Origin of the sequence: Nocardia sp. NPDC050710, from assembly GCF_040654375.1 — a bacterium.
In the GTDB taxonomy this organism is placed as follows: Bacteria; Actinomycetota; Actinomycetes; order Mycobacteriales; family Mycobacteriaceae; genus Nocardia.
Genome location: NZ_JBFAHV010000019.1, coordinates 56,633 through 113,110, shown reverse-complemented (window position 1 = coordinate 113,110; position 56,478 = coordinate 56,633). Strand labels below are relative to the sequence as shown.

At 67.3% G+C, this 56,478-nt stretch carries 56 protein-coding genes, 1 tRNA gene and 1 pseudogene (2 of these 58 only partly in view); 30 read left to right on the top strand and 28 right to left on the bottom strand.

All coding sequences use genetic code 11. From position 1 onward, the window contains the following. The 4 genes from AB0H61_RS27460 to AB0H61_RS27445 form a co-directional block, all read left to right on the top strand. Positions 1-305, top strand: the 3' portion of a protein-coding gene (locus AB0H61_RS27460; RefSeq protein ID WP_357309983.1) for a helix-turn-helix domain-containing protein. 295 nt of this gene lie to the left of the window's left edge; the window shows 305 of its 600 coding nt (coding positions 296-600); its start codon lies off the left edge, out of view; its stop codon occupies positions 303-305. A gap of 484 nt (positions 306-789) precedes the next feature. Beyond that, complete coding sequence (locus AB0H61_RS27455; protein WP_357309981.1) at positions 790-1,971, top strand: MFS transporter; 1,182 nt, start codon at positions 790-792, stop codon at positions 1,969-1,971. Continuing rightward, a complete protein-coding gene (locus tag AB0H61_RS27450; RefSeq protein ID WP_357309979.1) occupies positions 1,965-2,609 on the top strand; it encodes an HAD family phosphatase in 645 nt (214 codons plus the stop codon). Before AB0H61_RS27455 ends, AB0H61_RS27450 begins: the two co-directional genes overlap by 7 nt. Before the next feature lie 223 nt (positions 2,610-2,832). Further along, on the top strand, positions 2,833-3,258 hold the full coding sequence (locus tag AB0H61_RS27445; RefSeq protein WP_357309977.1) for a hypothetical protein: 426 nt from the start codon (positions 2,833-2,835) through the stop codon (positions 3,256-3,258). Between the two features lie 236 nt (positions 3,259-3,494). Here the strand turns inward: AB0H61_RS27445 and AB0H61_RS27440 are convergent. From AB0H61_RS27440 to AB0H61_RS27420, 5 genes are all read right to left on the bottom strand, one after another. Beyond that, positions 3,495-3,567, bottom strand: a tRNA-Ala gene (locus AB0H61_RS27440). Between the two features lie 86 nt (positions 3,568-3,653). Next, the gene (gene glpR, locus AB0H61_RS27435) at positions 3,654-4,742 is read right to left on the bottom strand and encodes a gephyrin-like molybdotransferase receptor GlpR (protein ID WP_357309974.1); all 1,089 of its coding nucleotides are present in this window, start codon (positions 4,740-4,742) and stop codon (positions 3,654-3,656) included. A gap of 290 nt (positions 4,743-5,032) precedes the next feature. After that, positions 5,033-5,683, bottom strand: a complete 651-nt coding sequence (locus AB0H61_RS27430; protein ID WP_357309972.1) for a GNAT family protein — start codon at positions 5,681-5,683, stop codon at positions 5,033-5,035. Positions 5,684-5,695: 12 nt separating this feature from the next. Beyond that, positions 5,696-6,955 carry a gephyrin-like molybdotransferase Glp gene (gene glp / locus AB0H61_RS27425; RefSeq protein WP_357309970.1) on the bottom strand — a complete coding sequence of 420 codons (1,260 nt, stop codon included), beginning with the start codon at positions 6,953-6,955 and terminating at the stop codon, positions 5,696-5,698. 136 nt (positions 6,956-7,091) lie between these two features. Next, positions 7,092-8,048: a UTP--glucose-1-phosphate uridylyltransferase gene (locus tag AB0H61_RS27420; RefSeq protein ID WP_357309967.1), complete on the bottom strand. Its 957-nt coding sequence runs from the start codon at positions 8,046-8,048 to the stop codon at positions 7,092-7,094. 151 nt (positions 8,049-8,199) lie between these two features. On the opposite strand from AB0H61_RS27420, the gene AB0H61_RS27415 reads away from it, so the two are divergent. From AB0H61_RS27415 to mscL, 4 genes are all read left to right on the top strand, one after another. Further along, on the top strand, positions 8,200-8,796 hold the full coding sequence (locus tag AB0H61_RS27415) for a 5-formyltetrahydrofolate cyclo-ligase (protein WP_357309965.1): 597 nt from the start codon (positions 8,200-8,202) through the stop codon (positions 8,794-8,796). A 69-nt stretch (positions 8,797-8,865) separates the two neighbouring features. Beyond that, complete coding sequence (locus AB0H61_RS27410) at positions 8,866-9,159, top strand: FmdB family zinc ribbon protein (protein WP_357309963.1); 294 nt, start codon at positions 8,866-8,868, stop codon at positions 9,157-9,159. A 107-nt stretch (positions 9,160-9,266) separates the two neighbouring features. After that, positions 9,267-9,935, top strand: a complete 669-nt coding sequence (locus tag AB0H61_RS27405; RefSeq protein ID WP_357309961.1) for an SAF domain-containing protein — start codon at positions 9,267-9,269, stop codon at positions 9,933-9,935. A gap of 108 nt (positions 9,936-10,043) precedes the next feature. Then, positions 10,044-10,448: a large conductance mechanosensitive channel protein MscL gene (gene mscL / locus AB0H61_RS27400; RefSeq protein ID WP_357309958.1), complete on the top strand. Its 405-nt coding sequence runs from the start codon at positions 10,044-10,046 to the stop codon at positions 10,446-10,448. Between the two features lie 81 nt (positions 10,449-10,529). Here the strand turns inward: mscL and AB0H61_RS27395 are convergent, their stop codons facing one another. The 7 genes from AB0H61_RS27395 to AB0H61_RS27365 form a co-directional block, all read right to left on the bottom strand. Then, positions 10,530-11,210 carry an MspA family porin gene (locus AB0H61_RS27395; RefSeq protein WP_357309956.1) on the bottom strand — a complete coding sequence of 227 codons (681 nt, stop codon included), beginning with the start codon at positions 11,208-11,210 and terminating at the stop codon, positions 10,530-10,532. Between the two features lie 68 nt (positions 11,211-11,278). Next, on the bottom strand, positions 11,279-11,953 hold the full coding sequence (locus AB0H61_RS27390; RefSeq protein ID WP_357309953.1) for an MspA family porin: 675 nt from the start codon (positions 11,951-11,953) through the stop codon (positions 11,279-11,281). Between the two features lie 506 nt (positions 11,954-12,459). Continuing rightward, entirely contained in the window at positions 12,460-12,639 is a 180-nt protein-coding gene (locus AB0H61_RS27385) for a hypothetical protein (RefSeq protein ID WP_357310126.1), read from the bottom strand. An 8-nt stretch (positions 12,640-12,647) separates the two neighbouring features. Further along, positions 12,648-13,142, bottom strand: coding sequence for a MogA/MoaB family molybdenum cofactor biosynthesis protein (locus AB0H61_RS27380; RefSeq protein ID WP_357310124.1), 495 nt, complete (start codon positions 13,140-13,142; stop codon positions 12,648-12,650). Between the two features lie 110 nt (positions 13,143-13,252). Then, on the bottom strand, positions 13,253-14,644 hold the full coding sequence (locus AB0H61_RS27375) for a trypsin-like peptidase domain-containing protein (RefSeq protein WP_357309951.1): 1,392 nt from the start codon (positions 14,642-14,644) through the stop codon (positions 13,253-13,255). Between the two features lie 72 nt (positions 14,645-14,716). Next, on the bottom strand, positions 14,717-16,180 hold the full coding sequence (locus AB0H61_RS27370) for a HAMP domain-containing sensor histidine kinase (RefSeq protein WP_357309949.1): 1,464 nt from the start codon (positions 16,178-16,180) through the stop codon (positions 14,717-14,719). 12 nt (positions 16,181-16,192) lie between these two features. Then, entirely contained in the window at positions 16,193-16,879 is a 687-nt protein-coding gene (locus tag AB0H61_RS27365; RefSeq protein ID WP_357309947.1) for a response regulator transcription factor, read from the bottom strand. Between the two features lie 354 nt (positions 16,880-17,233). Here AB0H61_RS27365 and AB0H61_RS27360 point away from each other — a divergent pair, with 354 nt between their 5' ends. The 7 genes from AB0H61_RS27360 to AB0H61_RS27330 all read left to right on the top strand — a co-directional run bounded on the left by AB0H61_RS27360 (position 17,234) and on the right by AB0H61_RS27330 (position 23,894). Further along, positions 17,234-19,906, top strand: a complete 2,673-nt coding sequence (locus tag AB0H61_RS27360) for an ATP-binding protein (protein ID WP_357309945.1) — start codon at positions 17,234-17,236, stop codon at positions 19,904-19,906. After that, positions 19,903-20,313, top strand: coding sequence for a roadblock/LC7 domain-containing protein (locus AB0H61_RS27355; protein WP_040710026.1), 411 nt, complete (start codon positions 19,903-19,905; stop codon positions 20,311-20,313). The genes AB0H61_RS27360 and AB0H61_RS27355 overlap by 4 nt, the downstream gene beginning before the upstream one ends. A gap of 7 nt (positions 20,314-20,320) precedes the next feature. After that, on the top strand, positions 20,321-20,695 hold the full coding sequence (locus AB0H61_RS27350; RefSeq protein ID WP_357309942.1) for a DUF742 domain-containing protein: 375 nt from the start codon (positions 20,321-20,323) through the stop codon (positions 20,693-20,695). Further along, positions 20,676-21,305 (top strand): ATP/GTP-binding protein, encoded by a 630-nt coding sequence (locus AB0H61_RS27345; RefSeq protein ID WP_357309940.1) that lies wholly within the window; start codon positions 20,676-20,678, stop codon positions 21,303-21,305. The genes AB0H61_RS27350 and AB0H61_RS27345 overlap by 20 nt, the downstream gene beginning before the upstream one ends. Positions 21,306-21,314: 9 nt before the next feature. Continuing rightward, complete coding sequence (locus AB0H61_RS27340; protein ID WP_357309937.1) at positions 21,315-22,088, top strand: MHYT domain-containing protein; 774 nt, start codon at positions 21,315-21,317, stop codon at positions 22,086-22,088. 54 nt (positions 22,089-22,142) lie between these two features. Next, entirely contained in the window at positions 22,143-23,165 is a 1,023-nt protein-coding gene (locus AB0H61_RS27335) for a DUF1906 domain-containing protein (protein WP_357309935.1), read from the top strand. A gap of 507 nt (positions 23,166-23,672) precedes the next feature. After that, positions 23,673-23,894, top strand: coding sequence for a hypothetical protein (locus AB0H61_RS27330; RefSeq protein WP_357309933.1), 222 nt, complete (start codon positions 23,673-23,675; stop codon positions 23,892-23,894). Positions 23,895-24,191: 297 nt separating this feature from the next. Here the strand turns inward: AB0H61_RS27330 and rpmF are convergent, their stop codons facing one another. Genes rpmF through AB0H61_RS27315 form a run of 3 tightly spaced genes read right to left on the bottom strand, consistent with a single transcriptional unit; the run spans position 24,192 to position 25,955 of the window. Then, on the bottom strand, positions 24,192-24,365 hold the full coding sequence (gene rpmF, locus AB0H61_RS27325) for a 50S ribosomal protein L32 (protein WP_357309931.1): 174 nt from the start codon (positions 24,363-24,365) through the stop codon (positions 24,192-24,194). 1 nt (position 24,366) lies between these two features. Then, positions 24,367-24,633: a type B 50S ribosomal protein L31 gene (locus AB0H61_RS27320; RefSeq protein WP_357309928.1), complete on the bottom strand. Its 267-nt coding sequence runs from the start codon at positions 24,631-24,633 to the stop codon at positions 24,367-24,369. Then, positions 24,630-25,955: a GTP-binding protein gene (locus AB0H61_RS27315; RefSeq protein WP_357309926.1), complete on the bottom strand. Its 1,326-nt coding sequence runs from the start codon at positions 25,953-25,955 to the stop codon at positions 24,630-24,632. The genes AB0H61_RS27320 and AB0H61_RS27315 overlap by 4 nt, the downstream gene beginning before the upstream one ends. Positions 25,956-26,096: 141 nt before the next feature. Between AB0H61_RS27315 and rpmB the strand changes: the two genes are divergently transcribed. The 6 genes from rpmB to AB0H61_RS27285 all read left to right on the top strand — a co-directional run bounded on the left by rpmB (position 26,097) and on the right by AB0H61_RS27285 (position 29,582). Further along, a complete protein-coding gene (gene rpmB, locus AB0H61_RS27310; protein ID WP_357309923.1) occupies positions 26,097-26,333 on the top strand; it encodes a 50S ribosomal protein L28 in 237 nt (78 codons plus the stop codon). A 9-nt stretch (positions 26,334-26,342) separates the two neighbouring features. Further along, positions 26,343-26,513, top strand: coding sequence for a 50S ribosomal protein L33 (gene rpmG, locus AB0H61_RS27305; protein WP_357309921.1), 171 nt, complete (start codon positions 26,343-26,345; stop codon positions 26,511-26,513). Further along, positions 26,513-26,818: a 30S ribosomal protein S14 gene (gene rpsN / locus AB0H61_RS27300; RefSeq protein WP_357309918.1), complete on the top strand. Its 306-nt coding sequence runs from the start codon at positions 26,513-26,515 to the stop codon at positions 26,816-26,818. Before rpmG ends, rpsN begins: the two co-directional genes overlap by 1 nt. A 33-nt stretch (positions 26,819-26,851) precedes the next feature. Next, on the top strand, positions 26,852-27,106 hold the full coding sequence (gene rpsR / locus AB0H61_RS27295; protein WP_011211513.1) for a 30S ribosomal protein S18: 255 nt from the start codon (positions 26,852-26,854) through the stop codon (positions 27,104-27,106). A 454-nt stretch (positions 27,107-27,560) separates the two neighbouring features. Beyond that, entirely contained in the window at positions 27,561-28,556 is a 996-nt protein-coding gene (locus AB0H61_RS27290) for a beta-ketoacyl-ACP synthase 3 (protein ID WP_357309916.1), read from the top strand. A 36-nt stretch (positions 28,557-28,592) separates the two neighbouring features. Beyond that, positions 28,593-29,582 (top strand): AvrD family protein, encoded by a 990-nt coding sequence (locus AB0H61_RS27285; RefSeq protein WP_357309914.1) that lies wholly within the window; start codon positions 28,593-28,595, stop codon positions 29,580-29,582. Here the strand turns inward: AB0H61_RS27285 and AB0H61_RS27280 are convergent. Beyond that, complete coding sequence (locus tag AB0H61_RS27280) at positions 29,556-30,161, bottom strand: TetR/AcrR family transcriptional regulator (RefSeq protein WP_357309912.1); 606 nt, start codon at positions 30,159-30,161, stop codon at positions 29,556-29,558. The genes AB0H61_RS27285 and AB0H61_RS27280 overlap by 27 nt on opposite strands. Before the next feature lie 150 nt (positions 30,162-30,311). Here AB0H61_RS27280 and AB0H61_RS27275 point away from each other — a divergent pair, with 150 nt between their 5' ends. The 4 genes from AB0H61_RS27275 to AB0H61_RS27260 are packed head-to-tail and all read left to right on the top strand — an operon-like array spanning position 30,312 to position 34,085. Next, positions 30,312-30,935 carry a hypothetical protein gene (locus tag AB0H61_RS27275; protein WP_357309910.1) on the top strand — a complete coding sequence of 208 codons (624 nt, stop codon included), beginning with the start codon at positions 30,312-30,314 and terminating at the stop codon, positions 30,933-30,935. Between the two features lie 43 nt (positions 30,936-30,978). Then, the gene (locus tag AB0H61_RS27270; RefSeq protein ID WP_357309908.1) at positions 30,979-32,583 is read left to right on the top strand and encodes an MFS transporter; all 1,605 of its coding nucleotides are present in this window, start codon (positions 30,979-30,981) and stop codon (positions 32,581-32,583) included. A gap of 2 nt (positions 32,584-32,585) precedes the next feature. Then, positions 32,586-33,278, top strand: coding sequence for an HAD-IB family hydrolase (locus AB0H61_RS27265; protein WP_357309907.1), 693 nt, complete (start codon positions 32,586-32,588; stop codon positions 33,276-33,278). A gap of 18 nt (positions 33,279-33,296) precedes the next feature. After that, positions 33,297-34,085, top strand: coding sequence for an AAA family ATPase (locus AB0H61_RS27260; protein WP_357309906.1), 789 nt, complete (start codon positions 33,297-33,299; stop codon positions 34,083-34,085). An 87-nt stretch (positions 34,086-34,172) separates the two neighbouring features. Here AB0H61_RS27260 and AB0H61_RS27255 read toward each other — a convergent pair whose 3' ends face one another. Continuing rightward, positions 34,173-34,739, bottom strand: coding sequence for a LysM peptidoglycan-binding domain-containing protein (locus AB0H61_RS27255; protein WP_357309904.1), 567 nt, complete (start codon positions 34,737-34,739; stop codon positions 34,173-34,175). Positions 34,740-34,989: 250 nt separating this feature from the next. Here AB0H61_RS27255 and AB0H61_RS27250 point away from each other — a divergent pair, with 250 nt between their 5' ends. Beyond that, positions 34,990-35,451, top strand: coding sequence for a hypothetical protein (locus AB0H61_RS27250; RefSeq protein WP_357309902.1), 462 nt, complete (start codon positions 34,990-34,992; stop codon positions 35,449-35,451). Positions 35,452-35,526: 75 nt separating this feature from the next. On the opposite strand, the gene AB0H61_RS27245 is transcribed toward AB0H61_RS27250, so the two are convergent. From AB0H61_RS27245 to sucC, 8 genes are all read right to left on the bottom strand, one after another. Then, positions 35,527-36,411, bottom strand: a complete 885-nt coding sequence (locus AB0H61_RS27245; protein ID WP_357309900.1) for a TIGR01777 family oxidoreductase — start codon at positions 36,409-36,411, stop codon at positions 35,527-35,529. 324 nt (positions 36,412-36,735) lie between these two features. Continuing rightward, complete coding sequence (locus AB0H61_RS27240; protein WP_357309898.1) at positions 36,736-38,289, bottom strand: glycoside hydrolase family 20 protein; 1,554 nt, start codon at positions 38,287-38,289, stop codon at positions 36,736-36,738. Between the two features lie 189 nt (positions 38,290-38,478). Beyond that, the gene (gene purH, locus AB0H61_RS27235; RefSeq protein ID WP_357309896.1) at positions 38,479-40,050 is read right to left on the bottom strand and encodes a bifunctional phosphoribosylaminoimidazolecarboxamide formyltransferase/IMP cyclohydrolase; all 1,572 of its coding nucleotides are present in this window, start codon (positions 40,048-40,050) and stop codon (positions 38,479-38,481) included. Further along, positions 40,047-40,703, bottom strand: a complete 657-nt coding sequence (gene purN / locus AB0H61_RS27230; protein ID WP_357310122.1) for a phosphoribosylglycinamide formyltransferase — start codon at positions 40,701-40,703, stop codon at positions 40,047-40,049. The genes purH and purN overlap by 4 nt, the downstream gene beginning before the upstream one ends. Positions 40,704-40,929: 226 nt before the next feature. Continuing rightward, complete coding sequence (locus AB0H61_RS27225; RefSeq protein WP_357309894.1) at positions 40,930-42,570, bottom strand: DUF6350 family protein; 1,641 nt, start codon at positions 42,568-42,570, stop codon at positions 40,930-40,932. A gap of 174 nt (positions 42,571-42,744) precedes the next feature. Further along, positions 42,745-43,806, bottom strand: a complete 1,062-nt coding sequence (locus AB0H61_RS27220) for a DUF5336 domain-containing protein (RefSeq protein WP_357309891.1) — start codon at positions 43,804-43,806, stop codon at positions 42,745-42,747. 424 nt (positions 43,807-44,230) lie between these two features. Beyond that, a complete protein-coding gene (gene sucD, locus AB0H61_RS27215) occupies positions 44,231-45,145 on the bottom strand; it encodes a succinate--CoA ligase subunit alpha (RefSeq protein WP_357309889.1) in 915 nt (304 codons plus the stop codon). Between the two features lie 11 nt (positions 45,146-45,156). Then, complete coding sequence (gene sucC / locus AB0H61_RS27210; RefSeq protein WP_357309887.1) at positions 45,157-46,323, bottom strand: ADP-forming succinate--CoA ligase subunit beta; 1,167 nt, start codon at positions 46,321-46,323, stop codon at positions 45,157-45,159. A 580-nt stretch (positions 46,324-46,903) separates the two neighbouring features. Between sucC and AB0H61_RS27205 the strand changes: the two genes are divergently transcribed. Together AB0H61_RS27205 and AB0H61_RS27200 are read left to right on the top strand one after the other, a co-directional pair. Next, complete coding sequence (locus AB0H61_RS27205) at positions 46,904-48,175, top strand: M23 family metallopeptidase (RefSeq protein WP_357310119.1); 1,272 nt, start codon at positions 46,904-46,906, stop codon at positions 48,173-48,175. Between the two features lie 262 nt (positions 48,176-48,437). Further along, a pseudogene (locus AB0H61_RS27200) lies at positions 48,438-48,863 on the top strand (M23 family metallopeptidase); the annotation flags it as partial. A gap of 290 nt (positions 48,864-49,153) precedes the next feature. Here AB0H61_RS27200 and pcrA read toward each other — a convergent pair. Next, positions 49,154-51,826, bottom strand: a complete 2,673-nt coding sequence (pcrA, locus tag AB0H61_RS27195) for a DNA helicase PcrA (RefSeq protein WP_357309885.1) — start codon at positions 51,824-51,826, stop codon at positions 49,154-49,156. A gap of 385 nt (positions 51,827-52,211) precedes the next feature. Here pcrA and AB0H61_RS27190 point away from each other — a divergent pair, with 385 nt between their 5' ends. After that, on the top strand, positions 52,212-52,505 hold the full coding sequence (locus tag AB0H61_RS27190) for a chorismate mutase (RefSeq protein ID WP_357309882.1): 294 nt from the start codon (positions 52,212-52,214) through the stop codon (positions 52,503-52,505). 125 nt (positions 52,506-52,630) lie between these two features. Here AB0H61_RS27190 and AB0H61_RS27185 read toward each other — a convergent pair whose 3' ends face one another. Beyond that, on the bottom strand, positions 52,631-54,085 hold the full coding sequence (locus AB0H61_RS27185; RefSeq protein WP_357309880.1) for an NAD-dependent succinate-semialdehyde dehydrogenase: 1,455 nt from the start codon (positions 54,083-54,085) through the stop codon (positions 52,631-52,633). A 123-nt stretch (positions 54,086-54,208) separates the two neighbouring features. Here AB0H61_RS27185 and pgi point away from each other — a divergent pair, with 123 nt between their 5' ends. Continuing rightward, positions 54,209-55,846 (top strand): glucose-6-phosphate isomerase, encoded by a 1,638-nt coding sequence (pgi, locus tag AB0H61_RS27180; protein WP_357309879.1) that lies wholly within the window; start codon positions 54,209-54,211, stop codon positions 55,844-55,846. 47 nt (positions 55,847-55,893) lie between these two features. Here the strand turns inward: pgi and AB0H61_RS27175 are convergent, their stop codons facing one another. Then, positions 55,894-56,478, bottom strand: partial view of a LysR family transcriptional regulator gene (locus tag AB0H61_RS27175; protein ID WP_357309876.1) — the 3' portion only. The gene runs 333 nt beyond the window's last position; only the last 585 of its 918 coding nucleotides appear in the window; its start codon lies beyond the right edge, outside the window; its stop codon occupies positions 55,894-55,896.

The following is a 56,478-nucleotide window of genomic DNA, read 5'->3' as shown; positions in this document are numbered from 1 at the left end:
GGGTCGTGCTGGCACGTTGCATTCTCGACGGCTATCCGGTCGGACAGATGCAGAGCCGATTTCCTGTCATCACGGCCCTGATCGACCAGGCCCGCTCACATCGAGCCGACGACCGTGACGCCGCCCTCTCCGCCGCGAACGCCGCGGCGTTCGTACTCGGCTGGCAACTGTTCGAGCCCTTCCTGCGCAATGCCGCCGGGCTCGACAACATCCCGAATGCCGAACTGCGGCAGGCCATCAGCGCCGAAGCCGTCCGGATTCTGTGCGGCAGCCCGCAACCATCCCCCGCCGACCGAAACCACTAGCTGGATCGCGACCGTCACAGCTCCCCCCATCCGAACAGGTCGCCGATGAACCGACGGCCGCGCGGTTCGAAGCGGTCATGCGGCCTGTCCGAAGACCAACGGGCGAGATCGGCCGACGCGAAGCGGTGGTGGGCCCAACATTTCACAACCCGAACCCGCTGGTAGTGGAGCGGCCCGAGATTCGGATCTTCGAAGACTGTGACCCAGCTCGGCTGCGACGCCGGTGAGACCTTCGAATGGCACTTTGTGGAGCCCATCACCGAGAGCCTTTCCAAGTGGTAGCTCTCCGTACCCCTTGGTAGGTTTCGGCTTGCTCGCGCAGCGTGGCGCGGCCTCTCAGCCTTCGACTCGCGAACCTTCCACCGATCCACAGTTTGTGCGCCTCTTTCGTCATGGAAAGAGGCGGGAATCGTCATACCCACCTGCAGCCGATTTCGCGACCGTTCTCGACGGCGAAGTCGGCGGCGGCACCGATGGAGATTTCATGACAGGCACCGTCGCGCCGACTTTGGAACGCGCGCGAGATCTACCCGACACCGTTGTGCGGAGTCGGGGTTTGTTGACGGGATACTTCGCCGGACTCGGCGTTGTGATGGCCGTCTGGGGAACCCGGATTCCGGCGGTCCAGGCGTCCGCCGGATTGGACACCGCGGGACTGGCCGCGATACTGCTCGCCGCCGCGGTCGGCATGGTCGCCGGCCTCCAGGTGGGTGGTCGCCTCGCCGAGCCCGCCCGACTTTCGCAACTGTTGACCGGCGGCGGACTCGGTCTCGCCGCAAGCCTCGCGTTGCTCGGTACCTGCCGAAATCCGATCGCTCTCGCCGTTGCGGCGCTGCTCTTCGGTGCCGCGCACGGTGTGCTGGATGTCGCGGCGAACGCCGCGGCGGTTCGGTGCCAGGAGGCATACGGTCGCCCGATCATGTCGGGCCTGCATGCGGCCTACAGTCTCGGCGCGCTGGGCGGGGCAGTGCTCGCCGCTGTCACCGCACACGATTCGCACACCTACATTTTCGGCGTCATCGCGACCGTGATGATCGTGGCCACGGCCGCGGTGGCGCCGGTGACCCGCTGCGTCGGATCCGCGAACCTTGCTCCGGTGGAAACGGCGACGCCGGAGCGTTCGCCCGAACTGTCCCGGTCCCGGATCTGGCTGTTGGGCTTGCTGGCCGCCGCATGTCTGCTGGGTGAAGGCGCTGCGGCCGATTGGTCGGCAGTCCATCTCAGCGTGCTCGACGCGTCGCCCGCGGTCAGTGCCGCGGCGTTCGCCGGATACAGCGCGGCCATGGCCGCTGGACGTCTCGTCGGTGATCGGCTCATCGCACGCTTCGGTGCGCCGAAAGTAGTTCGGACGGGCGCGATTCTGGCCTCGGCCGGACTAATCGCGGGTCTGTCGGTGACCGGTGTGCCGTTCGCGTTGGCCGGCTGGGCCGTTTTCGGTCTCGGCCTATCGGTCACGATTCCCTCCCTGTTCAGCGCAGCCGGCGCAGGCGGACCTCGCGCGGTCGCCACCGTAGCCGTGACCGGCTATCTCGGCCTCCTCGCAGGCCCGGCGCTGGTCGGCGCCCTGGCCACCGCGACAACTCTGCCCGCTGCCCTCATACTGCCCGCCCTGCTCGCCGCAGGCGTGGCTGTCCTATCTCATCGAGCCCTGGAGAACCGGTGGTAACCGCACTATCTCACCAGCCCGCGGAACTCGACGCGGTCATCTTCGACTACAACGGCGTCATCGGCCTGCAGCCCACCATCCCTATGTGGAGCAGCCTCGCCGAACTCGCCGGATGGCACGCCGACGAGCTCGGACTCTTCCAGACCGCTTTCTGGAGCGCCCGCGAACCCTACGATTCCGGCGAATTCGACGATGCGGACTTCTGGACCGCCGTGCTCGGCCATCGCCCGAACCCGGAACTGCTCACCCGGTTGTGTGCCGTCGACACCGCGATGTGGACCTGGACCGACGACCGCGTAGTCGCACTCCTCCACCAGGCCCGGCAGGCGGGTCTCCCGATGGTGCTGCTCTCCAACACACCCCGTCCGGTGGCCGATGCCCTCGACACCTCCGACTGGCGCACTGTGATGACCGACGCCCTCTACTCGGCCCGGCTCGGCATGAACAAACCCCACCCCGACACCTACCGAAACGCACTCGCCGCGACCGGAGTTCGCGATCCCGGCCGCGTCCTGTTCGTCGACGACCGTGCCGACAACTGCCAAGCCGCCGCTCGCCTCGGTCTGCGCACGCTCCACTACACCGGCTCACCCGCCGATATCGAAGAACACCTTCGCCTCGCTATCGTCGCCGCGTAGGTCCCACCAGTCCGCACAGGGGATTTCGGGGTCGACGCTGGGCTGGGGTACCCCAGCCCAGCGTTCGACCGGCCTGCCTGCGGCGTCGATCGGGAGTCCGGGGCGCAGCCCGATACTGATCGCTACCTCGTCGTGCCAGGCGCGGCAAGGTGGAACACCGTGTCATCGGCCATGTCAGCCAGGTGTCAGGGCGGTATCAGGCCAGACGCTGATAGTTGTTGCCATGACGAAGAACAGCACCTCCTCCATCACCCTCACCGATCAGGACAAGAGCACCCTGCGGACCGCCGCCTACGGCGCCGTGTCACTGATGGCCGCCGCCGATGCCACCGGCAAGCCCGGCAAGGTCGCTACGAACGGTTCCATCGCCTTGTCGTCGGCGATCGGCACGATCGGGCACGTACTCGCCGCGAAGTCGAACGACATCATCCTGAACGGCAAGTCCGTCGCCGAACTCGCCGACCACGTGCTGCCCGCCCTGACCGCAGCGATGGGCCTGCTGCACAAGCAATCTCCGGCCGAGGCCGACAACTTCCGCAGCACCGTCCTCGTCGCCATCGAAGCCGCCGCTCAGCCCCACGAGGGCCGGCCCAGCCCCACCTCGACCGCGATGGCCCGCAAGATCACCGGAGCCCTCGACGCCGCTTGACGGGATGCTTCACACGCGGCCCACATCTGACCCTCACAGACCATCCCTACCCCTCGCAGCGATGACAACCTCTGCGAGGGGTGCAAAGCCGTTGCGAGGACGTCGACACTCGGCGCGATCGAAGTCGACATCGACGCCGAACCCGCCCCAGTTGGGTCCTACCGGTTCAGTTGGAAGATGCGAAAGGGCGGGTTCCCGAGTTCGACTCGAAAACCCGCCCTTACCTGCGGGAACTGTGGAGCTAAGGGGAATCGAACCCCTGACCTTCTCGATGCGAACGAGACGCGCTACCAACTGCGCTATAGCCCCGTGCGGTTCCCGGGGGGAACCGCGCTGTGCAACTGTAGCAAAGATGCCCCCAGACTCCGAATCGGCCGTCTGAACTGGGGAAATGCTTATGCTCCCGCGGCTCGGCGCATATCTCCGCCGGTGCCGCGGCGGAGAGCGCGGGCGGTGGCGGGGTCGAAGGTTTCGAGGTTTTCGAACATCGGGTCTTCGTCGTCGGGTTCGAGCAGGACGGAACGGCGGCGTAGGGCGCGGGCGGTGTCGCGGTCCATGGCGCGGCGGGCCTGTTGTTCGGCATGGCGGGAGTCGTCGTCGGCGTATTCGTCGCGCTGGCCGCGGGTGAGGCGGGCGGCACGGCGGCGGCGGATGTCCTCTTCCATGCGGACCTGCTTGCGCAGGTAGGCCAGGTAGGTGACGAGGACGACGGCGGTGAGTCCGCAGGCCCACCACAGCAGCGCGTTGATGACGACGCCGAGGGCGCCCGAGAGAATGGTGGCGAGTACCAAGCCGAGTACGGCGCGCTGCCGGAAGGTGTAGCGGGCGGCGCGGGCGATCGCGTCGGCTTCCGGGTCGTAGCCGCCGCGGCCACGCCGGGTCGGCACGAATTCCTGGTCATCCGAATCGGATTCGGGATCCGTGTCGGTGACGCGGGCCGGCGCCGCGGAGTGGGCGGGCGGGATGCGGGCCGCGGTCGCTGTGGTGTGCTCATCGGCCACGTCGTCATCATCGGCCGGATCGTCTGTCTGCGCAGCGGTTCCGGCGGTTGCGATGTCGGTCTCGTCCGAATCGGTATCGTCCGAATCGTTTTCGGCGCTGTCGTCGAGCTCCGTCTCGGTGATGTCGGCGTCGGATGCCGCGGTGTCGGACGGGTTGTCGCCCGCCTCGAGTGCGGGGACGGTCCCCGGCTCCTGGTCGGCCTCGGTGACTTGGTCGTCGGCCGGTGTCGTCATCCGGTCCTCCGCATGATCGCTGTGGGATAGCTTTCTCTGCACTCGGGTCGGCCGATAGTCGGGGTCACTGTCGTGCCCGGCGGCCGGTCCTTTCTTCGTGCGCCGCTTGGAACCTCCGCGGTGCAAGACGCGGGTCGCCAATGCCGCGTCGGTGGTCTGACGGATCCGCGGGTGCCGATCGGCGAGTATCGGGAACAGGACGAAAACCCAGAGCACGACCAGGCCGATCCAGAGAATCGAATTCGGCATCGCCTCAACACCTCCGTCCCCGCGTGAATTGTCCGTTAGGTCCGCGATTTTCCCCGCACCGCGCCCCGTCGCCGTGCGTTCGCTCGATGCAAAACGGACGGACGATAGTCCGGTCGCCGGTCGCCTCGCAGGCTCCCTGCCGATGCTGCGGGACGCACCATCGACGTCCGTAGGTTAATTCCGCGTTGGGGGACTTTCCGGCAGGCGCGCCGTGCACACAAGTCACACCTGTCACATATCCCCCATTTTCACGGCGTGTGTGGACGCGGCGTGTCGACCTCACCTCCGGCCTATGGGAGGATGACCCGGCCCGCGCGGACCAGCCGGTCCACCACGGTTCCGTTCACCTCTTCGACGGTCAGCCCGACCAGCAGATGATCGCGCCACGCCCCGTCGACGTCGAGATACCGCTGCAACAGTCCCTCTTCGCGGAATCCGACATTGCGCAACACGGCCTGGCTGGCCAGATTCTCCGGCCGCACGGTGGCCTCGACCCGGTGCAGGCCGACCGGCCCGAAGCAATGATCGAGCCCGAGCGCCAGCGCGGCCGTCGCGACACCCTGACCACTGAGATCTTTGGACACCCAATAACCGATCCAGGCCGAACGCAATGCGCCGCGCACGATATTGCCGACGGTCAGCTGCCCGCTGAACACCCCGTTCACCTCGATCACCAGCGGGATCATCGCACCGCGCCGGGCCTCCGCCTTCAGGCTCGACCACAGCGACGGCCAGTTCGACGCGTGGTTGCGCGCCTCCCACGCGCCCCGGCCGGTCGGCTCCCACGGCTCCAGATGTTCCCTGTCCCGCAATCGGATCCGGCTCCAGGCCGAGGCGTCACGCAGTCGCACCGGCCGCAACGTCACCGTCCCCGCGGCGACCCCGACCGGACCCAAATGCGCGGGCCACCCGGGATGCTGCGTGACCCGGAAAACGTTCATGGTCTCCACGCCTCAGCCGCGCTGTGCGAGAAAAGCAACCTGGACCTCGTCACCGGTCCGGATCTCGGTGTCGTCCGGGTCGATCACGATCAGGCTGTTGGCCTCGGCCAACGTCGCGAGCAGGTGAGAGGAGGAACCCGCCGCCCCGCCCAGCGGCTGCACCAGGTAGTCCCCGGTGGATTCGTCGCGCATCAACTGTGCGCGCAGATAGCCCTTGCGCCCCGCCATCGAACTGATCGGGGTGATGGTCCTGGCGTGGATGATGCGGCGCATGGGATGCCTGCGCCCCAACGCGATTCGGATCAACGGCCGCACCATGACCTCGAAAACCACCAGCGCGCCAACGGGATTCGAGGGCAATAGGAAGGTGGGCACCTCGTCGCGGCCGAGCCTGCCGAAACCCTGGACCGAACCGGGATGCATGGCGACCCGGGCGATCTCCAACTCCCCCAACCCTTCCAGGGCCTCACGGATCTGTTCGGAGGCCCAGCCGCCGACCGCGCCCGCGATCACCACGACCTCGGATCGGACCAGCTGCCCCTCGACCACATCGCGCAGCCCGCGCGGATCGTCGCTGACGATACCGACCCGGTTCACGTCCGCGCCCGCGTCCCGCGCGGCGGCGGCGAGCGCGTAGGAGTTCACGTCGTAGACCTGGCCGGGCCCTGGAGTTCGATCGATATCGATGAGTTCCCCGCCCACCGAGATCACCGACAGCCTGGGCCTGGGGTGTACGAGCACCTTGTCCTGACCTACCGCGGCGAGCAGACCGACCTGGGCCGGACCGATGATGGTGCCCGCGCGCACCGCGATATCGCCGGGCTGTACGTCGTCGCCGATGCGCCGGACGTAGTCGCCGGAGCGCACCGGCTCGTAGACCTTGATCCTGGCTCGGCCGCCGTCGGTGAAGTCCAGCGGCAGCACCGCGTCGGCCAGCGTCGGCAGCGGCGCGCCCGTATCGACCCGCACGGTCTGGCGCGGCTGCAACCGAATCGGCTGGCGTGAACCCGCGACCACCTCACCGACCACCGGCAGGGTCAGGTCGACGAGTTCGTCGTCCTCGCCGCGGATATCGGAACCGGCCGCCGCGACATCGACGCTGCGCACCGCGTAGCCGTCGATCGCGGCCTGATCGAATCCGGGCAGCGGTCGCTCGGTGACCACGTCCTCGGCACACAGCAGGCCCTGGGCTTCGGAGATCGCGACCCGGACCGGCCTGGGCGCGACCGCCGCCGCGGTCACCTTGATCTGCTGATCCTCAACCGAGCGCATCCAGCCCTTCCTGATCCTCTCCGCACCTCACGATTCCGCCACCCGACATGCGCCTGCGCGGCACATGTTCAGCGCCCGACGGTGAACCATCATTCGTACCCGACGGTCCACGGTCGGCGAAACCCGGCCGCGCTCCTCAGTCGTACGTCGTCAGCTGCGGATCCCAGTCCGAACTGAGCCGGTGCTGCAACCACTCCCGCAGGGCGGGGCCGTATTCCTCTCGTTCCAAAGCGAAATCGACCGCAGCACGAAGATAACCGCCGGGGTTGCCCAAATCGTGGCGCGACCCACGGTGCACCACCACATGAACCGGATGCCCCTCCGCGATCAGCAGCGCGATCGCGTCGGTGAGTTGCAACTCACCACCGGCGCCCGGCTCGATCCGGCGCAGCGCGTCGAAAATGGCGCGGTCCAACAGGTATCGGCCCGCGGCGGCGTAGGTCGAGGGCGCGTCCTCCAGCGCGGGCTTCTCCACCATCCCGTTGACCCGCAGCACATTCGGGTTCACCGCGTCAGGCACCGTCGCCACGTCGAAGACGCCGTAGGAGCTGACCTGGTCTTTCGGAACGTCGATCGCGCACAGCACGGATCCTCCGCGCTTGCGCCGCACGCGGCTCATCACGTCCAGCACACCGCACGGCAGCACCAGATCGTCGGGGAGCAGCACCGCGATGGCGTCCTCGTCGTCATCGAGGACGCTCTCGGCCTGCGCCACCGCATGTCCGAGGCCCAATGGCTCCTCTTGGACCACCGAGGTCACATCGAGCAGGGCGGGCGCCTTGCGCACCTTCTCCAGAAGATGGAATTTGCCGCGCTCGGCGAGGGTGCTCTCCAACACCAGATCCTCGACGAAGTGCGCGACCACACCGTCCTTGCCCGGTGAGGTGACGATCACCAGCCGGTCCGCGCCGGAGTCCGCGGCCTCGGACGCGACCAGCTCGATTCCGGGGGTGTCGACCACCGGCAGCAACTCCTTGGGCACCGTCTTGGTCGCGGGCAGGAACCGCGTCCCGAGCCCCGCCGCCGGCACGACGGCGGTCCGGAAACACGACGCCACCGCACCATTCGCGGACTGTTCGGCCTTTGCTGTCATTCGTCTACCCTATCCATCCATCACTCAGCCCATCGCCGTCGCGACGACCTGGCATCCCGGTGAGCGTAGCGAGCGATCCTTCTGCACGGCGCCCTGCGGGAGATGAAGCCGAGCGCCGGCGAGGCGCAGTCGTGAGCTTATGGTGATCAGCATGGAGATGCCCGGCGAGCGCAATAAACATGCATGGCGCTCCGAAATACTCGCGCAGCGGGAGGGCGTGACCGCCGGAGCACACGCCGCGGAAGCCGCCGCACTGGCGGAAACAGTGGGCGAACTCGAGGTTTCCGAATGGGTGTGCGCCTACGTGCCGGTGCGCGGCGAGCCGGGTTCGACGGCCCTGCTCGACGCCCTGTGTGACGCGGGGGCCAGGGTGCTGCTGCCGATCACCGGCCCGCCCGGCCCGCTGGAATGGGCCGAATACACCGGCGAGAACGACCTGCGTCCCGCCCGCTGGGGGCTGCTGGAGCCGAACGGACCGGTGCTGCCCACCGAGACGATCGCGCGGGCCGGGCTGATTCTGATTCCGGCGCTCGCGGTGGACCGCCGCGGTGTGCGACTCGGGCGAGGCGCGGGTCACTACGATCGGACACTCGGCGCCGCCCGCACGGACGCGCGACTGGTCGCGGTGGTCCGGGACGACGAACTCGTCGACCAGCTCCCCGAGGAACCGCACGATCTGCGCATGGGTTGGGTCCTCACCCCGCGCGGCGGCCTGCAACGGCTGGGCACCGATCACGTCGCGGAATGAAACACCGATTGGCGGTGTTGGCACTGTCGGCTGTAGAGTGCCAGTTTGACGAACCCTGCGGAGGATCCTGTGCCAACTTATTCGTATGCGTGCACCCAGTGTGACAACCGCTTCGACATCGTTCAGTCCTTCTCCGACGAGGCGCTGAGCGTCTGTGAGAAGTGCTCTGGCAAGCTGCGCAAGCTGTTCAACTCGGTCGGGATCGTCTTCAAGGGCAGCGGTTTCTATCGCACCGACAGCCGCGGCGGTGCGTCCACCGCAAGTGAACCCGCGAAGTCGGACAGCGGCTCGAGCACCAGCACCGCCAGCTCCGGCACCAGCTCGGAGTCGACCTCGTCCAGCAGCGCCGCGGTAGCCAGCTGAGCCCGGTGCGCCCGACGCGGCGCACCCGTTATCCACAGCCCCACAGTTATCCACAGCCACCCGTTTTCCCCGGCCGGCCGGTGTGTTTCCGGCCATAGGATCCGGCCATGATCCGATCGCGCACCGGCCTGGGCCGCGGTAGCCCGCTACGTTTCGCCCTCTGGAACCGCCCGCCCTGGGTCGATCTGCCGCTCGCCCGCAGACTCCTCGCCGCCGCACTCACCGTGCTGGCGGCGGCGCTGTTCGTGCGCGGGGATCCCGACGCGCAACGCAGCGATGTCGTGATCGCCGGGCGTGATCTGGCACCGGGAAGGCTGCTCGAGGCGAGCGATCTGCGGGTCGTCCCCCGCGAGTCCGGCACTCTCCCCGACGGTGCGGCGCGCGATGCCGGCGCCCTGGTCGGCGCGACGCTGACCGGTGCGATGCGGGCGGGCGAGGTCTTCACCGATCTGCGTGTGCTCGGCCCCCGGCTGGCCGCCGCGGCGACCGGCGCGAGCGACGCCCGCATCGTGCCGATCCGCCTCGCGGATACCGCGGTCGCCGAGATCCTGCGGGCCGGTGACCGCGTCGATGTGGTCGGCGCGGAGGAGTCCACCGGTCCCGGTATCCGGCCCGCCCGCACCCTGGCCGCCGATGCGGCGGTGGTGCTGGTCTCGGCACCGGGTGATCGGCATGCCGCGCCGGAACGGGTGGTGCTGGTCGCGATGGACGCCGAACACGCCATCGCGGTGGCCGCCGCCTCGCTACGGATCTCGCTCACCGTCGTTTTCCATTAGGAATATTCGCCAAGAATTTGCCCGATGGTCGGCTAGCATCGGAATTGTCGGCGCGCACGCCGCCGCAGCGCGCAGCTGGTCAGCTCCCACTCGAAGGAGATATCGGCAATGCTGAAAGGCTTCAAGGATTTCCTCCTACGCGGAAATGTCGTCGACCTGGCTGTTGCCGTGGTTATCGGTACCGCGTTCGTCGCCATCGTGACGGCTTTCACCAATGGGATCGTGAATCCGATCCTGGCCGTCTTCGGCGGCACCAATGAATTGGGGTTAGGTTTCCAGCTGGTAGCCGATAAGCCCGCAACCTTCGTTCAAGTGGGGCCGATCATTACCGCGATCATCAATTTCATCCTCATCGCGGCGGTGCTCTACTTCGCGCTGATACTCCCGGCGACACACGCGAAGAACCGTTTCAGCAAGACCGACGAGAAGCTGAGCGATTCCGAGGTGCTGATCCAGATCCGCGATCTGCTCGCCGACAGCCAGCGCAGCGGGGGCGGTAGGCACGAGCCGTAATCACCCATGCGACAACGAAAACGGGCCCGTCGCCATGGCGACGGGCCCGTTCTGTCGATCAGTCAGGCGTCGATCCGAGGATCAGCCGATGCTGAACGGCGCGCCGTACAGCGTGATCCAGGTGACGACGCTCTCGGTCTCCACCTCGACGCTGACGAACGCCCGCGCCTGCGCGTAGCCGGCACAGCCGCTCAGACCGATGGTCTCGTCGGCCCAGGTGACCGAACCGCTGCTGCCCTTGAAGGCGTTGCGCTTCTTGTGGGTTTCGTTGCCGAAGTCGTCCGCCTGCTCCAGGTCCAGGACGTAGAAGGACTTCGCCTGGCCGGGGCCGAGGGACAGGTCGCCGCCGGTGTTGGCGCCGATACCGGGCTTGACGCTCTCCCCGTCGCTCCAGTCGAGCGAGCCTTCGACACCACCGCTGGCGCCACCGCCGGCGATGTTCACCTGGCAGCCCACGGTGTAGCCCGGGAAGATCTTGCCGCCGGCATCGGCGCCCGTGCCGGACAATTCGACCTGAGCGCTACCGGAGACCCACGCGTTGCGGTGCACCGGGGTGGAGCCCATGGACGGGTTGATGTTGGCGGACTCGCCGACCAGGCGGACCGTGACCACAGTGCCGTCGGAGAGGGTCTTGACGATTTCGCCGCCCGGCAGCGGAACGAAGGTATCGGCGTTGGCCGCACCGGTGGAGAACAGCCCCATGGCGAGAGTGGCAGCGGCGCCGACACCGGCCACGCGTGCCACGTTCTTACGGTTGATCATTTGTTTGTACCCCTCGAGGGTTGAATTCGCTTCAGCGAGAAGAATGTTCGTTGGAGAGTCGACAGACGTCAGCCGATGCTGAACGGCATCCCGTAGAGGGTGGTCTTCGAGTAGTGGTCGCCGATGATCTCGACAACGGTGTAGGCACGCGCCTGGGCGTAGCCCGCGCAGCCCTGGATCTCGATCTCGGCATCCTGGTATTCCACCGAGTACACGCCCGGCTTCAGGATGTCCTTGTAGTCGATCTGAACGAACTTGACCTCGCCGGGGCCGAGCTGGAGGCCGATGGAGCCACCGAGCGATCCGCCGTCGAGGTTGATGCCACCCGACACACCGGCAGAGATCGCGTCGTCGGCAATGCTGACCTGGCAGCCGACGATGTAGCCGGTGCTCAGCTGGGACGCGCCGTGCGTCGAAGAGTTGTTGCTACCGGGCGCGCCCGACGGACCGTTGTTGGGGCCGATCTCGCCCTCGGGGGTAACGGTGACATCGGCGGTGGCGTTGCCGGAGACCCAGACGACGCGACCGGCGCCGTTGGCGGCAAGGGACGGCGAAATCAGGGCGTGCTCACCGGTGCGGGTGATAGTAACGCCAGCGCCGAGCTTCTGGCCGTCCGGCAACGGCACGAAGGTGTCGGCATTGGCAGCACCGGCCGAAAGCAGGCCCATGGCAACGGCCGCGGCGGCGCCGACGCCCGCGACGCGGGCACCGCGACGCAGACCGTTGGTGCGGTTCTCGCTCATACTTCCCCTCATCAGGTTCTAACGGTCCACCTCGACCATCGAGGTGGACATTGGTCCTCTCAGGCCCAGCTCAGTTTGTCGCCCCTATGTTGCCGGTACGTAACCGACGGTTATTTCGGCGCAACGGCCTTGGCTGGCAACGGAACCGAGCCGGGTTCCGCCGGGTCGACGACGTACGTGACGTACCCGGGCCTTCGTGGTCCAGTGTTGGGTGGCTCTGGCGAAGATTAAACCGTCAGTAACAGCGTGGCAACGCAAGCTTTCGTAAAGATCAATGTGATGTAGATCACGCTTATCAACATGACCATATCGCTTGACGTGCATAAATGCAGAAGGGGGAGCTGCGGATTCGCCAAATCGAAGAACCCGAGTCGCAAGAACGCCATTCGAGGATTACGAGACACCGCCGGATGTCATGACACAGATCACAGCACGATGTACAAGGCTTTCAGGTGAATCACGGTTCTATTAATGGAAACAATACGGAGCAAGTCCGTAGAGAGCGCTCAACCGTGGTGCGGAGGTACCTGGGAGCGGAGCCAGTCATCGGAGCCGGAATCGGCCCCGGAATCGGGGTCGCGTTCGTCGGCCGTGGTCTCCGGCAGGGTGTCGCCGAAGATCCGGGCCAGACGTGCGGCATCCCTCGCCCGGCGGGCCGCAGGGCGAGGGTCGTCGGAAGCAGCGATACCGGAAATTATTCGACCAATCCGGAGAGTTCACCGATCACCTTGCTGGCGAGCGGCCCGAGAGTTGCCATACCGTCGCGGATCGCCGCGCGGGTGCCCGGCAGATTCACGACCAGGGTGCTGCCCGACACGCCGGCGAGCCCACGCGACAGGCCGGCGTCGAGCGATCCGGCCACGCGACCGGACGCGCGCAGCGCCTCGCTGATGCCCTGCAACTCCCGGTCCAAGACCTGCGAGGTCGCCTCGGGCGTGACGTCACGCGGGGACATGCCGGTGCCACCGACCGAGATGACCAGGTCGACGCCGCCGATCACAGCGGTGTTCAGCGCATTGCGGATCTCCACCTCATCGGCCTGCACCGATACCGACGCGTCGACGAGGAAACCCGCCTCGGTGAGCAGCTCGGTGACCAGCGGGCCGAGCGAGTCCACACCTCCATGCGCCGTTCGATCATCGACGACCACCACCAGTGCACGCCCCGCCACAGAAGCATCGATTTCCATGGTGCTCACCGTAGCGCTTGCGGTCAGGAGTTCCACGGCTGCGCTCGACAACTCGGGCCCGAGCGCGGGATTGATCACGGCATCCGCGCCGAACCGCCGGGTCGGGCGCATCACCGCCCACCGTCCGCGGGCGCGCCGGAGAGGGTGACCTCCACGGTCTTCGGGTTCCTGCCCTGCTCATCGGTATAGGTGACCTTCACCTTGTCGCCCGGCTGATGCGATCGGACGGCGGCGATGAGCGCGTTCCCCGAGTCGATGGGCCGGTCGTCCAGTTTGGTGATGATCGCGCCCGCCGGAATGCCCGCCTTGGCGGCCGGACCGTCCGGGGTGGACTCCAGCACCAGCGCGGCGGTGTCCTGCGGGCGCAGTTTGATACCGATCTGCGCGTAGGTGGCGTGACCGGTCTTGATCAGTTGGTCGGCGACCCGGCGCGCCTGATCGACGGGGATCGCGAAGCCGAGGCCGATCGAACCGCTCTGCGCCCCCGCGGCCTCACCCGCGCCGAGGCTGGCGATGGCGGTGTTGATACCGATGAGCTTGCCGTTGGCGTCGACCAGCGCGCCACCGGAATTGCCGGGGTTGATCGCGGCGTCGGTCTGGACCGCGTCGATCACCGGGTTGACCTGACTGGGGGTGCCCTCGCCCTGGGTGGAGACCGGCCGGTTCAGCGCGGAGACGATGCCGGTGGTGACCGTGCCCGCCAGTCCGAGCGGCGATCCGATCGCGATGACCGGTTGACCGACCTGAAGGTTCGACGAGGAGCCCAGCTCGATCGGAGTCAGCCCGCTCTTACCGCTGACCCTGATGACGGCCAGGTCGGAGACCGGGTCGGCGCCGACCAGCGTGGCCGGTGCGGTACTGCCGTCGGAGAAGACGACCTCCATCTTGGCGCTGTCACCGCCACCCGCCGCGACATGGTTGTTGGTCAGAATCAGGCCGTCGGAGGACAGCACGACCCCGGAGCCCTCGCCTTCGGCCCGGTTGCTCGCGACCTTGATCATCACGACGCTCGGCAGCACCTTCTGCGCCACCGCCTGGGTCGAACCGGGCGGCGCGTTCACGACATTGCCGACATTGGGCTTCGGCGCATCCAGGGCATTGGTGACCTGCGCGGGTCCGTTATCCGCTCGGGTCGCCAGCGCGCCCACCGCACCGCCGACGCCACCACTGACCAGCGCCAGGGCGACCGCACCCGCGACCAGTCCGGCGCGGACCGGCCGGAATGGGGGCTGCTGCGGCGGCTGCGCGCCGAAGGCGGCGCCGGGCACCGCGCCCGGAGGGGGCGGGAAGTTCGGCGTCGCGTACTCCTGACCCGCCTCCGGTCCCGGGAACGGCTGCGTCTGGTACTGCGGCGTCGACTGGTGCGCGGCGCCCGGATCGGGCCTGCTCCACGGGTTGCTGCGCGCCGCGGGCACGGCCGGGATCTGCTCGGTCGGGCGGGGGCCGGGAGCCGCGCCGCCGGGTTCCGGCTCCCCCCGGCGGTTCTGGAAGTCCTCGGTCATGGCTTCTCGTTTCTCCTCACGTCTGTCACCAAGCCTGGCGACGACGGCTTAGAGCGGACTGAGACCCTGCTTTCAGTTTTCCGAGATCTGTTTATCGTTGGGAGATCCGGCCTCACCCGGTAGCACGATACGGATCAGGGCTCCGCCGCGCGGGGAGGTATCGATCGTGATGGTGCCGCCATGCTTGGTGACCACCTGCTTGACAATGGCCAAGCCGAGCCCCGAACCCGGCATCGATCGGGAGGCGGTGGTCCGATAGAACCGCTCGAACACCAACTCCCGCTCGCCGGAGGGAATGCCGGGTCCGGCGTCGTCGACGGCCAATTCGAGCAGTCCACGACCGGTCTCGCGCATGGTCACCAGAACCTGAGCCCCGGCCGGGCTCCATTTCGCGGCGTTGTCGAGCACATTGAGCACCGCGCGCTCCAGCCCCGCTTCATGGCCGTAGACGAACCACGGCCGCAGCTCCGCGACGAACTCGATCGAGCCGCGTCGCCGCCGCGCCCGCTCCAGCGCTCGCTCCGCGACCTCGCCGAGATCGATACGGTCGTAGACGGTTTCGGGTGCGTCCTCGCGCGCCAGATCGACGAGATCACCGACGAGGGTGGACAGTTCCTCGATCTGGGCGACCACGTCCGCGCGCAATTCGGACATATCCTCGTCCGGCAATCGCGGCGCGCCCGGCCTGCTGGAGGCGATCAGCAGCTCCGTATTGGTGCGCAATGAGGTGAGCGGCGTACGCAATTCGTGCCCGGCATCGGCGACCAGCCTGCGCTGGCGATCCCGGGATTCGGCGAGCGCGCGCAGCATTGTGTTGAAACTCTCGGTCAGCCTGGCCAATTCGTCGTCGCCGGTGACCGGAATGGGGGTCAGGTCGTCGGTACGCGCGATCCGCTCGGTGGCGGCGGTCAGCCGCGCGATGGGCCGCAGCCCGGTGCGCGCGACCGCGGTGCCCGCCGCCGCGGCCAACACCACGCCGCACCCGCCGACCACGAACAACAGCCAGGCCAGCCGGTCCAGCACCTCCCGCGTCGGCTCCAACCGCTGCGAAATGATCAGCGTGGCACCGGAATGCGTCGGCACCGCGAGCACCCGCTGATTGTTGACGGTGCGCAACGAGGAGGGCAGCTGGCCATCGGCGACCGCGAGCTCCTGACTTCCCACCGGCGGAATCGTCTGCTGCGGCGGCATGTAGGGCTTGTGGTCGGCGAAGATGAGCGCGACGCCGACATCGTTGGAGAACAGCCCGGCCAGCACGATGGACTGGAAGCCGAGGTTCTCGAAGTTGTTGTCGATCATCGTGGCGGCGCGCGCCTTCAGCTGTGAGTCCACATCGGCGTAGAGCGCACGCGCCACCATCGCGTAGGCGGCGATGGAGGTCACCGCGACCGCGATCGCCACCAGCGAGGCGGCCAGCAGGGTTACCCGCCAGCGCAGCGAGACCGAACGGGTCAGCGGCATCGGCGGCCGCATCTCCGCCGAGTCGGGCGGGCCGAGGGGGGCGACCACCGGCCGCCGGGGAACGCTTCGTGCCATTGTCGAGCCGGCTTACGGGGGTGTTTCGCGGAGCACGTAGCCGACACCGCGGACCGTGTGGATGAGCCGCGGCTCGCTCTCGGCCTCGGTCTTACGCCGCAGATAACCGATGTAGACCTCCAGCGCATTGCCCGAGGTGGGGAAGTCGTAGCCCCAGACCTCTTCCAGGATGCGGCTGCGGGTCAGCACCCGGCGCGGATTCGCCATCAACATTTCCAGCAGCGAGAACTCGGTGCGAGTCAGGCTGATCGATCGGCTGCCACGGGAGACCTCCCTGGTGACCGGATCCAGCGACAGATCGGCGAACTGCATGGCTTCCGAGGTCTCCCCCGGATCGGTCGCGCGCCGCCGCAGCAGCGCCCGCAACCGGGCCAGCAATTCCTCCAAAGCGAATGGTTTCGGCAAATAATCATCGGCTCCGGCATCAAGTCCGGCAACCCTTTCCGAAACCGAATCTCGCGCTGTCAAAACCAGAATCGGCAGATCATCACCCGTGCTGCGCAGCCGTCGGCAAACTTCGAGCCCGTCCAGCCGCGGCATCATCACATCCAGCACAAGGGCATCCGGACGCTGCGCGGTCGCTTTCTCCAGAGCGTCCACACCATCCACCGCGAGATCGACGGAGTAGCCGTTGAAGGTCAGCGACCTACGCAGCGATTCACGGACGGCGCGATCGTCGTCGACTACCAGAATGCGCATGCCACCAGTTTGACCGCATCGACTGAGAGTCGACTGAGAGGGCCGGTCGCGACACGCCGTAGCCCGGTTCGGATCGTGGCGAGCGCCGCCACCATGGGTGACCAGCGCCTTTCTAAGGTATCGACCGATTCCCGCGGATGTGGAGGCGGATTTACGCGCGAAACATGTTCTGCGTAGCCATATTCGAGACTTATCAAGACGAGTGCCTCAGATTGCCGTTGGCAAGCCAGCACGGTATGTTCCCTGCGGTAAAAAGAAGACCTCGAGTTGGTTCTCAGCGGGTTCATCCCATACTTATGTTGAACAGCCACAAGCCACCGGGGACCCCGCGCGGAGTGGAGGCGACGGAAGCGGATGGAATCAGCACCGCGTTCCAGGCAATTCAGGCTGTCCAACTGGTCCGTCACCCGCAAGGTCGGCGTGGTACTGCTGCTACCGGTGGTACTGGCCTCGACGTTCGCGGTGTTGCGCATCAACGACGAGCTCGGCACGATCTCGGAGTTGGACGCGGCGTCGGAACAGGCGAGGATCATCCGCCCGATGCTCGGGTTCGGTTCGGCCACCGAGCAACTCGCGGTTGCCGCGGCGACCTCGTGGGAGGAGCATCCCGACGTTGCCATCGACAAGGTCGCGGGTAGGTTCGATCAAGCGGCGGCCGATCTCGAGACCGCGCTGAAATCGACGAAAGCACCGGACAGCGTCAGCAAGGAGCTCGATCTGGCGCTCGTGGCGGGTCGTGCCATGCGCAACAGCCTGCGCAACTCCTCGCCGGTAACCATCGGCCAGCAGGCCGACGACGTGGCAGCGCGCATCGGTAACGCGATCGCGGTCTCGACCACCATCGAAGAGCTCACCATTCAGCGCTACTTCCTGCAGCTGGGTGTGACCACCAACGCCCGCCGCCTGCTGACCCAGCAATACCTGCTGATCGGGTCCCCCGGCGCGGACCGCAATCCGGCGGTGCGCCCGACGGTCCTGACCACCGCCGGTGGCGAGCTCGTGCTCATCATGCAGTTCGCCCAGCTGCAGCCGCAATCGGCGCTCAACGCCAACACACTGATCGACGCGATCAATACGCGACTAGGCGTATTCGGCCAGAACCTGGGTGATCCGACCAGCAACCCCGCGGTGGTCGATTCGCTGCGTGCCAGCGCCACCGCCTACGACCAGACGACGCTGAGCCTGGTCGACACCATCGACGCCAAACTCGCCGACCGGACCGCCGAACTGCGCGGCATCGTGTTGCGCGATATCGCGATCGTGGTCGCCACCCTGCTCGCCGGTCTCGCCCTCGCGCTGGCGGTCGCCCGCTCGCTGGTCGTGCCGATTCGCCGCCTGCGTCACGGCGCGCTGCAGGTCGCCCACGTCGACCTGCCGAGCGAGATCGAGGTGGTCCGCTCCGGCGGCGTGACCCCGGACACCACCCAGATCGACGTGCACACCACCGAGGAGATCGGCCAGCTGGCCCGCGCCGTCGACGATATCCACCAGGCCGCCCTCTATCTCGCCGGTGAACAGGCCCGCCTGCGATTGCAGATCGGCAGCATGTTCGAAACCCTGTCGCGGCGCAGCCAGTCGCTCGTCGAGCAGCAGCTGACCCTCATCGAGGAGCTCGAGCACGACGAGGACGATTCCGAGCGGCTCCAGAGCCTGTTCCGGCTCGACCACCTCGCCACCCGCATGCGCCGCAACGGCGACAACCTGCTGGTGCTCGCCGGTACCGCGCTGCGCCGCGGTCACCTGCCGCCGGTTCCGCTGTCGGACATGCTGTGGAGCGCGGTCTCCCAGGTCGAGGACTATCAGCGGGTCGAGATCGGCAACGCGCCCGACGGCATCGTGCCCGGTGAGCCCGCCGTCGATATCGAGCACCTGCTCGCCGAGCTGATCGACAACGCGCTGCGCTACTCGCCGCCGACCACGCCGGTGGCGGTCTCGGTGGCCAGGGCGGTCGACGGCGGCTATCTGATCGAGATCATCGACCGCGGTCTCGGCATGTCCACCGACGATCTGCAGACCACCAATGATCACCTCGCCTCCGGTGGTGAGGTCACCGTCGAAACCGCGCGCCGCATGGGTCTGTTCGTGGTCGGCAGGCTCGCCAAGCGGCACAGCATCACCGTCAACCTGCGCCGTACCTCGGCCATGGCCCAGCAGCCCGGCATCACCGCCAGCGTCCATCTGCCCGGCACCCTGGTGTCGCCGGTGCCCATCTCGCCGGACGCCGGACCGCATCCAGCACCGATGCCGCCGCTGCAGATCGCCCCGTCCGAGCCCGCCCCGCCGCCGCGGATGCTGGTCCCGGTGCCGAGCCTGGCGCTGCCTGAGCACACCTCCTCGTTCGAGGTGAGCGGTTCCGGGCTGCCCCAGCGGCGGCCCGCCATCCGGGTCGCGGGACCCAGCGACCGGGATACGTCGACGCAGCTGCCGATCATCGATGTCGAGGCGACCGACCCCGGCCGCTCCGGCACCCGTCCCTTCGTCGACCGCAGGGAGACCAACCCGCGCCACACCGAGCCGCTGGCGCTGCCCGCGCCGAACGGACCCGCCCAACCGGCCGAACCCACCCACGTGGACGTCTGGGCGGAGACCGAAAGCTACGAGCCGGAACCCGCACCTATGCCGGAGCCGGTCGCCATGGCGATCACGCCGACGACCACCGCCACCGGGCTGCGTCCGGTGAACCCGGAGACGCCGACCCCGATCTACCAGCGGATGGTCTCCGAATGGCTGGTGGAACCGGCCTCGGCGGGATCCGAGGGCGGTGGCGGCGACACCCCATGGACTTCACCGGCCGACGCCGGTTGGGCCGCGGCCGCCGAGGCCAGCAATCCGACCACCTCCGGCCGTACCTCGGGCGGGCTGCCGATCCGCCAGCCCGGCGCCCAGCTGGTGCCCGGCGGGCTCTCCCCCGCCGAGGAAACCAATACCAGGAATCCGGATGAAATCCGCAACAGCTTGACCAGGCATCTCAGCGGGGTCCGCAGTGGACGGGCCGACGCCCAGTACAACGACGGAGGGCTTGCATGAGCGACAAACCAAGCACCACTACGGACGAGAACCTGAATTGGCTGGTCACGCGGTTCACCAGGGATGTGCCCGGCGTGACCCACGCCGTCCTGGTCTCGGCGGACGGACTGCTGCAGGCCACCAGTCCGCACCTGCCGAGCGACCGGGCCGAACAGTTGGCGGCGGTGACCGCCGGGCTGGCCAGCCTGTCGGCCGGCGCGGCCCAGCTCTTCAACGGTGGCAAGGTCATGCAGTCGATTGTGGACATGCAACGCGGATATCTTTTGGTGATGACCGTCGGCAACGGCTCACACCTCGCGGTGCTGGCCAACAAGACTCATGACATCGGCCGCATCGGATACGAGATGGCCCTGCTCGTCGACCGGGTCGGGTCGGTGGTTTCGGCCACCGCCCGTACGGCTGTCTGAGAGTGCGATGTCCAATCCTTCCGGCGGGGGGCCGGGCATACCCCCGACCCGCGTCCGCCCATATGCGCTGACCTCTGGACGTACCGAGCCGGCGGTCGATCTTCCCCTGGAGGCGGTCATCGAGACCATCTCCTACACTGCCCATTTCGAATGGCCGGTCGGCGATCTCCGGACCGATATCGTGCGCCTCGGCACCGCACGGCTTTCGGTCGCCGAGATCTCCGCCCAGTTGCAGCGGCCGCTGGGCCTGATCCGGGTCGTTATCGGTGATCTCGTCGTCGCCGGAACGCTTCGGGTGCATTCGACGCTGAGCGACCAGTCGACCTACGACGAGCGCCGATCACTGATGGAGAGGACATTGCGTGGACTCCGCGCCCTATAACGCCCAGCCGTACGGCTCGGCACCAACGGACAACCGCACCGCCTCGACGAAAATCGTTGTCGCAGGCGGTTTCGGCGCGGGCAAGACGACCTTCGTCGGCGCGGTTTCGGAGATCGTCCCATTGCGTACCGAAGCGATGGTGACCGGTTTCTCCGACGGCATCGACGATCTCGCCGCCACGCCGGGCAAGGAAACCACCACGGTGGCCATGGATTTCGGGCGCATCGTGCTGCCGGGCAACCTGGTGCTGTACCTGTTCGGTACGCCGGGCCAGCGCCGGTTCTGGTTCATGTGGGACGACCTGATTCGCGGCGCGATCGGCGCGGTCGTGCTGGTCGACACCCGCCGGATCGAGGACAGCTTCGCCGCCGTCGACTTCTTCGAGGCGCGCGGACTGCCGTTCCTGGTCGCGGTCAACCGCTTCCCCGACGCACCGCGCTTCCCGGTGGCCGAACTGCGCGAGGCGCTGTCGGTCCGGTCCGGGGTGCCGATCGTCGATATCGATGCCCGCAATGCGATGGAGGTGCGCCAATCGCTCGCGGCTGTCACCGAATACGCCATCCAGCGCCTCGCCGAACAGCAGCGTGAGCAGCCTGTCCGTCAGGGGTAAAGAACTCGCATGAGCTATTTCGCAATGGGGTACTGGGTACTCGGCCTATCGGTGATCGTCTCGGCAGCGGGTGCGCTGGTCGGATTCACCTGCATCAAGGAGTCGACCAAGTCGGTGACGGCCAAGTTCCGGACGGTCTGGTTGGCGGCCGCGGCGGTCTCCATCGGCGGAATCGGCACCTGGCTGGCCGTTTTCGTGTCGATGCTCGGTCTCCGCGGTCCGGGCGGAGCCACCTTCCGCTATGACGTGCCACGGATGCTCGGTGCCGCCGTCCTCGCCGTGCTCGCGGTCTTCGCCGGACTGGTCTTCCTCGGGCGGACGCTGCAGGTGCCGCGGCTGCTCGGGTGCGCACTGGCCATGGGCGGCGGACTCGGCCTGATGCTGTATGTGGGGATGGATGCGGTGCAGGCCCGCGGTTCGGTCGAGACGCAGTGGCTGCCCGCCCTGGGATCGATCGCGGTCCTGATCGGGATAGCCACCGCGACACTGTGGTTCGTACTGCACCGGTGGCCCGCATCCGCGATGGTCGGTGCGGCGCTGGTGTTCGGGCTTGCCACCATCGGTGCGCATTACCTGTGGTTATCCGGTCTGGATGTTCGGATCGATCAGCGCGGCGCGGTGCCCGACGGTGAAGATCTGTTCACCTTCCTGGTGCCGATGTTCGTCATCGGCATGCTCTCGCTGGCGATTCCGATCACCGCGGTGCTGGTCGCCCCCGATCGGCGCACCGCGGGACCCGCTCCGGCCCCCGCGCGCGCCGTGGAGCCCGAACCGAGTCGCTGAGCCGGACCGGCGAAACGACCGAATTCCGCTCGCGCCCGACATACAGTGGGAGACATGCGGTTCGGCCTGGACTACGCCGGTGGACGTCCGGGGGGCGCCGCCATCAGGGCGGCCGGATACGACTTCGTGGTGCGTTATCTCACCCCCGGCGGACCCAGTCTGCCGGGTAAGCAGCTGACGCCCGAGGAGGCGGACGATCTTCGGGCACACGGCATTTCGATCGTCTCCAATTGGGAGACCACCGCGACCCGTATGCTGGACGGCTACGCCGCAGGGGTGGTGGACGCGCGGGCGGGCCTGGCCCAGGTGCTGCGCTGCGGAGGGCGCCGCGATCGCCCGATCTACTTCTCCGCCGATTTCGACGCCACACCGCAGGATCAACTGCGGATCGACGACTACCTCAACGGCGCGGCGAGTGTGCTCGGCGGCGCGAATGTCGGTATCTACGGTGGCTATTGGTCGGTGAGCCGGGCACTGGACGCGGGTAGCGCGGTGTGGGCCTGGCAGACCGTCGCGTGGTCGGGAACCAATGTGGAGACCCGCCGCAATATTTTCCAGACCGGGCGCCAGGTACTCGTCGGCGGTGTGGTCTGCGATGTCAACGAGGCCGAGACCGTGGACTTCGGCCAGTGGGATTTCGTACAGGAGGAACCGGACGTGACGCCGGAACAAGACGCTGTGCTGCGTGACATCCAGATTCAGCTGCGGGGGCCCGGGCTGGCGGGCTGGCCGCAGCTCGGCACCGATGCCGAAGGCCGCAACCGCACGTTGGTGGACGGGTTGGCCGCGGCGCTGAACCGGATCGATGCGCTGGAAGCGGACACCTCCGCGCTGCGCACCCAGGTCGGTGAATTACGTACGGAGATCAGTGAACTGGAGGCTACGACGGCCGAGCTGGTCGAGGAGGTGGAACGACTGGATGGGCGGCACTGGCCGTGGCCGCTGTCGCTGATCGAGGGTCCAGCGGAGTTCGTCGGGGCCCAACTGAACCGGCTGGAATCGCTATTGCCGGACTTGCCCGGTTTGCCCGGTCGTGACGAAGCGGATCAGCGCGCCGCGTCCGAGAACGGCGGTTGAGCCGAAACGATTGGGGCGAATGAATCCCGCACTCGTCATCGGCACACGAATAGCGCTGCGAAGAAACGGATTCGGGAGCAGAGACCGCAGCCGACGTGCGGGGATCCTTGGCGATGAGCGGGTTCTCACGGAAACCGTGAGAACCCGCCCTCTCGCATGAGGGTACAGGCGCAGGGGCACGATTTCATCACTTCGGCAGGACTTTTACGGCTACCAAAATCCAACTCTCGGTATGCATTTCACCTGCTAGCTATCGCATCGCAAGCAGCACACCCGGAATAGTTCCATGTGACGCGCAACACATCGTTTGCCAGTCGATAGCCTCAATATCACGATCAATACCGTCCGAATCGTTCGCCAAGCGGTGCGCGGAGGCTTGCGGCCCATCCTCGATCACCCGGCGCGTTCAGCACCCACGACATCGCCGAGCGCGTTATCGTCGGCTGGCAGGAAGCGGACGGACGACGTCCGGACGCCACCCATTCAGGTTCATCCGAAGGAGTTCGCATGGCCGTCAATGTGGTGCTCGACAAGGTGCTCGACAAGACGTACGAGAACAAGCCGCTGAAGGAGATCCTGTCCGCCCCGCCCTCGGCACTGGCCGGCCTCACCCCCGAACACGACAAGGCGCTGGAGGCACTGAAGATCAAGACGATCGCCGACCTGGGCGGCAACAAGTTCTTCCAGCTCGCCGCCACCCTGGTGGAATTGGCCGCCAAAGAAGGCTGAAGTTTTGGCCGCGCGGGCGCGACCCGTTCGCGGCCCTGGATGTCTCGCTGCCGAGCGGCCGAGACTTGCGACTTCGTCGCGTGCGCTTCGGCAGCGAGACGGCCGCGAACGGGTCGCTCGTAAGACTCGCTCCGTGCGGGGCTGGGTTGGGGGCGGACGGTTGAACGGTGGTCAGCCCGCCGCCCCGCCGAAAGCGGGCCGAGCGGAGCCCGCCGCCACCCCCGCTCACGTCAGGCGCGCCTGATCCGGACGCGGCTGCGTTCCGGATGCTGTCAGACGAGCCGATCCGGACGGTTTCTACATCCGGTCCAGGTCGATCAGACCGCGGCGCACTGCTTGCAGCAGGCGGCGCGGCACCTGGTGCGTGACGCCCGCGACGGTGACGGGGACCAGGTCCGGCGGGGTCGCCTTCCACTGGGCGCGACGGCTGCGGGTATTCGAGCGCGACATCTTCCGCTTCGGGACCGCCATGTCAGACCTCCCCGCCCGCGCGCACGCGCCTGCCGTACTTGCGCTCGAACTTCTCCACCCGGCCCTGGGTGTCCAGCACGCGGTGCGCGCCGGTCCAGAACGGGTGCGAGTCGGCCGTCACGTCGACCACGAGCAGCGGATAGCTATTGCCGTCCTCCCACTCCACGGTGCGCGCGCTGGTGGCGGTGGACCTGGTGAGAAACCGCTTGCCGGTGCTCGAGTCCTCGAATACCACCGGGTGATAGTCCGGATGAATTCCTGCCTTCACTTTCCTTCTCCTGTCTGACTCTTCGGCTGCCCGACCTCGGTCGGCTCACCGTCCCCGCACGGGTCGGCGTGCCATTCGCCGAAGGGGTCCTCCCACCGCGCCACCCGTTCGGGGGCCCGTTCGACCAGGCGCAGCTCGTCGTCCTCGACCAGCGCCCAGTGCAGTGCCTGGCGGATCTCGGCCGGGTCGGCGTCGTGCGCCAGAATCACCAGCGAGATGTCCCGGTCGCCGAAGCGTTCGTCCCAGCGCAGTGCCGCCAGCGCCCGCCGGGCCGGATCGGCCTGTTCGAGTTCGCGATCGCTCAGCGCGGCCAGCCAGCGCCCCGCGCCGCCGACCCGCAGTCCACCTCCCGCGGACTCGAGCCACACCACCTCGTCGGGCTGGGTGGCCAGCCACATTCGTCCGCGCGCGGTCACCACGCCGTCGAACAGCACGTCGAGTGCCTCGTGCAGGCGCTCGGGATGGAACGGCCTGCTCGCCGCGAACTCGAACAGCGTCACCCCGTGCTCGGTACCGAGCGGCGGCTGCCCACGCAGCAGCGGTTCGTGCGCGTCGAAGATCCGGCCGCGCCGGGATTGCGCGGGGATCCGTGCCAGCAGCGCCTCGACCTCGAGCGGGCCGAAGGAATCCAGGTCATCGATCCAGGCGACCGGCGCCTGCGGCGCCAACCGGGACAGCACCGCGTCCAGCCGATCCCGGTCCAGCTCGTCGACCGCGGGGCCGAGGGCGACTACGGCGTCGGCGAAGTCGACCTGTCCGACCGCGACCTGCGCCACCGTGCGGTCGTCATCCGCGGCAGCGAGCCCGCGCTCGGCCAGGGTCTCCTCGCCGGTCGCGTCCGCCAGCCAACTGCGGCCGTCCAGGCAGGCGAGGACCGCCTCGATGCGAACGTCACGCCCGGCCGGTCCGTCGACGCGGCCGACCACGCCGGTGACCACCACGTCCTGGATCGCCTGGCACACCGCCTCCGCCTCGAAGGCCGGATCCAGCGCCAGCACAATGCGATCCACCGAATCCCGGGCGGACAATACGGTCAGCAGCGGCAGCAGATCGGCGCGCAGCGTGCAGGAAACGCAACCGTGCGCCAGCTCGAGCACGGTCGCCGTCGTGGAGCCTTCGGCGTAGCGCACCGTGCGGTGCACGATGCCCTCGCGCAGCTCGCTCAATTCGTGCCGGACGACCACGGTGCCCGGACCGGCGAGCAGTGCCGAGGCAAGGCGCTCCACACCCGCGGTCGCACCTTCGCTGAAGCCCGTGACCAGCACGACCGGCGTCCGGCGATCGGGCTCGGGCGGGATCAGGGCGGGATCAGGCACATCCACCGGAACCCCTTTCGATAACGATTTTCATTTGCCGTGAGTCGAGAGTACAGTCCGGAACAGCTGTTGTCGAAAATGATTGTCATCTGCTCTTATCCGCCCCGCCGGTTCCGCCGGCTGCCATCCCGAACGGAGGGAGACCGCATGTCGGCCCACTGCCAGGTAACCGGGCGCAAGCCCGGCTTCGGCAAGTCCGTCTCGCACTCGCACACACGGACCAGCCGCCGCTGGAACCCCAATATCCAGCGCAAGACCTACTACCTGCCCAGCGAGGACCGGCGCATCACGCTGACCGTCTCCGCGAAGGGCATCAAGACCATCGACCGGGACGGAATCGAGGCCGTGGTGGCACGCATCAGGGCCCGGGGCGACAAGATCTAGGAGCGTTTCATGGCGTCGAAGTCCACCGATATCCGACCGATCATCAAACTGAAGTCCACCGCGGGCACCGGCTACACCTACGTGACCCGCAAGAACCGGCGCAACGATCCGGACCGGATGGTGCTGCGCAAATACGACCCCGTCGTGCGCAAGCATGTCGACTTCCGCGAGGAGCGCTGATGGCGAAGAAATCGAAGATCGCCCGCAACGAGCAGCGCAAAGCCATCGTCGCGCGCTACGCCACGCGGCGCGCCGAACTCAAGGAACTCATCCGCGATCCGGCCACTTCCGACGCCGATCGAGCGGTCGCGCAGTCGGCGCTGCAGCGGCTGCCGCGCGATGCCAGTCCGGTACGATTGCGCAATCGGGACGCCGCGGACGGACGTCCGCGCGGTCACCTCCGCAAGTTCGGACTCTCCCGTGTGCGCGTGCGCGAGATGGCCCACCGAGGCGAACTTCCCGGTGTGCACAAGTCGAGCTGGTAAGAAACCACCGATACCCGCAGAAGGAACCCTGACATGGCAGTCAAGCGAGCACCGTCGAAGAAGGTCCGCGCCGAACAGGCCCGTCGTCCGAAGAAGAACCCGCTGATCGCCGCGGGGATCGAGACCGTCGACTACAAGGACGTGAACCTGCTGCGCACGTTCATCTCCGATCGCGGCAAGATCCGCAGCCGGCGCGTGACGGGACTTACCCCACAGCAACAACGGCAGGTCGCCGTCGCGGTGAAGAATGCCCGCGAGATGGCACTGCTCCCATTTACCAGCCGGTAACCGGCTCGGCTCGAACGGGGCGCAAGCCCCTACATCCACCGCGGCGGGAGCCCGGGTGCCCAGCACCCGGGCTCCCGCCGTTGATATATCCGCCGGACGGATGCGGCAGCAATCCGAACTACCCATCGGTTAGGAAATAGTCAGCTATCGATGGGCAGCCGCCACGCGGACGGCGAACCCGGTGAACACTTCGCATAATGCGTCCGCCCGCCCCGCAATCCCCCTCTGATGCCGTAAAGCATCGGACGATAGTTAACTCAGCGCTATCGATAGACGACGGCCCAGCCAAGAGTCAGTAATCGAGCGATGTCAATGCCCTATGAAAAAACGTGACCTTCGTCACATCCCACTGTTATACAGGCGTTATAGCCATGTGATCTGATTCGTGAATTCACACAGAGTGATACATTGATTCATACATAAATGACACAGAACACCTCTCGGGGGTGGAAATATGACGGCCTTATCCGCCGGAATGTTGACGATCGGAACCTACCGGCCCGATCGAATCGTTTCCAATTCCGAACTCGCCCCTGAATTAGGGGTGGACGAAGATTGGATATTAACGCGGACCGGAATTACTGAACGAAGATTCGCAGGGGGACATGAAACAGTAATTTCCATGGCCATACAGGCCGCTCAATCAGCTCTCGCGGCCGCCGATATGTCGGCCCGCCAGGTCGATGTCGTAATGCTGGCGACCTCGACCCATCTGAATCAGACTCCGGCCGCCGCGCCCATTATCGCCGCAGCCCTCGGCTGCGACCGGCCCGCCGCATTCGACATTTCCGCGGGGTGTTCCGGATATGCCCACGGCATCGGCCAGGCCACCGCACTCATCAATTCCGGACAGGCCGACACTATTCTGGTCATCGGCGCCGAGAAGCTCAGCCACGTCATCGATCTCCGGGAGCGCTCGGTAGCTCCGATCTTCGGTGACGGCGCGGGTGCCGCCCTGATCACACGTACCGAATCCGGTCACATCCGCCGGACGGTCTGGGGCAGCCACGGCGAGCAGTCACACCTGATCCGCCAAGAACCGACCTGGGAGCAGCAGCGTGCGAACCCCGTCGATACGCCGACGCCCTTCCTGAAAATGGAAGGCACCGAGGTATTTCGCTGGGCCACCGCCGCGGTACCCAAAATAGTTTCCGAAATCGCCGCCGCAGGCGGTATTTCGCTGTCCGATGTAGAAGTGTTCGTTCCGCATCAGGCGAATTTACGAATTATCGACGGGGTGGCTCGCAAACTGGGCTGGCAGGACGATTCGGTGGTTATCGCGGACGATGTCCGGCGCGCCGGAAACACCTCTGCCGCCGCACTTCCGCTTGCCATCGACGACCTGGTGTCATCGGGTCGCGCCAAGCCGGGACAACTTGCCCTGCAGGTGTCCTTCGGCGCCGGCCTGTCTTACGCCGGACAGGTTTTCGACCTTCCTCAGGTCGCCTGATCCAATTCTCTACACGCTCTTCGAAAGTGTTGTGCGATGACCGTTTCATTTTCCAGCTATGACGAGCCCCTAGGACCGCGGTCCGATCGTTACTTCGGCGAGGGCTACAAGAAGGTCTGCCCCGAGCTGTCGCAGCTCCGGATCAGCAGATCGACCCAGCCCGGTACCGAACACTCCGGCACCGCTCGACTCAACTACCCCGCGGCCTGGTCACGTAAGAAGCATGGTGAGCTGGTGCCGCATGTGAGCAGCGTGGACACCATCATGCTGGCCACCTCGCTCTGCGACGCCGCACTCACCCACGCCCGCGACCTCAGCGCCGCCGAAGCGTCACGCATGTGGGTCCGCCAGGCCACGGTGCGTGCGGGTGCCCACCCGCACGAGGATCTCGAGCGCATTCCGGTAACCGCGTCGATCACGGCCACGACGGATACCGAGGACGACGAATCCGAGACAAGCTTCAAGTTCCAGGTCGGCAACCTCACGGGCGCCCTGACCATGGTGCATCCCACCGGGGCCGGCGCCATGACCGTGCCGGGCACCGATCGGATCGAGAACCTCGGTGATATCTACGGTCCGGCGCCGCATTACTACCTCAATGGCGTCAAGGACCACACACTGACCGCCGCCGACCTCACTGTGGATACCTCCGCGACCAGGATCACCGGCAGACAGCAGGTGCGCACCGGCGTCGAGGGCGGGTACGTCGGCGCCGAATCCGCCTACTGGAACTCGGTGTCGCCGATCGACGCGGTGGTCGGCGCGGCCCAGCTCTCCCAGATCCTGCTCTACCAAATGGATGGGCTGAACCGCACGAGCAGCAATACGCTCTGGATGCGCAAGCTGGAGTTCGTCACCGACGGCCCGAGCAGGCCCTCGGATGAATCCTTCGACGGCACCGTGGAAATCCGGCGCACCTCGGTCATCGACCGGGGTGGTCAGCGCTGGCGCAGCGCGGACCTGCTGATCAAGGAGTTCCAGGGCGTGACCGGATCCTGTCTACTGGCCCATCAACTTCCGGACTGAAGGGCCGTAGGTGTACCCGGTGTGCTGGCCGAGCGCGCAGTCGGCGAGTGCTGCCAGCGCCGGTTCCTCCTCGGCGTGCTCCGGTGCGTCCATCGCGAGCAGAGCGTTGAGCAACATGCCGTTGGCGATGAACTGCTGCACCTGCTGCGGCGGGCTGCCGGTGCGCTCCACCAGCAGGTGGAACAGGGTCACCACGCAGCGCCGAGCGGCCGCGGCGATCTGCGGGTGCGCGGCCGCCGCGCTGAAGCCCTGCAGCAGCACCACCAGCACATCCCGGTCCTCGACCAGCTGGCTGTACACCGAGCCGAGTCGGTCCCAGACATCCGGCGCCGTCGCCGCCGCCGGGTCGTCGAGCTGCACGGCGAATGCTGAGATCATCTCCTCGACCGCCCGGTCGAATACTTCCTGGAAGAGGTCCGCCTTACTGCCGAACATGCGCACCACATACGGCTGCGAGACGCCCGCTTCCAGCGCGACCAAATCTGTGCTGGTCCCGGCATAGCCGCCCCGTGCGAAAGCCCGCCCGGCGGCCTCCAGAATCCTCTCGCGGCGCTCGGCCGCACTCAGTCTGGCCATCATGTTCATCAAGTTACCATGACCAAATATTGACAAGTTATCGTTTGATTACTAGATTTCGGCTGACATTGTGAAGCAACTCCGAGCGAGTCGTGTCATTCGCACGCCCGGCGCGAGTTCCGCGGATCGATCACCGCGATACGAGGACCCCCGATGAAGGATTCACCCGCGCTACGACTAGCCGTCACCGGTGCGCCAGGAAGTGGCAAAACCGCGGTCTGTACCGCGTTGTCGCTGGCCACCGGATTGTCGTACGCAACCATCTCGCCCGAACTCGCCGCACCGGTAGCCGACCGTAGGCTGGCCGCCACGGTCGACGCCCCGATGCGCGGCTTCGAGCAGCGGGTCGATTCGGAGGCGAGGCTGGGACCCGGATTCGTTTCGGACGGTTCGGTTCTGCACGAATGGGCGATCGCCGAGGCCTTGCGGCGGACCCGCCGCCTCGGCCACTGGCTGCGCCGCCCGCAAGATCTGCCGTTCCGCGTCTTCGAACAGCGCTATCTGGTCGCGCACGCGGGCATCGTGGTCCGTCGCGCCAATACCACCTACGACGGGATCGTGCATCTCCGGATGGATCCGGAGGCCGTCGCGGACGAATCCGAATTCCGCGCGGTCACCGATCAGATCCTGTTACAGACCCTGCACGAAACCACAATCCCCTATCTGGTGATAGGGGGCCCGCTGGAAGAAATCGTCACTCGGGTGACCGGCATGTATCAGCTACCGCAGGTCATCCCCGTCCCGGACGCGGTAAGTGCCGCGATCGAAGCAGCTTGACACACCCGCTACTGCCACGCGTGGAAATCAGAAGGGTAATCCAATGGCAACACCCGGTGCCAAAACAGATGAACAGCGCTCCGACAGCGCGATATGGACGCTGGTGGTCGTCGCGCTGGCGACCTTCATGCTCATGCTCGACCTGACGGTAGTCAATGTCGCCCTACCCGATATCCGCGCGGCGTTCGATTCGTCGTTCTCCTCGCTGCAGTGGATCCTCGACTCCTACGCGCTCGGCCTGGCCGCGGTCCTGCTCGCCGCGGGCTCGCTGGCCGACCGGATCGGCCGCAAGAAGGTCTTCGACGCCGGGCTCGTCATCTTCGTGCTCTCGTCGCTCGCCTGCGGCCTCGCCCCGAACGATCTGACCCTGATCGTGGCGCGCTTCGTGCAGGGTCTCGGCGGCGCGATCCTTTTCGCCGTCGGACCGGCTCTGCTCGGACACGAATTCCGTGGCAAGGACCGCGGTATGGCCTTCGGCGTCTTCGGTGGCGTGGCCGGTCTGGCCATCGCCTTCGGCCCGCTGATCGGCGGTGGCCTCACCGAGTCCTGGGGCTGGCGCTGGATCTTCCTGATCAACGTCCCGGTGACGATCGCGGCGTTGGTGGTCGGCTACCTGAAGATGCGCGAATCCCGCAGTGACACACCGCCGCCCGTCGACTGGCCGGGTATGGTCACCTTCTCCGCCGGTCTGTTCTTCCTGGTACTCGGCTTCATGCGGGGCCAGCAGGACGGCTGGGGCAGCGCCAGGATCATCGGCTGCTTCGTATTCGCGGTGCTGCTGCTCGTCGTATTCGGCGCGCTCCAGATCACCCGGCCGGGCCGGGCCATGTTCGACCTGACGCTCTTCGACAACCGAACCTTCAACGGCCTGTCCGCGGTGACGGCGTTGTGCGCGCTGTCGGTGATGCCCGCGTTGTTCCTGCTGATCTCCTATGTGCAGAACCTGCTCGGCCACTCGGCCTTCGCCAGCGGCGTCCGCTTCCTGCCGCTGACCCTGCTGCTGTTCGTAGCCGCGGCGGTCGCGGGCAGCCTGGTCGCCAAGCTGCCGCCCGCCGTGCTGGTCGGCGCCTCGCAGTTGCTCATCGCGGCCGGCCTGCTCGCCGTACTGATGGTGGACGTCGGCGACTCCTGGACCGCACTGATCCCCGGCATGGTGCTCATCGGTCTGGGCATGGGCTTCTTCAACCCGCCGCGTGCGGCCTTCTCCATCGCGGTGACCACCCCGGACAAGGCGGGCGCGGCCTCCGGTATCAACGAGACCTTCCAGCAGGCCGGCCTGGCCATCGGCATCGCCGCGGTCGGCGCCTTCTTCCAGAACCGGGTGGGCGGCGCCTTCGCCGACTCGGAGACGGCACGAAACGTTTTCGGGGACAAGGCCGCCGAGGCGGGCGACGCGGTGGCGGCGGGCGGACCCTCGGTGGTCGCGACCGACGAACTGGGTGCGGCCGCCGGTGCGGTGCGCGCGGCCGCGGAGTCCGCGTTCGTCAGTGGGCTGCACAACGCCATGGTGCTGGCCGCGGTGCTCGCGGCCGTCTCCGGCGTCATCGCCTTCACCACGCTGCGCAGCCGCGACCTGGACGAGGCCGCGCTGGCGACGCCCGGTGTACCCACCGAAAATACCGCCGACGTGCCCGCGCCGGTGGCCTGACCATGCTGGCGACCAGGCCGCGCTTCGCGTTCACCGATGTGGACCACACCCTGCTGCGGGTCAGCACGCTGCATCATTTCGGGGAGTACTTCTTCGAGACGACACGGCGCACCGAGGTGCTGTCCACTCATCGGACGCGCATGCAACGCCTGGCCGAAACCGGCGCGGACCGGGAAACCCTGAACCGGAGCTATTACCTGCTCTGGTCGGGGATTCCGGTGCGCGAGGTCGATACCGCGGCCGTGGCCTGGCACGACGCGCTGCGGGCCGGGGGCCTGTACCGCGCGTCGGTGGTGGAACGGCTGCGTGCGTTGCGCGCGGAGGGGGTCGAGACGGTGCTCGTCTCCGGCTCCTTCCGTGCCTGCCTGCGGCCGATCGAATATGAGCTCGGCTGCGCCGCGGTACTGTGCACCGACCTGGAGGAGCACGACGGCGTCTTCACCGGCGCGGTGCGCAAATCCCTCATCGGCGCCGCCAAACGCGCCGAGGTCGAGTCCTTCGTATCCGGGTATCCGGATCACGACCTGGCGGGCGATTTCGGCTTCGGTGACCACATCAGCGATGTGCCCGTACTGGAGAGCGTCGGCCATCCGGCCGTGGTTCCGGTGGATCCCGCACTGGAATCGGTTGCCCGGGAACGGGGCTGGGAAGTCCTGCGCGACGACGAGGAAGCGTCGCGCAGGCATGAGCGTTGATCGATCGGAGACAAGACCGTGTACCTAGTCGGCGGACAGCAACGCGACCACATCAAGCTGGCCATATCCGGCACCTACGGCACCGGTAAGAGCACCACCACCGAGGCACTGTCGATCGCGACCGGCATCCCGCGCACACACGCGCTCACCTCGCGTGAACTGCTGGTGGATCTGGCGCCCGGCAAGACCGTGATGGAACTCGATTCGATCGGATTGCTCCAGCTCGGGTTGCGCCGGTTCGAGGAGCGAGTACACAACGAATCCGTCGACGGCTCTTTCATTTCCGATGGCTCCGTGGTGCACGAGTGGGTGTACGGCACGGCCCGGATGGCGGTCGGCATCAATCCGGGCGCCGGTTTCGCGCTGCGCGTCATCAAGGCGGCGGCGGGTATCGGGCGCAAGAAGCCGCTGCGCGAATACACCGATATCGTCGGCGATATCGTGAAGGCGAGAGCGGGCCAGCTCTACGACGCGTATGTCCATCTGCCGGTGGAGTTTCCGATGAAGGCGGATGGTCATCGGCCGGTATCCGAACCGTTCCGCAATCTCTCCGACGACAGCCTGCTGGCGGTGATCCGCGAGCTCGGATTGCCTTACGAGGTGGTCGGCGGCTCGGTCGAGGAACGGGTAACCAAGATCATCGATATTTTCGGCCTCGACACGGTGATGCCGGTGGAAGAGGCGATCGCGGAATCCAAGCGAAGGGTGGCCGAGGCGACCAAGGTCCTCGAAGAGGACGATCGCTTCAAGGCCGCCCAACGTAAGAAATCGCTGTGGCGCAAGCTTTCTTACGCCATGCGCTACTGAAGGACCAACCATCCGAGGACGTGGGACCCCGAGTGCTAGCTCCGGGGTCCCACGTCATCTAGTCCTCGGACGGATCCCATCCCGGACTTACGGGATGGTCAGCACCTGGCCGATGTTGATCGCGTCCGGGTTGCCGATCCCGCTCGCGTCGGCGATCTCCTGGTAGCGGTTGCCGTCGCCGTAGAAGCGCTCGGCGATGGCCCACAGGGTGTCACCCGGCTCGACCGTGTAGGTCTGCGCGGCGGGGGCGGGCGGCGGGGGCGGAACCTCTTCGACGACCGGCGCGGCTTCCGCGACCGGCTCCGGGGCGGGCAGCGGGTTATCGGTCTGGGTACCCGAGGCCCACACCGCGCCGCCGTCGGGGCCGTAGAGCACCACGTTGCGGTCGGCCTGCACGACGAGTCGGTCCGCGGAATGTCCGTTGGTCTCGGTGGACCAGGCGGCGCCCTCACCCTTGTACAGCACGAAGTTGCCGTCGGTCTGCAAGGTGGCCCGCTCGACACCCTGATCGTGAGTCAGCGTGGACCACACCACATTTCCGTCCGGCTCCGACAGCACCAGGTTGCCGTCCGACTGCAGGGTGAGGGTGTAAGCACCGCCGGTGAGGGACTGACCCAGTCCCAGTTCTTCGCCTACGCGCAGCGTGTCGCCCACGATGTTCCTTTCGAAGAGTTACTGTGCAGAGCATCCGACATCGACGCCCGCCGAAATCCCGTGGCGCGCATCGGGGCCGACCATACTGCCCGAGTAGTGCACTCGGAAGGATTACGCGCAGGGTTCGCGGAAAGTTCACTGATTGTGCTTCGCCGCCGTGTTCACTTGCCGCACATGGATACCGACCGCCCGGAGTCGATTGCTGGGACAACCCGTCCGCGCCGGAATCGGCTCGTTTAGGGTTGTGTCCATGCATCGGACCACGGGAGCACGAATCACCGCAGCCCTCGCCGCTCTACTCGCCGGGGCGGCCGTCGCGGGATGCGGCGCCTCCCATGACCATGCCGGTTCGCCGAGTTCGTCGGCGCCCGGCAGTTCCGCGCCGAGCACGCCGACCGAGGATTCCGGGGCGAATCAAGGCAGGCTCTTCACCGCCGATCCGACCATCGTGGGAGCGCATCCGGTTCCGTTCACGTCCTGGACGCGGGTCGCCGACGACAAGATCGCGGTGAATTTTCAAACGGGTGCGCCCGAATGCTATGGCGTCGACGCGAGCGTGACCGAGACCGATAAGACGGTCATCGTGGAACTGCGCTCGGGTACCAGGGCCGACGCGGTGGGACGCATGTGCACCATGATCGCGGTGTTCGGGACCTTGGAGGTGCCGCTGCGGGCGCCGCTCGGCGATCGCCAGGTGCTCAGCGCGGCGTGAAGCGCCGTCCCCCGGAGCCGCCGCCGAATACCCCTTCGGTGTGCGGAATCTCCACGGCGCCAGTCGAATCGAGAATCAGCGCGCGAGCGCCCAGGCCAGCGCGCGTTCCAGCGTGTCGTGTTCGAACCGGAAGCCGGTGCTCTCCAGCACCTTCGACCGCATCTTGTGGCCGTGCAGCAGCTCTGCGCCCGCCTCGCCGCCGATCATTTTCAACACCCCGGCGGGCAGCACCATCACCGCGGGCCGGTGCAGCGCGGCCGCGAGAGCCTTGGCGAACCGGGCATTGGTGACCGCCTCCGGCGCCACCAGATTGACCGGTCCCGAGACGGAGCTGGTGAGCAGCGAGACCACCGCGTCATTCCAGTCCGGCAGGGAGATCCACGGCAGGAACTGCTGCCCCGAGCCGAAGCGGCCGCCGAGGCCGAGCTTGAAGATGGGACGCAGCTTGGTGATGATCTCCGAGTCCCCGGCCAGCACATTCGCGGTGCGCAGCATGATCACCCGGGCACCCGCGGCGGCCGCCGGTGCGGTGGCCTCCTCCCATTCCCGGCACATGGTGCCCAGGAAATCCGTTGCCGCCGGAGAGAATTCGTCCACCTCACGGTCGCCGGTGTCACCGTAGAAGCCCGCCGCCGAGGCATTGAGCAGGACCGGAACGCCCACCTCTGCGACCGCCTCGGCGAGCACCCTGGTCGAGACGATACGGCTGTCGCGCAACAGCTCCTTATAGGCCGGGGTCCAGCGTTCGCCCGCGATCGCGGCGCCACAGAGATTGATCGCGACATCGGCGCCGGCCAGGACTTCACGGTCGAGTACGGAAGTGCGGGGGTCCCAGAAGGATTCGTCGGGGGCCGTCGGTTCGCGACGCACCAATCGGATAACCTCGTGACCGTCGGCCCTGAGCCTGGTCACCAGATGCTTGCCCAAAAAGCCGGATGATCCCACCATAACGATACGCATGCTATGCATTGTGCACCACGACATTCCGAACACGCGGGGCGCGTAACACAATCTCAACGGTCGCCACGGACGTGCTCGAAATGCGCCAAATATGCAGGGACACAGTGTTACCCAGATAGCAGCCACTTCAAACACATAGTCCCCGCTGGTCGACTCGATGCCGCAAATCCGCAGGTTACTGGACTATCGTCCGATTCGATGGTTACTCCATCGTCGCGGTGGTGTTGCCCGTCACATTTCCATCATCCGGCGATCATCCACCGTCGGCGACGAACACGGACGCAGCCGAGCGGCATTCGAGTTGTCCACGGGTTCGCTCCGGCATTAGGACACGGGCTCGCCGATCAGGTCGGAGCGCGCGGCGAACTCCGCGAAACTGCCCGCCCGTGCCGGACCCCAGGTCTTCTGCGCCATGACCCGCAACAGCATGGTGATCGAGACCGAAATCTGATCCGGCGTCTGGACAGTCGGATCGTCACACCAGACGTACAACCCGGAGCCCAGGTTGGCGACATTCTGCTCCGGATTCAACCGGCCGCCGTCGACGAAAACCGCGGGATCCCAGAGCTCGTAGGCGACGGCGGGTGGTAGGTCGACGATGCTGGCCGGCCTGCCCGTCACGTAATAGGTCGGCACGAACGCCGCATTCTTGACCTGATACCCGGCCGCGATGAGATCCGGTGCGGTACGGGCGATTCCGAAGAAGGGCAGCGGCAGGCTCGGAACGCCCGCCCGGCTCCAGAAGTCGATGACGATATCCGAACCGATGGTCAACGTGCCCTCGCCGGCGTGCAGCCCGTCGTTCCAGATGCGGGGACGTTTACCGTGCGCGCGCACGATATCGGCCCCCCAGTTGATCAGTCCGAGGTACGCGTCCACCGGCTGGGCCTGCGGACCGTAGGTGGCCTTGGCATACGCGCCGAGCTGCGGATAGTCATCGAAGCTCGCCAGTCGCGTGCCCTCGAACAGGAATTCGTCCGCGCCCAGATGCCAGTAGCGCCCGGGAAATAACGGCAGGAACTCCTCGAGGATGTCGCGCATGAGGTCGTAGCTGCGCGGATCCGAGATATCGATCGCGGACTCGGAGACCGTGCCGGTCGCACTGCGCAGGCGCAGCTCGGGGTGGGCGGCGAGGATGGCGTTCATATGACCGGGGAAGTCCACCTCCGGCACGATCTCGACCTGGTAGCGCGCCGCGTAATCGATCAGTTCGCGGATGTCCTGCTTCGAATAGTGCTGTGGCGCCGTGATTTCCGGATGCCGATCACTGTCCAGACGGAAACCGAAGCTATCCGAGAAATGCAGGTGCAGCAGATTCAGCTTGAGCTGGCCCATCCGCCGGATCTGCGCGCGCAACATCTCGACCGGCATGAATTCGCGGCCCACGTCGAGCATCAGACTGCGTTCCGGGTACTCGGGCCAATCCGTCACCGCGCCACCGGGAATCACCTGCGACCGGCGCAGTATCTGCAATGCGGAGCGGGTGGCGTAGAAGACGCCCGCACCCGTCGCACCCCGCAGTTCGAGGAAATCGCCCACCGAGATCCGGTACGCCTCCTCCTTATCGGGGGCACCGTCGATCGGGCCGGTGCCGAGCACCATATCGCCGGGATCCGCCGAGCCGCCCGGCTGCACGACTACCTCCCTACCGGTGACAGCCTCCACCCCGGCGGCGAAATCCAGTGCGGTGTCACGCAACGTCTCCTGGATGTAGACCACCCGGGGGCGCTCGCCCAGGGTGAAGCCGCTGCCGCCGGGTTCCCAGCTCTTCAGTGACGGCAGGGTCTGCGGCACTGGAGTTTCGGCCCCGGCGGGACCATCGACGACCACGACCGAGACCGTGAAGACCGCGGCGATCAGCAAGGCGCGCAGGGACATGCGGCTACCTTACGAAATAAGACCCCCGTACTGCGGCCGCACGCTCCGCGCGCCTCGAATGTCCGCCACCGTGCCCCGCCGAGCCGAAGCCCGCGACTGTTCGCCGGGGCATGACAGCACATCGATGCCGAATGCCCCGCCGAACGGGAGATCCGATCGGCGGGGCATTCGAGAAATGACAGCGGCGTGTCAGTGCGCGAAGTGGCGAGCACCCGTGAGGTACAAGGTGACACCGGCCGCGCGGGCGATATCGATGGTCTCCTGATCACGGACCGAGCCGCCCGGCTGGACGATGGCGCGCACGCCCGCCTGGATCAGCGTCTGCGGACCATCCGGGAACGGGAAGTACGCGTCGGACGCGGCCACCGAACCCTTGGCCCGGTCACCCGCCCGCTGCACCGCTAGACCGACCGCGTCGACCCGGTTGACCTGACCCATACCGACACCGACGGACGCGCCGTCGTGCGCGAGCAGGATCGCGTTGGACTTCACGGCGCGGCAGGCCCGCCAGGCGAACTCCAGGTCCCGCAGGGTTTCGGCATCGGCGGCGTCGCCGGCCACCAGGGTCCAGTTGGCCGGGTCGTCACCGTCGGCGTCGAGGACATCGCGTTGCTGCAGCAGGACACCGCCGCTGATCGGCCGCAGCTCGGCACCCGCGCGGCGGGGCGGCTCGGCGACCAGAATGCGCACATTCTTCTTGCGCTGCAACACTTCCACCGCGCCGTCGGCGTAGGAGGGAGCGACGATGACCTCGGTGAAGATCTCCGCGACCTGCTCGGCCATTTCGACGGTCACCTCGCGATTGGCCGCGATCACGCCGCCGAAGGCGCTGACCGGGTCACACGCGTGCGCCTTGCGGTGCGCCTCGGCGATCTCCGCGCCGAGCGCGATCCCACAGGGGTTGGCGTGCTTGATGATGGCCACGGCGGGGGCATCGTGGTCGTAGGCGGCGCGCCATCCGGCATCGGCGTCGACGTAGTTGTTGTACGACATCTCCTTGCCGTGCAACTGCCGCGCCTGCGCCAGCCCGATAACGCCGTCGTTATTCGTGTAGAGGGCCGCGGCCTGGTGCGGGTTCTCGCCGTAGCGCAGTACCGCGGCACGCTCCCAGCTGCCGCCGATCCAGCCGGGGAACGGGGTGCTCGCCTGCTCTTCTGCCACCCCAGGCGCCAGCACGCTGGTCATCCAGCTCGCCACCGCGACATCATAGGACGCGGTGTGCTGGAAAGCCTTGGCCGCCAACGCGGTCCGCTCCGCCAGGGTGAAGCCGCCGGATTTCACGGCGCCGAGCACCTCGTCGTAATCGCCGCTGTCCACGACCACGGCCACCGACGGGTGGTTCTTGGCGGCGGCGCGCACCATGGAGGGGCCGCCGATATCGATCTGCTCGACGCATTCGTCCGGGCTCGCTCCGCTCGCCACGGTCTGGGTGAACGGATACAGATTCACCACCACCAGCTGGAACGCCGCGACGCCGAGTTCCACCAGCTGGTCGACGTGCTCCTGCTTACGCGTATCGGCGAGGATGCCCGCGTGCACCCGCGGGTGCAGGGTCTTGACCCGGCCGTCCAGGGTCTCGGGGAATCCGGTCAGATCCTCGACCTTGGTCACCGGGATGCCCGCGTCGGCGATCTTGCTCGCGGTCGAGCCGGTCGAGACCAGCTCGATACCCGCGGCGTGCAGACCGGTCGCGAGCTCGATGAGCCCGGTCTTGTCGTAGACGCTTACCAGCGCCCTGCTGATCGGCTTACGTTCACTCACCGGAGCACCCGCTCATCTGGAATTACTGCCTTTCGTCCGTCGGAGACAATGCCACGCGTGGCGACGGCGGCGACAACCTCCGCCAGTAACCGTCGCTCGACAACCTTGATGCGCTCGTGCAGGGTGCCCTCGTCGTCGTCGGGCAGCACCGGCACCGCCTCCTGCGCGAGGATCGGGCCGGTGTCGACGCCGCTGTCGACCAGATGCACGGTCGACCCGGTGACCCGCACCCCGTAGGCGAGCGCGTCACGCACCCCGTGCGCGCCCGCGAAGGACGGCAGCAGCGCGGGATGGGTGTTGATGATCCGGCCGCCGTATCGCGCCAGGAAGGTGGGGCCGAGGATTTTCATGAACCCGGCGGAGACGATGAGATCCGGCTGGTAGGCGGCGACCGCGTCGGTCAGCGCGACATCCCAGGCCGCGCGATCCGGGAAGTCCTTCAGCGCCACCCGGAAATGCGGCACCCCCGCGGCGTCGGCGTGTTCGGTCGCGGCGCAGACTCGATCGACACCGACCGCGACGATCTTCGCCGGATAGTCGGCGGCAGACGCGGCGTCCAACAGCGCGCGCAGCAGCGACCCGGTGCCCGAGGCGAGCACGACGACGGTGGCCGGTGCGGCGGTGGGCTTCCACGGGGCGTTCGAGGACGTCAGCGCTCCACTCCTGGGTCTCGAGTCGGACGGCGGAGGGATGATGCACCGCCGTACTAGAGCCTAGTGGTGTCGGTCAGCTCACTTTCGACCGGTAGGAGCCGTAGGATGCGCGCGCCGAGCGCGAGCCCGGCGCGCGTGGCCGGACACATCACCGGATTCCTCGGCATCGTGGCCGCGGGTACGCGGGGCCGCGCCGCACCCGCCGCGGCGGCGGTACGAGCGGCGGTCAGCGACGCCGTACCGAATCCGGGTCGTCGGAATCGGTTTCGACGACTTCGGCATCGACGATGTCGGGTGGCGGTGCGGTCCTTGCCGGCCGAACGGCGATGGACGGCTGTTCGTCGAGCAGTTCGCCTTCCAGCTCTACGTCGGCGTCGGCGTAGTCGTCGCCGTCGTAGTAGTCGTCGTAGCGGTCGTCGTCGTAGCGGTCGTCGTCGTAGCGGTCGCCGTCGTAGTAGTTGCCGGTGTAGCGGTCGCCGTCGTAGCGGTCGCCGTCGTAGTCGTGGTCGTAGTTGTGGTCGTAGTCGTAGTCGTGGTCGCAGTCGTCGTAATCGTCGTCCGCGTACCGCGAGTCCGCGGCATCGTCGTCGTACCCCGAGAACGCCGCACCCACCGGGACGACGAACCAGCGCGCGAAGACCAGGCCCACGTATCCCGCGATCGCCAGCCAGGCGAAGGTCGCCACCGCGAAGATCGGCAGGTCCAGCCCGACCCTGCCGAAGGCGCCGAGATCACCGCCCGCGACCGCACCGAGGAATACCAGCAGCAGGGTGGCCGACCCGGCCGAGGTCAATGTCGCCCACGGTGCGGCGATCCGGTCCGTGGAGATCCGGCCCGCATCGAGGCCGCCGAGCGCCCCGACCGCCGCGGGGATCAGCAGCAGCACCGCCCACCACCCCGCCGCGGGCCCGATCGGCACCGCCGCCAGCACCGGAACGGCCGGAATCGGGCCGCCGACAACGGAAAACACGCCGACCGAGGCGTCACCGAATCCGACGCCGGAACCGACGAGCACGCCCACCGTGCCGACCACCACATTCGGCAGATAGGCCAACGACAACAGCGTCAAACCGAGGCCGCCCGCGACATTGCCCGCGTCCTGGTAGGTGTCACCGATCCGGGACCAGTGCGCGAGGAACGCCACCACGGTCACGGCGGTGGCACAACACAGCAGGCGCGACACCGTGCGACCCGCGCCGTACAGGCCCGCGACGGCCCACTCCGGCGCGCGCAGCAGCGTGAACAGCCTGCGCCGAGTGCGGCTCGCGATACCCGCCCCGGCCGCGACCAGATGCAGTCCGCCGACCCAGCCGAAGGCGGACAGGCTGTTCGGCGGTTGCAGCGCGACCACACCCGAGGCGTCCTCCGCGACGGCCAGGCAGACGGCGGTGACCAGTAGCGGTCCGGCCAGCGCGGCGCCGACCACCCACCCGACGTCGACGCGCGAACTGCCTGGCTCGACGGCCCTGGCGCAATCCCGGCCGGTCAGCCAGAGCAGTAGCGCGGTCGGCAGCAGCGGCAGCAGACCGAGCGTGGTCTTGCCGATCACCAGCGGAACCTGGTGCACCGCAAGCCAGCCCGCGGCAATGGCGCCGGAGGTGCCTTCCATGCTGGTGTCCGCGGTCAGCAGCGTGCCGAGCATCAGAACGCTGATGGCGACCAGCCCGACCGTCGCCGGGCGGGCTGCGACGTAGAGCAGCATCCGAGCGCGTTCCGGGGTCAGCGACAGGAATCCGATTTCGTCGGCCGCCCCCCGTGGGCTCCGCCCCGGTTCCGGATCGGCACCGCGCCCGCGCCGCGTCGAATCGCCCGGCGCGCCGCGGGACCCGAAGGTCCGGCGACCAAGGGAGTTTCTCGTGGAGCTCATGACAATTCAGCGTGTCAGCTTTCCCGACGCGAACGGGTCAGGCGCGCCGCGTAACCGGCCCGGAAGGGGCGGACACGCCGAACCGGTCGCGGGCGGCCAGACGTCGTATACCGGCCCGAGCGCGCCACGAGCACCCGACCCCGGTTCGGGGTGGGTGCTCGTCGGCGTCGGCTGTTACTTGTTGTCGTCCGAAGGACGGAAGGCCTGCGTCGCGTCGGAGGCCGGGTCCTTACCCTGCTCACCGCCGAACGGCTGGGCGGGCTGACCCTGCGGGCTCTGCCCGTAGCTCGGCGATCCGTACTGCTGTCCCTGGCCGCCACCGAAGTGCTGGGTGGCGCTCTCGTCCGGGCGCGGCTGCGCGGCCGGGGCGGCGCCGTACGGCGAACCCTGCTGCGGCGCACCGTATCCGGGCTGCTGACCGTAGGACGGCTGCTGACCGTAGGGCTGGCCGGGCTGCGCCTGGCCCGGCTGGGACTGGCCGTACGCGGGCTGGCTCTGCCCGTAGGTGGGCTGGCTCGGCTGGCTCTGCCCGTAGGGCTGCTGCGACTGATACTGCGGGCCGGTACCGGACTGAGCGCCATACTGGCCCTGGCCGTACTGCCCCTGCCCGTACTGGCCCGGCTGACTCTGGCCGAAGGGCTGCTGGCCGTAGCCGCCTTGGGCGTAGCCGCCCGGCTGCGGTGCGGACTGGGTCGCGGGCTTCGGCGCGGGCGCGGTGAGGATGCCCGCCTCGAATAGCACCGCGGCGACCGCGACGCCCGCCTGCACCAGTGCGAAGAACATCAGCAGCCATGCGCCCCACTTCAATTCCACACCGTCGGAGAGGAAGAAGGACTGGAAGACCAGACCGAGGAAACCGGCCAGCGAGGCCGCGGCCGCCGCGCCCTTCCAGTTCTGCTTCGGCAGCACCGACAACCCGGCCAGCGCGCCCGCGAAGAGCAGGATGGTGAGCAGTCCGGTGATCGGGACCTCGAAGCCGTTCGCGCTCTCCGCGGAGGTGGTCGCGCCGGTCACGGGATTGGTGAATTCACGTGCCGCGTAAGGCAGGAATCCGAGCAGGAAGTTGATCGCACCGAGCGCCGCGACGCCGACCACCAGGAAGAACGGCAGGCCCTTGGCATCGGAACCGGAGGCGCTCGTACCTGTGCTGGCACCACTCGGCGACTGGCCGAGGCTGGGTGGCGCGGAGGGCGTCGCGGGTGTGTTGTACCCGGAGCCCCCGGTCGGGTATGACATGTCGTCGTCTCCTAGGTCGAGTTCGTGTCTTCGGCTGGATCGCTTCTGACGCTACTGCACTCGCTCGCCCAGGTCACCATTAACCAACTGGTCGACCGACCAGACCAGACCGTACTGCCTGACCCGGGCCGCGTACGGGGCCGATAACGATTTCGGTACGGTCTTCCCACCCCTGAACCGGAGATGCGGCGACCGGCTGTGCCCGGGGGACCGAAATGTGACGGGCACAAACGATTCCGGTCAGCCGAGCTGCTTGCGGGCCCCCGCGACAGTGGCGATCTCACCGGCACCGGGGCAGCGCTGCCTTCCGTTTTCCCGCGAATCGAAAGTTCGAATCGTCGTGATCCCGAGCGCGGGAACGGCGAAGGCCGCCCGTCGAATTCGACAGGCGGCCTCCGTATCGGGCTGCGTAGGCTCCGCGGGATCAGGCGGTGATGCTGGCCTTCTCCAGGATCTCGCGAGCCAGCGCGGCGGTCTCGGACGGCGTCTTGCCGACCTTCACGCCCGCGGCCTCCAGCGCGTCCTTCTTCGCCTGGGCGGTACCGGCCGAACCGGAGACGATGGCGCCCGCGTGGCCCATGGTCTTGCCCTCGGGAGCGGTGAAGCCCGCGACATAGCCGACGACCGGCTTGGTGACGTTGGCCTTGATGTAGGCCGCTGCCCGCTCCTCGGCGTCGCCGCCGATCTCACCGATCATCACGATCAGCTTGGTCTCGGGATCCTTCTCGAACGCCTCGATGGCGTCGATGTGGGTGGTGCCGATGACCGGGTCGCCGCCGATGCCGATGGCGGTGGAGAAGCCGAAGTCACGCAGCTCGTACATCATCTGGTAGGTCAGGGTGCCGGACTTCGACACCAGGCCGACCGGACCCTTGCCGGTGATGTTGGCCGGGGTGATGCCGACCAGCGACTCGCCGGGGGTGATGATGCCGGGGCAGTTCGGGCCGATGATCCGGGTCTTGTTGCCCTTCTCCACGTTGTAGGCCCACGCGTACGCGGTGTCCTGCACCGGGATGCCCTCGGTGATGACCACGAGCAGCGGGATCTCCGCGTCGATGGCCTCGATGATGGCGTCCTTCGAGAACTTCGGCGGTACGAACGCGATGGACACGTCGGCGCCGGTCGCCTTGATGGCCTCTTCGACGGTGCCGAAGACCGGCAGCTCGATCGCGTTGCCGTCCTTGTCGGTGTGCGCGACGGTGGTGCCCGCCTTGCGCGCGTTCACACCGCCGACGACCTGGGTGCCCGCCTTGAGCATCAGGGCGGTGTGCTTGGTGCCCTCACCGCCGGTGATGCCCTGGACGATGACCTTGGAGTCCTTGTTCAGGAAGATAGACATTTCCGGTTTCCTTACTTGGCCGCTGCCAGTTCGGCGGCCTTGTCGGCGCCTTCGTCCATTGTCTGCGCAAGCGTGATCAGCGGGTGCGCGGCATCGACGAGGATCTTGCGACCCTCGTCCACCTTGTTGCCGTCGAGACGGACGACCAGCGGCTTGTTCGCCTCGGCGCCCAGGATTTCCAGGGCCTTCACAATGCCGTTGGCGACCGCGTCACACGCGGTGATGCCACCGAAGACATTCACGAAAACGCTCTTGACCTGCGCGTCGCCCAGGATGACGTCGAGACCGGCCGCCATCACCTCGGCCGAGGCGCCGCCGCCGATGTCGAGGAAGTTGGCGGGCTTGACGCCACCGTGGTTCTCGCCCGCGTAGGCGACGACGTCCAGGGTGGACATGACCAGGCCGGCGCCGTTGCCGATGATGCCGACCTCACCGTCGAGCTTGACGTAGTTGAGGTCGTTCTCCTTGGCCTTGAGCTCCAGGGGATCGGTCGCGTCGATGTCCGCGAAGGCCGCGTGACCCGGCTGCCGGAACTCGGCGTTCTCGTCGAGGGTCACCTTGCCGTCGAGCGCGAGGATCTCGTTGTCGGGGGTGCGGACCAGCGGGTTGACCTCCACCAGGGTGGCGTCCTCGCCGATGAACACCTCCCAGAGCTTCTGGATGGTGACCGCCGCCGCGTCGAGCACATCGGCGGGCAGGTGGCCCTGCTCGGCGATCGAGCGGGCGAACGCGAGGTCGACGCCCTTGACGGCGTCGACCGGAACCTTGGCCAGGCGCTCCGGCTTGGTCGCGGCGACCTCTTCGATCTCCATACCGCCTTCCACCGAGCACATGGCCAGGTAGGTGCGGTTGGAGCGGTCGAGCAGGAAGGAGATGTAGTACTCCTCCGCGATGTCCTTGGCCTCGGCGACCAGGATCTTCTTGGTGATATGGCCCTTGATATCCAGGCCGATGATGTTCTGCGCGTGCGTGAACGCGTCGTCCGGGGTGGCGGCGAACTTGACGCCGCCCGCCTTGCCACGGCCACCGGCCTTCACCTGGGCCTTGATCATCACCGGCTTGCCGATTTCCTCCGCGATGGCGCGGGCGTCCTCGGCCGTGTCCGTGACGCGGCCCTCGGACGAAGGCACTCCGTGCTTAACGAAGAGCTCCTTCGCCTGATATTCGAAGAGATCCATGTACTCACCGTCTCGTCTGCGTTGTTATGACAACGTCTTTGTTGGCGGCCCGACGTCGGAAGCGGGTCGGGTCGGACTCTAACCAGTCACATGGAGGGCCAATCGGCCACGTTCATCCTAAGTGGCGCAGGTCACGGGCCAATGCTCGAGGCCGGGAAAACCGCTGGCCAAGGCTACTCGCGAGTAGCTTGCTACGGTGCTCCAGGTAGGACCGGCTAAGCCGGAAACCGCCGAGGCCTACTACCGCTCGTCGTCGGATTACCTCACCCGGATGCCCCGTGCGCAGTGAGAAATTCCGCGGGTGTTACCGTGATCAATCTCACATGTTTGGACAGATCTCGCGCAGCGCTTGCGGACCCCGCAATCGTTTCGTTACCGTGAATGAGGTCGATGTCACAACTAGGTCACGACTAGGAGGACGGCAAGCCTTGATGCAGCACAACGCTCCGCAGGTAGCGAGCCGTTTCAATCAGGCTGTGAGCCGTTTCGACGTTGATCAGGAGACATCCCCCAGTTGCCGACTCCTCGGCACCGCGACCGTCCGGTCCGCCCATTCCAGCTTCACGATGTGGCATCGCCGATGAATAATCGCTCCACCCTCGCCTCCGGTAGTCGCTCCCGCTCGGGACATCGTTATCGAGACGACAACGAACCCTTCGCGCATGCCGATTCGGGCAGCCGATCCTTCCCCCCGTCCAACCACCGGTTCGCCTCGGCGGCCGGTGCGGGAGCCGCCGGTTACGGTGAGCACGGCGACGGCGGACACCACGCCGCCGACGACGCGCACTACGGCGGCACCGACTACGACAATTCCGCGTGGACCGCCGACAACGACTGGTCGCAGCAGGATTCGTGGTCCGACGGCGGTGCTTGGGCATCGGACAGCGGTGTTTGGGCATCGAACGGCGGTGCTTGGGCATCGAACGACGCGTGGACACCGGATGCGGACGTCACGTGGAGTCCTGAGACCGACGACCCGTGGGCGCCCGAGGCCGATGCTTCCTGGTCCTCCGAGGGCGACCAGACCTGGACCCCTGATAGCGAGGGTTGGGCCCCCGACGCCGACGAATCCGGCGCGGGACCCACCGTCATCCCGGGCAGGAGTTCGAACCGGCGTGGCGGAGCGCACCGGATGCCCGCACCGCCCGCCTCCCTCAAGGGCCGCGCCGCGGTGGTCGCGGTCGCCGCGGGCGCGGTGGTCGCCGCGGGCCAAGCCGCGATGGCCTCCCCCGAACAGCCTTCGCACTCCATCGATTACGAGGCCGCCGGACAGATCCACGAAATCGCCGCGCAGTCGGTGAGCCTGGCCGACCCGGACATCGCACCGAATTCGCCTCAGGTGCTGAACGTCTCGGCACCGGGGAATCTCGATCAGTTCAACGACATCCTGCAGAAGGGCCAGAAATACGCCGAGGAACTGGCCGCCAGCGAGGCCGCCAAGCTGCGCCCGCTGTTCAGCAAGTTCTTCGCCGCGGGCAACTTCACCTCCGGCTTCGGCGCCCGCTGGGGTGTGCAGCACCTCGGGGTGGATATCGCGGGCCCCATCGGCACCCCGATCTACGCGGTCGCCGACGGTACCGTGATCGAGTCCGGACCCGCGGCCGGTTTCGGCATGTGGGTGCGCCTGCTGCACGATGACGGCACCGTCACCATCTACGGGCATATCGACACCTCCACGGTGTCGCAGGGTCAACGGGTGATGGCGGGCGATCAGATCGCCACCATGGGCAACCGCGGCTTCTCCACCGGCCCGCACGTGCATTTCGAGGTCTGGCTGAACGGCGTCGACAAGGTCGACCCGCTGCCCTGGCTGGCCACCCGCGGCATCAGCCTCGGCGTGCGGCGCGACTAGGAAATACACGCCCGTCGGATATTCGCATACCTGCGAAATCCGTTGTTACCCTCCGGCCTGTGCGGACATTCGCGGCCGGTATCCGAGGAAAACTGCTCGTGGCGCTCGAGAATGTCCGCGTAGGCCGGAGGGCATTCGCAGAGTCAACTCCTCCTCGCGCCAAGAGGATTCAGTCGACGCGCCGGACACACCCGAGCTGCTCGACACCGTGACCCCGACCGATCCGACCCCGTTCTCCGAGGTGCTACCGAACGGCGCCGAGTTCGCCGAGGAACTCGCCGCCGAGCAGGCCGCGAAACTCCGGCCCCTGTTCACCAAGTTCGCCGCGGGCACTTTCACCTCCGGCTTCGGCGCACGCTGGGGCACCTTGCACACCGGCGTCGCCACCCTCGTCGGCACCCCGATCTACGCCGTGGAGGACGGCACCGTCATCGACGCGGGCCCCGCCGACGGCTTCGGCATGTGGGTCCGCCTGCGCGGTGACGACGGCACTGTCACCGTCTACGGCCACATCAACAGCGCGCTGGTCTCGGTCGGCGAGCATGTGCTCGCGGGCGACGAAATCGCCACCGTCGGCAACCGCGGCGAATCCACCGGCCCCACTGCCTGCCATTTCGAGGTCTGACTGAACGGCACCGACCGCGTCGACCCGGTCCCCTGGCCGGCCACCCGCGGCATCAGCCTCGGCCCCGAACGCGACCAGCGCGGAGCGGTCCCCGGCGGAAAGTCGATTTCCGGTCCGAACCGTGAGCTCATGGCTGCCCTCCGCAGACATCTGCACCGGCCACCGGCCCCGCCGACCCCGGCCGCTCCGCTCACGGTCGGGCCGTCGTCCTCCGCACCGATCCGGCCCTCGGGCTCACCGGCCGCCACGCCCCCTCGACGGTGCAGCGCGAAACCGGTTTCGCCTTCCGCTACCCGGCCTCTGACGAGGCACTCACCGATCTGCTGCCGCGGTAGCGGCACGAGCCTTCCCGGTCAGAGCTTGACCAAGGTCCGGCTGTACTGCGGGATCAGCCGGATTTTGCCCGCGGTACCGAAGTCGATGGTGACGGTCGCCAGCGGACCGAAACCTTCGGCGGCGATCACCCGGCCGAGACCGTACTTGTCGTCGCTGACCCGATCACCCACGGCGAGTACGAGATTCGTGTTGTTGCGGGTGGCGCCGCCGGGAGCCGGGCGGCGCGGGCCGCGACCCTGTACACCGGGGCGTTGCGGCTCGGGCCAACCGTCGCGGGTCCAATCCCGTTCCAGATTGTCGTCGTCACCGCGGCGACGCATACCCCGGGTGGTCGGGGAACCAGCCGGTTCCAGACGTCGCCAGTCCATCAGATGGCCCGGGATCTCCTGTAGGAAGCGGGATTCCGGGTTCGAGACGGGCTGGCCCCAGCCGGAGCGCACCACCGCGCGGCTCAGGTACAGCCGCTGCCGGGCCCGGGTGATGCCGACGTAGGCGAGGCGGCGTTCCTCGGCCAGTTCGGTCGGATCGCCGAGCGCGCGCATATGCGGGAACTGCCCGTCCTCCCAGCCGGTCACGAAGACCACCGGGAATTCCAGGCCCTTGGCGGTGTGCAGGGTCATCATGGTGACAACCCCGGAACCCTCGTCCGGGATCTGGTCGGTGTCGGCGACCAGCGAGACCCGCTCCAGGAAGGCCGCGAGTGAACCGGGATCGGGTTCGCCCTCGGCGGCCTCCGGCAACAGACCCTCCTCCCGGGCCGCCTCCGCGTTGTTATGCGCCTCCGAGCTGAATTCCCGTGCGACGCTGACCAGTTCGTTCAGGTTGTCGAGCCGGGCGCCGTCCTGCGGATCGTCGGAGGCTTCCAGCTCGGCCCGGTAGCCGGTGCGTTCCAGCACCGCCTCCACCACATTCCCGACATCCGGGAATTCGGAATTCTCCTGCACCCCGGCCGCCCGGATCTGCTCGAGAAGATCCAGGAATCCGGCGATCGCCCGCTGCGCCCGGGTATTGAGCAGCGCCACCTTGCCGTCGGCCGCATCGCGCAACGCGGCCGCGAAACCGATATCGCGTTGCTCGGCGTGTACCGCGACGCACGCCTCGGCCCGGTCCCCGATGCCGCGGCGCGGGGTGTTGAGAATCCGGCGCAGGCTCACCGCATCCTCGGGGTTCTCCAGCACCCGCAGGTAGGCGACGATATCGCGTACCTCCTTGCGCTCGTAGAACCGGACGCCGCCGACCACCTTGTAGGGCAGGCCCATCCGGATGAAGATCTCCTCCAGCGCCCGCGAATTGTTATTGGTGCGGTAGAAGACCGCGACGTCGCCGTAGTTCGCATCGCCCTGATCCACCAGCCGGTCGATCTCGCGGGCCACGAACGAGGCCTCGTCGTGTTCGTTGTCGGCGACGTAGCCGACGATCAGATCGCCCTCGCCGGAGTCGGTCCACAGTCGCTTGTCACGCCTGCCCTCATTGCGCGAGATGACCGCATTCGCGGCCGACAGGATGTGCTGGGTGGAGCGGTAGTTCTGCTCGAGCAGGATGGTCTCGGCGTCCGGGAAGTCGCGTTCGAACTCCTCGATATTGCGGATCGTCGCGCCGCGGAAGGCGTAGATGGACTGGTCCGCGTCGCCGACCACGCAGAGTTCGGAGGGCGCCACCGTGTCCTCGCGCCGCGCGGCGGCGAAATCCGCGTCGGCGGCGGCCGCCCCGGCGTCGGTGTCATCCAGATCGTTCGCGTTCGCATGATGTCCGACCAGTTCCCGGACCAGGACGTATTGTGCGTGATTGGTGTCCTGGTACTCGTCGACCAGTACGTGCCGGAACCGGCGCCGGTAGTACTCGGCGACCTGTGGGTGGTTCTGCAGCAACGCCACCGTCTCACCGATCAGATCGTCGAAATCCAACGCATTCGCCGCGCGCAGCCTGCGCTGGTATTCGGTATAGACGCGGGCGACCAGCGCGGGCAGTTCGGTCTCGTCGGATTCGGCGTCGGCGCTCGCCCGCTCCGGTCCGATCAGTTCGTTCTTCAGATTCGAGATCGCGGTAGCCAGCAGCCGTGCCGAATATTTCTTCGTATCGATGTCGAAGTCGCGGCTGATCATGGTGAGCAGCCGCCGCGAATCATCGGCATCGTAGATCGAGAAATTCGAATTCAATCCGGGCAACAGGGCCGACTGCATGCGCAGGATGCGCACACAACTGGAGTGGAATGTCGAAACCCACATGTTGTTCGCCCGCGGGCCGACCAGTCCGGTGACGCGCTCCCGCATCTCGGCGGCGGCCTTGTTGGTGAAGGTGATGGCGAGGATCTGTCCGGGCGTCGCACCACGAGCTGCCAGCAGATACGCGATGCGCCGGGTCAGCACGGCGGTCTTCCCCGAACCCGCGCCCGCCACGATGAGCAGCGGCGAGCCGGTGTGCACGACGGCGGCGCGCTGCTGCGGATTCAAACCTTCCAGGAGCCGCTCGGACTCCTCGGCGCGGCGCTGCTCGCGTTCGATCCGGCGCTGCTCCTGGTCGTCGGCCCGGCGCTGCGCCTGTTCGGCCAGTCCGGCGGGTACGGCGGCTGCGCCGGGCGCCGCGGGCGCTATCGACCCCCCGGTGGAACCGTCGTCGGCCTGCGGTTTCCGGGTTGCGTCGGGGTGCCGGTCCTGCCCGGCCTGCCTCTGGGGAGCCACCGTGATGTCCATTGCCCATCCACGCTACCGGCGGCCACCGACAGAGATGAAGTCCCGGACCGGATGCGGGCATCCGCCGCGACATCCGCTAATATCCAGTGAACCCTCTGGCCGCGGGTGCACTGCAAATCTGTGCGAGTTCTTCTCAGCAGATTCACAAAATCAATCGTTTTGCATTGGTTCCGACCCGTGGCAGACTGACCCCCATGATCAGCGCTGCCGCGATGCGTCGGATTCGGTTATCTTCCGGATATCGCCGGTCGCGGCCCTATAGCTGAGCGCACTTCCCGGGGGGATGATGGGAAGGCCCCACTAGGTCTGTTTCACGGTGAAAGAACCGGACGGTAACGAGCGACGCTCACCACCCGATCCATGTTCTGACACGAGGAGATGAATGATGAGCACCCCTGCCACGACGACCGGGTCCGATTCGGCGTTGCCGCAGACCGAGGCGGAGATCGACAAGCTCCGCAAGGAGATCGACACGCTCGACGCCGAGATCCTCGCCGCCGTCAAGCGGCGCACCGAGATCTCGCGCATCATCGGTCGGACCCGAATGGCGTCTGGCGGCCCGCGCCTGGTGCACAGCCGCGAAATGAAGGTGCTGGAGCGCTTCAGCGAACTCGGCCAGGAGGGCCACACCCTCGCCATGCTGCTACTGCGCCTCGGTCGCGGCCGCCTCGGCCACTGACCGAATCCGGCCGACGCTCGGTCCTGTCATGTTCGACGACCTCGCCTAGAGCCTTGCGGTGATCGCGAGACCACCGCTCCCAAAGGCCGCCCCGGGTGTTCGCGCCCCGGGGCGGTCGTTTCGTCTCAGGTCAGGGCGATGTACTTGGTGGACAGATACTCTTCGATCCCTTCGATACCGCCCTCGCGGCCGAAGCCGGAGGCCTTGACACCACCGAAAGGCGCTGCCGGATCGGAGATCACGCCGCGGTTGACGCCGACCATGCCGGATTCCAGCCCTTCGGCGATCCGCAGCGCCCGGTCCAGATCCCGCGTGTAGACATAGCTGACCAGGCCGAATTCGGTGTCGTTGGCGGCGGCCAACCCCTCGGCCTCGGTCTCGAAACCGACGATGGGCGCGACCGGGCCGAACACCTCCTCGCGCAGGATGCGCGCATGCCGCGGCACCTCGCTCAGCACGGTGGCCGGGTAGAACCAGCCGGGACCGCCGGGGGCCTTGCCGCCGAGCCGGACGCGCGCGCCCGCCGCGACCGCGTCGTCGACCAGTTCGCCGACCGTATTCAGCTGATCCTCGTTGATCAGCGGGCCGAGCGTGGTGCCCGGATCGGTGCCGGGACCCAATGTGACCGTGCTCGACATGGCGTCCACCAGCTTGGTGGTGAATTCCTCCAGTACACCGCTCTGCACATGGAAACGGTTGGCCGCGGTGCACGCCTCGCCGCCGTTGCGCAGCTTCGCCTGCATCGCGCCCTGCACCGCCGCGTCGATATCGGCGTCGTCGAAGACCACGAACGGAGCATTGCCGCCGAGTTCCATAGAGGTCCGCAGCAAACCGTGCGCGGCGGCCTCGACGAGCTTCTTGCCGACCTCGGTGGATCCGGTGAAGGTGAGTTTGCGCAGCCGCGGATCGTTCAGCAGCGGGCCCGTCACGGGTCCGGAGCGACTCGTGGTGATCACCGAAAGCACCCCGTCCGGCAATCCCGCCTCGCTGCACAGCCGCGCGAGCAGCAACATGGTCAACGGCGTCTCGGAAGCGGGCTTGACGATCATCGTGCACCCTGCCGCCAGCGCCGGCCCGATCTTGCGGGTGCCCATGGCCAGCGGGAAATTCCACGGCGTGATCGCCAGACACGGCCCGACCGGCTGCTTGTGCACCATGATCCGCCCGGTGCCGGACGGCGCGTGTAGATAGCGCCCGTGTACGCGCACGGCCTCCTCGCTGAACCAGCGGAAGAATTCGGCGCCGTAGCGCACCTCGTTGCGGCTCTCGGGCAACGCCTTGCCCATTTCCAAGCTCATCAGCAGCGCGAATTCCTCGGCACGCGCGTTGATCCGCTCGAAGACCTCCCGCAGGATCTCGCCGCGCGCCCGCCCCGAGGTCGCCGCCCACTCGGCCTGTACCGCGACCGCCGCGTCGAGCGCGCGCACCGCATCCTCCGGGGTGGCATCGGCGACCTGGGTCAATACCTCCCCGTTCGCGGGGTTGTACACGGGAAAGGTGCCGCCGCCGGTCGCGTCGACGGGTCCACCGATCCAGAGTTTCGCCGGTACGGATTGCAGAAGTTCGCTCTCGGACACCATGACGCCAGACTAATCTTGTGCGGCTCGGCGCAGTCGGTCTTCGGCTCGGCGCGGGAGCACACCGAGCCGACTCGCAGGGACTTCCCGTGCGTGCGCTCGGACCTGCTTGTACCCTCGGCGAACGTGAGCAGCGACATCACCGCGACGGCGGCCTGGCGGAAACTGCACGATCACTTCGGCGATATCTCCGAGCGACACCTCAGAGACTTCTTCGCCGACGATCCCGCGCGGGGTCGTGAGCTGACCGTCCAGGTGGGCGAGCTGCACATCGACTACAGCAAGCACCGGGTGACCAGGGAAACCCTGCACCTGCTCATCGAATTGGCGCGCGAGGCCCGGGTCGCCGAGCGACGCGACGCGATGTTCGCGGGCGCGCACATCAATACCTCGGAGAACCGCGCGGTCGGGCATGTCGCGCTGCGGTTGCCCGCGGGCGAGGCGATGGAGATCGACGGCGCCGACGCGGGCGCCGAGGTGCACGAAGTCCTACGCCGGATGGGCGAATTCACCGATGCGCTACGGTCCGGCGCCTGGCGCGGCGCCACCGGCGAACGCATCGCTACCGTGGTCAATATCGGTATCGGCGGGTCGGATCTCGGGCCGGTCATGGTGCATCAGGCGCTGCGGCACTACGCCGACGCCGGAATCGGCGCGCGATTCGTCTCGAATGTCGACCCCGCCGACCTGATCGCCACCCTCGACGGCCTCGACCCGGCGACCACCCTGTTCATCGTTGCGTCCAAGACATTTTCGACGCTGGAGACGCTGACCAATGCCACCGCCGCCCGCCGCTGGCTGGTGGCCGCGCTCGGCGAGGAGGCGGTCGCCAAACACTTCGTCGCGGTCTCCACCAATGCCGAACGGGTCGCCGAATTCGGCATCGATACCGCCGCCATGTTCGGGTTCTGGGATTGGGTCGGCGGACGCTACTCGGTGGACTCCGCCATCGGCCTCTCGGTCATGGCGACCATCGGCAAGGAGCGCTTCGCCGAGTTCTTGGCCGGAATGCATACCGTCGATACGCATTTCGCGACCGCGCCGCTGGAATCGAACGCGCCGGTGCTGCTCGGCCTGCTCGGGGTCTGGTACTCGAACTTCTTCGGGGCGGAGTCCCGGGCGGTGCTGCCCTATTCGAACGATCTGGCCCGCTTCCCCGCCTATCTGCAACAGCTCACGATGGAGTCGAACGGTAAGTCGGTGCGCGCCGACGGCACCCCGGTCACCACCTCCACCGGCGAGATCTTCTGGGGTGAGCCGGGCACCAACGGCCAGCACGCCTTCTATCAACTGCTGCACCAGGGCACCCGGCTGATCCCCGCCGATTTCATCGGATTCGCCCGTCCCACCTTCGATCTGCCGACTCGCGACGGCACCGGCAGCATGCACGACATCCTGATGAGCAATCTGTTCGCGCAGACCAAGGTGCTGGCCTTCGGCAAGACCGCCACGGAGATCGCCGCCGAGGGCACCGACCCGAAGGTGGTGCCGCACAAGGTGATGCCGGGTAACCGCCCCAGCACCACCATCCTGGCCCCACAGCTCACCCCGTCGGTGGTGGGCCAGCTCATCGCCCTCTACGAGCACCAGGTCTTCGTGGAGGGCACGCTCTGGGGCATCGACAGCTTCGACCAGTGGGGTGTGGAACTCGGCAAGCAACAGGCGCTGGCCCTCGCACCGCTGCTCACCGCATCGGAGGATCCTGCTCCCCAGGATGATTCATCCACCGATACCCTAATCCGCTGGTACCGCACCAACCGCTGAAGAGTTTCGCCCTGGATCCCGACGGCCGGATTCACCCCGCGCCTCGGCTAGCGCAGGCGCTGTCTGACCTGGGCGTTCAGCTCGGCGGCGGCGTCGCGAAGTGCTTCGGTGTACGCACGGCGCAACGGGTCGGCGCGGTGCGTCGAGGGATAGATGACCGACGTGGGCCGGATCGCATCCTCGTGGTCGATGCGGACCAGTGCGATGGTCGGCGGTAGCGCCGGCACCGCGATGCCGGGGACGACAGTGCTGCCGAGGCCCGCGGCGACCAGTCCGATCTTGGCGAACCAGTCGCGGGCGACGAAGGCGATATCGGGCCGGCGGGTCCGGTCGTACCAGGGGCCGAGCAGAGTGGTCCCGGATTCGGCGCTGCCCGCGATCCAACGTTCCTCGCGCAACATGGCGGGGGTGGCGCCGGACTGTCCGGCCAGCGGATGGGCGGGACCCACCGCGACGAGCAACGGATCATCCAGAAGTGGTTCCACCACCACGCCTTCGGGTATCTCACCCGGGTCGGTGACAACAGCCAGATCCAGCCTGCCGCGGGCCACGGCGGCGGCCAGCCGCGGGCTCGGCCCCTCCCGCAACGGTATCCGCGCCCGCGGTTGCCTGGCCGTGGTCGCGGCGATGGC

Coding starts and splice junctions, on each gene's coding strand:
- AB0H61_RS27335 (WP_357309935.1), top strand. CDS start 22,143: ATGCGGTTCGGCCTGGACTACGCCGGTGGACGTCCGGGGGGCGCCGCC.
- AB0H61_RS27280 (WP_357309912.1), bottom strand. CDS start 30,161: ATGATGGCCAGACTGAGTGCGGCCGAGCGCCGCGAGAGGATTCTGGAG.
- AB0H61_RS27370 (WP_357309949.1), bottom strand. CDS start 16,180: ATGGCACGAAGCGTTCCCCGGCGGCCGGTGGTCGCCCCCCTCGGCCCG.
- AB0H61_RS27240 (WP_357309898.1), bottom strand. CDS start 38,289: ATGTCCCTGCGCGCCTTGCTGATCGCCGCGGTCTTCACGGTCTCGGTC.
- AB0H61_RS27275 (WP_357309910.1), top strand. CDS start 30,312: ATGAAGGATTCACCCGCGCTACGACTAGCCGTCACCGGTGCGCCAGGA.
- rpsN (WP_357309918.1), top strand. CDS start 26,513: ATGGCGAAGAAATCGAAGATCGCCCGCAACGAGCAGCGCAAAGCCATC.
- AB0H61_RS27190 (WP_357309882.1), top strand. CDS start 52,212: ATGAGCACCCCTGCCACGACGACCGGGTCCGATTCGGCGTTGCCGCAG.
- rpsR (WP_011211513.1), top strand. CDS start 26,852: ATGGCAGTCAAGCGAGCACCGTCGAAGAAGGTCCGCGCCGAACAGGCC.
- pcrA (WP_357309885.1), bottom strand. CDS start 51,826: ATGGACATCACGGTGGCTCCCCAGAGGCAGGCCGGGCAGGACCGGCAC.
- AB0H61_RS27330 (WP_357309933.1), top strand. CDS start 23,673: ATGGCCGTCAATGTGGTGCTCGACAAGGTGCTCGACAAGACGTACGAG.
- AB0H61_RS27245 (WP_357309900.1), bottom strand. CDS start 36,411: ATGCGTATCGTTATGGTGGGATCATCCGGCTTTTTGGGCAAGCATCTG.
- AB0H61_RS27265 (WP_357309907.1), top strand. CDS start 32,586: ATGCTGGCGACCAGGCCGCGCTTCGCGTTCACCGATGTGGACCACACC.
- rpmB (WP_357309923.1), top strand. CDS start 26,097: ATGTCGGCCCACTGCCAGGTAACCGGGCGCAAGCCCGGCTTCGGCAAG.
- AB0H61_RS27185 (WP_357309880.1), bottom strand. CDS start 54,085: ATGGTGTCCGAGAGCGAACTTCTGCAATCCGTACCGGCGAAACTCTGG.
- sucC (WP_357309887.1), bottom strand. CDS start 46,323: ATGGATCTCTTCGAATATCAGGCGAAGGAGCTCTTCGTTAAGCACGGA.
- glpR (WP_357309974.1), bottom strand. CDS start 4,742: ATGCCGAATTCGATTCTCTGGATCGGCCTGGTCGTGCTCTGGGTTTTC.
- AB0H61_RS27455 (WP_357309981.1), top strand. CDS start 790: ATGACAGGCACCGTCGCGCCGACTTTGGAACGCGCGCGAGATCTACCC.
- AB0H61_RS27220 (WP_357309891.1), bottom strand. CDS start 43,806: ATGTCATACCCGACCGGGGGCTCCGGGTACAACACACCCGCGACGCCC.
- sucD (WP_357309889.1), bottom strand. CDS start 45,145: ATGTCTATCTTCCTGAACAAGGACTCCAAGGTCATCGTCCAGGGCATC.
- AB0H61_RS27420 (WP_357309967.1), bottom strand. CDS start 8,048: ATGACAGCAAAGGCCGAACAGTCCGCGAATGGTGCGGTGGCGTCGTGT.
- AB0H61_RS27250 (WP_357309902.1), top strand. CDS start 34,990: ATGCATCGGACCACGGGAGCACGAATCACCGCAGCCCTCGCCGCTCTA.
- AB0H61_RS27445 (WP_357309977.1), top strand. CDS start 2,833: ATGACGAAGAACAGCACCTCCTCCATCACCCTCACCGATCAGGACAAG.
- AB0H61_RS27430 (WP_357309972.1), bottom strand. CDS start 5,683: ATGAACGTTTTCCGGGTCACGCAGCATCCCGGGTGGCCCGCGCATTTG.
- AB0H61_RS27355 (WP_040710026.1), top strand. CDS start 19,903: ATGAGCGACAAACCAAGCACCACTACGGACGAGAACCTGAATTGGCTG.
- AB0H61_RS27365 (WP_357309947.1), bottom strand. CDS start 16,879: ATGCGCATTCTGGTAGTCGACGACGATCGCGCCGTCCGTGAATCGCTG.
- AB0H61_RS27380 (WP_357310124.1), bottom strand. CDS start 13,142: ATGGAAATCGATGCTTCTGTGGCGGGGCGTGCACTGGTGGTGGTCGTC.
- AB0H61_RS27340 (WP_357309937.1), top strand. CDS start 21,315: ATGAGCTATTTCGCAATGGGGTACTGGGTACTCGGCCTATCGGTGATC.
- AB0H61_RS27350 (WP_357309942.1), top strand. CDS start 20,321: ATGTCCAATCCTTCCGGCGGGGGGCCGGGCATACCCCCGACCCGCGTC.
- AB0H61_RS27390 (WP_357309953.1), bottom strand. CDS start 11,953: ATGAGCGAGAACCGCACCAACGGTCTGCGTCGCGGTGCCCGCGTCGCG.
- mscL (WP_357309958.1), top strand. CDS start 10,044: ATGCTGAAAGGCTTCAAGGATTTCCTCCTACGCGGAAATGTCGTCGAC.
- AB0H61_RS27285 (WP_357309914.1), top strand. CDS start 28,593: ATGACCGTTTCATTTTCCAGCTATGACGAGCCCCTAGGACCGCGGTCC.
- AB0H61_RS27290 (WP_357309916.1), top strand. CDS start 27,561: ATGACGGCCTTATCCGCCGGAATGTTGACGATCGGAACCTACCGGCCC.
- rpmF (WP_357309931.1), bottom strand. CDS start 24,365: ATGGCGGTCCCGAAGCGGAAGATGTCGCGCTCGAATACCCGCAGCCGT.
- glp (WP_357309970.1), bottom strand. CDS start 6,955: ATGCGCTCGGTTGAGGATCAGCAGATCAAGGTGACCGCGGCGGCGGTC.
- AB0H61_RS27270 (WP_357309908.1), top strand. CDS start 30,979: ATGGCAACACCCGGTGCCAAAACAGATGAACAGCGCTCCGACAGCGCG.
- AB0H61_RS27360 (WP_357309945.1), top strand. CDS start 17,234: ATGGAATCAGCACCGCGTTCCAGGCAATTCAGGCTGTCCAACTGGTCC.
- AB0H61_RS27405 (WP_357309961.1), top strand. CDS start 9,267: ATGATCCGATCGCGCACCGGCCTGGGCCGCGGTAGCCCGCTACGTTTC.
- AB0H61_RS27415 (WP_357309965.1), top strand. CDS start 8,200: ATGGAGATGCCCGGCGAGCGCAATAAACATGCATGGCGCTCCGAAATA.
- AB0H61_RS27225 (WP_357309894.1), bottom strand. CDS start 42,570: ATGAGCTCCACGAGAAACTCCCTTGGTCGCCGGACCTTCGGGTCCCGC.
- rpmG (WP_357309921.1), top strand. CDS start 26,343: ATGGCGTCGAAGTCCACCGATATCCGACCGATCATCAAACTGAAGTCC.
- AB0H61_RS27375 (WP_357309951.1), bottom strand. CDS start 14,644: ATGACCGAGGACTTCCAGAACCGCCGGGGGGAGCCGGAACCCGGCGGC.
- AB0H61_RS27395 (WP_357309956.1), bottom strand. CDS start 11,210: ATGATCAACCGTAAGAACGTGGCACGCGTGGCCGGTGTCGGCGCCGCT.
- AB0H61_RS27205 (WP_357310119.1), top strand. CDS start 46,904: ATGAATAATCGCTCCACCCTCGCCTCCGGTAGTCGCTCCCGCTCGGGA.